Origin of the sequence: Veillonella sp. CHU732, assembly GCF_003992085.1 — a bacterium.
In the GTDB taxonomy this organism is placed as follows: domain Bacteria; phylum Bacillota; class Negativicutes; order Veillonellales; family Veillonellaceae; genus F0422.
In genome coordinates this window covers 1-48,596 of record NZ_RQVC01000015.1, presented here as the reverse complement: position 1 = coordinate 48,596, position 48,596 = coordinate 1, and the positions used below count along the sequence as shown (strand labels likewise).

The window sequence follows — 48,596 nt, the reverse complement described above, 5'->3', positions numbered from 1 at the left end:
AGGAACCACCTGTTCCCATCCCGAACACAGTAGTTAAGCTCGTAAACGCCGAAAGTACTTGGCTGGAAACGGCCTGGGAGGATAGGAAGTCGCTGATTAAGAAAAGAAAAAGAGACACCGCAAGGTGTCTCTTTTTGTTTTCTAATGCAATATACTCTTTTCATCTAGCCGTTTCCAGCCAGATTAATTAAGTAATATCTATGGAAGAGTGCCATAGGCCTGGGATCCCCAGTGAACCACTTTCATAGGAGCGAAGCGACGCATGAAAGTGTGTGAATCGGGGAGTTCGGCCCGTAAGATTTTCTACGACCGAAGGGAGTGAAGAAAATCCACAGGGCAGAACAGGAAGTCACTGATTAATAAAGAAATAGCACCCAAAAGGGTGCTATTTTTTTTATTAATCAATTATCTTAAATCCACTAAGCCGTTTCCAGCCAACATGACTCAAGTAAAATCTATGGAAGAATGCCATAGGCCTGGGATCCCCAGTGAACCACTTTTAAAGGAGCGAAGCGACGCATAAAAGTGTGTGAATTGGGGAGTTCGGCCCGTAAGACTTTCTACGACCGAAGGGAGGAAGAAAACTCACAGGGCAGAACAGGAAGTTGGAAATGACAAAGATATATCTACAAACTAAGTCTGCCCAATTTAGGAGAAAACTGTCTATAGTCATTAGAAAATTCTACTACAATATCCTCTATAAATACAATTAAAACAAAATGTTGACTGGGGGGACATAATGTATAATTAAAACAAATATTGTGTTAAAAAGGGAGGTTTATATGCAAACAGTAGAATTTATAACATCTTATCTTACTTTTTATTTAAAAGGGAAAATTCAAGTAGATAAAAACTTTGTTAAGTTTGAGATTCCTAATACAATTCTCAAATTAATCCCTCTTGGCAAGGCTAGCCGAAGTTTACCTGTAAATCAGATTTCTAGTGTGGATGATAGCTTTAAACTAAATTTTAAATCTCTATTATGGGGAATATTTTTCCTTTTATTGGGATTAGGAATGCTTGGGGATAATACTTTTTATGGTATTGTTATTAGTATTTACGCAATATTAACGATTCTAAGTTCTTTTGAGACAATTCTGCTTGTAAATTCTACATCCGGTGCTGTTACTGTTATTTCATTTGTCATTTTTGAGAAAGCTAAAGCTATTGAATGTAAAGACTATATTAATTTATTAATTACAGGACACCTTTCAGACACTAATGTAAGAGAACAAAATATGAAATTAATGGATAATGCTGATAAAAATACAGAAAAAATTATCGATGCATTGAAAAAATAATGAGATTATATATCTATCTAAATTAAATATTAATACTAAGTCAGAATGATTAAGGAGTAAGCTCTTAATCATTTTGACTTTTATATTAGGATATTGATAATTTTACATAATGACAAATCAACTGTAACCTTGTATACTATACCTATTATTAAGATAACTAAGGTGATAGTATGATACATAATAAACGAAATAATATTTTCAAAAGACCTAAGATAGAATTTTTTAATACCTTTGACAGGGAAGAGTTTCTTTTATTAATTGTAAAAGGTATTCTTATTGGAATAGTGGCAGGCACGATCGGCTCTGCTTTTAGATATATAATTCACTGGGGCAATGATTTTAGACATGAGTTTATGGCTACCGCAACAATGGAGCAAATTATAATATGGACCATGATTATGATGATCTTAGGCTGGTGTTGTCATTTACTATTAAAATGGGCACCTTTATCAGGTGGTTCGGGGATTCCTCAAATTGAAGGAGAAATGAAAGGCATCTTTAATATGAACCCCTTTCCTACATTAGTATCTAAGTTCTTTGGTGGGGCTTTCACAGGCATTGTTGGATTCTCTGTAGGACGTGAAGGACCATCTGTACAGCTTGGCGGTGCAACCGGTAAGTTACTGTCTAACTGGTTTGGTAGCTCTTTACGGGAAGAGAGAATTTTAACATCTGCCGGAGCAGCTGCGGGATTGACGGCTGCCTTTAGTGCACCAGTATCGGGTGCTATTTTTGTGTTTGAAGAGGTTCATAAAAGTTTTTACCCTAAACTTGTGATTCCTACATTTTCTGCTACCATTTCGGCGAATTTAGTTACTTCTTTAGTGTTTGGACTAACTCCGTCATTGGGATTTTCTGTAATGGAAAGTATCCCTATTGAGTATTTCGCTACACTCCTTATATTAGGTGTTGGGGTAGGTTTCTTCGGGATCTTTTTCAATCGTATGATTGTGGGTGTCAAATCCTTATATGATAAACTTCCTATTTCTAGAGGGTGGAAAATTTCTCTCACATTCCTAGGGGTGACGTTATTAGGACTGGATTCGCAGTTACTATTGGGTGGTGGTAATGATGTGGTGACCATGATGGTTGACCATCAACAGACTTTTCAGCTGCTATTATATATTGTTATAGGCAAGATTATCTTAACTTCTATTTGCTATGGTAATGGTGCACAAGGAGGTATCTTCCTCCCTATGGTGGTGATTGGATCGGCAGTGGGAGCATTGGTGCATAGTATATTGGTAGAATTACATATGCTCCCTAATGCTTTCGGTGGTAGTTTCATTATTTGCGGTATGGCAGGCATGTTAGCTGCCTCTATGAGAACACCTTTATTAGCGATTTTACTTGTTCTAGAAATGACAAATAGCTTTCACAGTATATACCAAGTAGGAACGGTGGCAATCGTTGCCTACTTAACAGCAGAATTTATGAAAGAATTGCCAATCTACGATAATCTGTTACTTCGGATGAGCCAAGGTTTGGTAGGCGCAGAGGAGGAACAAACATTTTTCCAAACTCGTTTGTCAGTGGTGTGTCCTTATGTAGATATGATGTTGAAAGATATTGAGCTACCGAGGGGAGCCATCATCGTAAGCATTGACCGAGGAGGGCAACCGATTGTGCCTGTTGCGGCAACCGTGTTACAGTGTGGAGACGAACTATATGTTTCTTGTACAAAAGGACAATTAAAAGAAGTAAAAGAATTTTTCAGTTATTAACATTTGTTATAGAGTTACCATAGGAGGTATGCTACTATACATATAGGTAGTACTTAGCTGTTTACGAATACATGGTGTCTTGCATTAAGAGGATGTCTATGGTGTGTAAAGTTTTAATGATACACGTTTTAATGAGCAGTGTATGAGTAAAACTATATCTTAGTAGATCTAATTTGGAGTTGTATATGCTCTAGAATTTGGTATAGTAAACTTTACGAAAGTTTATATGAGAGCGCTCTCTAGTATGAATGACAAGGTTACCTATTAAAGTTACTGGTTTTACGACCGTTGTAGTATATAGTATTAAATCTAAAGAAAGGAATCGTCATATGGCAATGATGGAATTTACAGATCGTCCGTTGACAGTAGCGGTTATTACTGTGTCTGATACAAGAACAAAGGAAACTGATAAAGGTGGAGCTCGTGTTGAGGAGTTAGCTCGCGAGGCTGGTTTTGTTGTGGTATCTCGTCAGATTGTGACAGATACAATCGAAGAGATTCAGGGCGCTATTCATAAGGCTTTCACTGGTAACTATGGTGGAGATGTTCAAGTCTTGAAGACGTCTACCGGTAATGATGTTCGTGCATGGACATATGAGGACAGTGTAGGTGTTGCAGATATTATTATCAGTACTGGTGGTACAGGGATTGCTAAACGTGATGTATCTATCGAGGCAGTGGAACCACTATTAGATAAAGAGATTCCAGGATTTGGTGAGTTATTTCGTTTCTTAAGCTATCGTGATGATATTGGTACAAAAGCGTTAGCATCTCGCGCCATTGCGGGCGTAAAAGATCATACGATTTTATTCGCTATCCCAGGTTCTGTGGGCGCTGTTACCTTAGCCATAAAAGAATTAATTTTACCTGAAGTAAAACATCTAAAGCGAGAACTAATTAAATAGTAGATTAGAAATAGCTATCTTTTGTAACTATGTATTCATAGTACTGAGATAGCTATATTTTTGCTTTTTACAGACTAAAATGTGATGCTTGTAGATAGTTATTAGATTTATGAGGCATTGTAATGACACATAAATAGAAACGAATCAGTCATAGAATGCACTTTTCGTAAAAGATGCAAAGTAGAAACTAAAAAATGCATAGGCTCTTTTGCATTTTGCGTGCACAAGTGATTGGTAACGTGCTATAATGGGTATATATAAATCACATAGTAAGTTATTGGAGGATGTAATGGCTTTCAATTTAAAAGGAAAAGAAGAAAAGTTTTTCAGTATGCTGAATGAGCATGCAGAGCTTTGTCATGAGGCGGCGCAGTTGATGCAAGACGTGTTTGAAGGAGAAGTGGAAAAGAAAGAAGCACTTCGTCAAATTGAACAAAAAGAACACGAAGCTGATGAATTGGTGGCGGCTACGATGGACCGTTTGCGTAAAACATTTATTACACCAATGGACCGTGAAGATATCCAACTATTGATTGATCAATTAGATAATACCATTGATAACATCAAAGAAATTATGGATAAAATGGTGATGTATCAAGTGCAAAGTGAGCCAACTAGTGGAGCTATCCGTATGGCAGAAATCGTGGCTAAATGTTGCAAGCACATTAAAAAATCTATTTCTTACATGGGAAGCTTAAAGAAAAACTATTTGAAAGTAGAAGGTCGTGCGTTAGAAGTGTTGCGCCTAGAAGCTGAAGCAGATGACATTTATCATGTGGAAATGGCGAAACTTTTTACAGAGTGCAGTGATCCTATTGAAATCATTAAGTGGAAGGAAATTCTTAGCTCCATGGAAGAAGTTATCGATGGCTCTGAGACTTTGGTAGGAACATTCCGCCGGGTAGTGTTGAAGTATGCTTGATGGTTGGGTGATATGGGCCGTCGTTTTATTAGCCTTGGCCTTTGACTATATAAATGGATTCCATGATACTGCTAATGCGATTGCTACGTCTGTATCGACGAGAGCGATTGCTCCGAAAACAGCAGTTATGATGGCGGCAACCTTAAACTTTTTAGGTGCTATGGTGAGTACTGGTGTGGCAAAAACAATCGGTGGCGATATCGTTACTGCCCCAGAGATGATTAATGGTGAGATTATAGTAGCGGCTCTAGTAGGAGCCATTTTCTGGAACTTATTAACTTGGTGGTATGGGATTCCAAGTTCTTCTTCCCATGCATTAATCGGTGGTATCATTGGTGCTGTACTGATTTCTGTAGGCCCTGAAGCTTTGCAAGCTGGTGGGATTGGTAAGATTTTTATTTCTTTGGTAGCATCTCCCATTCTAGCGCTAGTATTAGGCTATATTGTCATGAAAATATTGCTGCTCCTATTTGGACGATTTTCGCCAATTATCTTAAATGATCGATTCCGGAATATGCAACTAGTGTCTGCGGCACTCATGTCATTCTCTCACGGTTCCAATGATGCACAAAAAGCGATGGGGATTATTACCTTAACCTTAGTAGCTAGCGGTCATTTACAAACTTTAGACGTACCTATTTGGGTGAAAATTGCCTGTGCCACAGCGATGGCCTTGGGTACAGCAGCAGGGGGATGGAAAATTATTGCTACCGTGGGTAGTAAAATTTTTAAATTGGAAAGTATCAATGGGTTTGCAGCCGACTTGAACTCTGCTATAACTATTTTTACAGCTACTTTATTACACTTGCCAGTATCTACGACACATGTTGTGAGTGGATCTATCATGGGTGTAGGCACAGCAATGCGCGTCAGAGCAGTGAACTGGAGTACAGCACGTTCCATGGTATTTGCTTGGTTTATTACGATACCATTATCTGCCGGTGTATCAGCTTTGGCATATGTGATTATTGATGCGTTGGCACATGTATAAAAAATGAAGAAATTATGAAGAAATGTATTGCAACATTCTCAATAATTTCTTATAATAAAGATAAGAGATGCTCGAAGGCGTATGCACTCGAGCATTTTTTATACTTTTAAAGTATACTGTTAGAGTGTACTTTTAATGCCCATACATACACAGTTTAGTATAGATTCAATAAGGGAGATACCATTGAAATTTAATCAGGCAACAGACTATGCATTTCGAATTATCTTATACATGTCTACATTACCATTCGGTACTCGAAAGGTTGGGGCAGAGTTAGCAAAAACAAGTAAGATTCCTGAACGATTTTTATTAAAAATTATGCGCTATTTGGTCAATGCAAAGTTATTACATTCCTATCGTGGCGTAGATGGTGGATTCACCTTGGCTAAAAAACCAAAAGATATTAGTTTATATGATGTGGTAACCGCAGTAGAAGGCGATACTTACTTACAGCATTGTTTATATGATGCGGAAAGCTGTTCTCGTGGGTGCCATGGTCAATGTGCAGTACAAGAGGCAATTGGCAAAATTCAAGCAAGTTTAATAGAAGAATTAAAAAAGGTTGATTTCGAAACGTTAGCGAAACGTGAGCGTTCGATTCATATATCAATGCACCATGTGGTCTAAATGTATATTCAAGTGAGGAGGAATTGGCATGATGGATGCAGTCTTGTTAGCTCGTTTTCAATTTGCGTTGACTACGATCTATCATTGGCTCTTCGTACCGTTCACGCTAGGTATGACAGTATTAGTAGCAATACTTGAAATTACTTATGCGCGTACGAAAAACGAAGTGTACAAAAAAATGGCAAAGTTTTGGGGTAAACTATTCCTAATTAACTTTGCAATGGGTGTTGTAACAGGTATCGTTCAAGAATTCCATTTTGGAATGAACTGGGCAGAATACTCTCGCTTCATGGGGGATATTTTCGGTGCTCCTTTGGCGTTAGAAGCCTTAACAGCATTCTTCTTAGAGTCTACCTTTATGGGGGCTTGGATTTTCGGTTGGGATAAATTATCTGCGAAAGCCCATGCATTTGTAGCGGTGCTAGTAGCGATTGGTAGTAACTTATCCGCATTTTGGATTTTAGTAGCGAACTCATTCATGCAACATCCAGTAGGCTATGCACTTCGTAATGGCCGTGCAGAAATGGATTCCTTTGCGGCTATCCTACAAAATGGGTATTTACCAGGTCAATATTTGCACATCTTTACAGATGGTATCCTAACAGCGGGCGTGATTATCGCTTCTGTCAGTGCATGGCATTTATTGAAAAATAATCATGTAGAATTTTATTCTAAATCTATAAAATTTGGTTTAGGTGCCGCTGTAATCGGTGGTTTATTAGTAGGTGGTGCCGGTCACTTCCAAGGTCAAACGGTGGCAAAATTACAACCTATGAAAGTAGCTGCTTTTGAAGCATTATGGGAAACCCATGATCCAGCTCCATTTGCTATTGCAGCAGGTATTGACCAAGAAGGCAAAAAGAATAGCTTTGAAATCGGTATTCCAGGCGCCTTATCTTTCGTAGTTCATGACTCTTTCAACGGGGAAGTGAAAGGTATTAATGACCTTCAAAAAGAAGCAGAACTAAAACATGGTGCGGGTGATTACGTGCCACATGTAACATCTATGTTCTGGTCCTTCCGTGTGATGATTTTAGCTGGCATTATTATGTTAGTAACATCCATTGTGGGATACTATTTACATGTGAAAGGTAAATTACTTAACAATAGAGTGGCTCTAAAAAGCATCTATCATTTATTAGCCCTTCCATTTATTGCTAACTCCACAGGTTGGTATGTAGCAGAAGCGGGTCGTCAACCATGGCTTGTATATGGTTTACAAAAAACGGCTGATGGTGCATCCAAAGTGGTAACAGCGCCAGAAATCTGGACAACAATCATCGGTTTCACAGCTGTATACGTAGTGATGGCAATTGCTGCCATTTATCTCGCAGTAAAACATATTCAAGCGGGACCAGCTGGTAACCCAGCTCATGATGTGGTTGAACAAGAGGAGGCTACATTATGGAAATAATTACAAATAACTTAGAATTAATTTGGTTCATCTTAGTAGGTGTACTATTTACAGGATTCTTCATTTTAGAAGGACTTGATTACGGTGTAGGTATGTGGCTTCCATTCTTGGGTAAAACAGACCGTGAACGCCGTCAATTAATCAATACTATCGGACCTGTATGGGACGGTAACCAAGTATGGATGTTAACGGCTGGTGGTGCTATGTTCGCATCCTTCCCGCAAGTATATGCTACACTATTTAGTGGTTTTTACTTGGCATTATTCTTGATGCTAGCCGCATTGATTGCTCGTGGTGTGTCCTTCGACTTCCGCAGTAAAGATAAAAGCCCAACATGGCGTGCTGCTTTCGACTGGTGTATTTTCTTTGGATCTGTTATCCCAGCACTTCTTTGGGGTGTTACAGTAGGTAATTTAATCCAAGGTACACCAATAGATAAACACATGAACTATGTAGGTGGTTTCTTAGATTTATTGAGCGTATATACAATCCTTTGTGGTATTGCATTTGTATGTGTATTCTTGTACCATGGTGCGTTATATGCTTCCTTAAAAACAACAGGGGAAATCTCTGAACGTGCTCGTGCAGCAGCCTTAGTAGAAGGTGTGATCACAGCAGTTGGTGCGTTGGTATTAGTAGGTGCTACCTATGTGTACACTGACTTATTCAATAGCACATTAGCTACGGTTGCCTTTGCATTAGCCATTGTAAGCTTCTTAGTGTCTTGGGGCTTTACACGTATGCGCCAAACTGGTAAAGGTTTTGTGTTCAGTGCATTGACAATTCTATTTGTTACATTGGCTTACTTTGCAGGATTATTCCCTCGCATTATGGTATCCAGCATTGATCCAGCGTACAGCTTAACAATCATGAATGCTGCATCTTCTACATACACATTAACATTGATGACAATCGTAGCATGCATCTTCGTACCTATCGTATTAGTGTACCAAGCATGGGCATATTACTATTTCCGTCATCGTGTATCACAAGATGACTTACACTATTAATCTATAGTGATTTTGAAAGGGGCGTGGTTTCACGTCCCTTTTGTTGTATAGAATAAAGATCAATATATAACGATTCTGAAAGGAGGTCTTATGTTTCATCCCTTTGCATGGCAATTAGTGAAATTGCACCCTCGTTCCTATGGAGGGTTATTATTGCTGACCTTACTTGGTACGGTAGCGACCTTAGGACAAGCCTATGCCTTTGCTCGCATCATTGATAGCTTAGTAGTACAAGGTGAAAGCCTACCCTATGGTACGATGGCTGTATTAGGAGCCATGATTAGTATGCGCATGGTATGTTCTCATGGAGAACAGTGGCTAAGAGACCATATTGCCAGTGCCGTTCATGAGGACCTACGGAATCGAGTGTTACATCATATGATTGCCCAAGGTATTCGTCAATCTGAAAGTGCTGGATCTGTTACCCATATTTTGACAGATGGATTAGACCATGTAGATGCCTATATGAGTCAATATATTCCACAAGCTCTTTATGCTGTATTGATTCCTCTTATGATATCCATAGCTATCATCGATTCTGTATCTTGGATTGGATGGATTTTATTAATGACTTATCCTTTGATTCCTTTCTTTATGATTCTTATCGGTAAACAAGCGGACAAATTAAACAAACAACAATGGGAACGAATGCAATTCTTAGGTGGCCATTTTCTTGATGTATTACAAGGTTTGACGACACTGAAAGTATTTGGTCGTGCCAAAGAACAGGTTCATGTCATAGGACGTTTATCTGGTGAGTTTCGCGATGCCACATTAAAGGTATTGCGTATCGCTTTCTTATCTGCCTTAGTATTGGAATTGATTGGTACCATTAGTACAGCTATGATTGCCGTTTACCTAGGGGTGTCCTTAGTCTATGGTGAGGTAGAGTTTTTGCCGGCGTTCTTTATTTTATTGTTGGCACCAGATTTCTATGCGCCTTTACGACAATTAGGTGCTGCTTTCCATACAGGATTGTCTGGTAAGGTGAGTTTGATAGCCGTGCAAGAGTATCTAACATCTAGTACAGAAGTAGTTCGTACAGGTCAAGAAACACTTAAGAGACCGATACAAACCTTAGAGTTCCGTGATGTGGCGTACGAATATGAGGAAGATCATGTGGGTTTAGAGACTTTCACAGGTGTATTGAAACGTGGATGTTCCTATATGCTAGTCGGTGAAAGCGGAGCGGGCAAAACGACGATATCCAATGTGCTTATGCAATTATTGACGCCTACTAAGGGGCAGGTCACAGTGGATGGCTATGATTTACAGACCTTAGACCGTCATTGGTACCACGAGCAAATTGCCTATCTCAGTCAAACACCGTATATTATGAGTGGTACTTTGCGAGAGAACTTGCAATTTGGATTAGAGGCAACTAATGAGCTATTGTGGAAAGTACTGCACCAAGTGCAATTAGCTGATTTTGTGAGTGCCTTACCATTGGGGTTAGATACGGTGATTGGAGAAGGTGGTTACGGATTATCTGGCGGACAACGCCAACGATTAGCCTTAGGACGGACCTTGTTGCGACCAGCGCAAATCCTTATTCTCGATGAAGTGACAGCCCATTTAGATGTGGAAACAGAAAATTTGATTATGCAGGTACTGCGTGAGTATGGTCAAGATAAAATCGTTCTCTATGTGGGCCATCGTGTACAAACTATGAAGTATGTGGATACTTTATTTGTGATGCAAGCAGGAAGGCTAGTTGAATCCGGTAGTTATACGGATTTAGTGGCACAAAATGGATATTTTGCGTCTTTAGTGAATACCTATAGTAATCCTGTGATGCGGAAAGTAATGGCGAAGAGCGACGATTCTATATGTGTGGACCAAGTTTTAGAAACAACGCATAATACTAATGCTGAATCCCAAGATAGGAAGACTCAATCCGATCTAGCCAATCTATACCAATTAGATGTATTACATGTTAAGGAAGATACTAGAATAAACGCTAAAACGATGGCACAAGAGGAAATCCCTGGGATATACGAAACGGAGTATGACAATGTGACTCCTACTAGGATGAAAGCAAGTACTTCAAAAGGTGAGATGCAACCAAGCGAAACAACAGGTTGCGTGAGACAACAGGATATACGCCGTGGGCTAGTATCGTTATGGAACTTGCTATCTCAACATAGAGTCTTGTTAGTGGGCAGTGTTATGCTTGCCATGGGCACGGTGCTCATGAATATTGGATTACTGACTACGTCTACATGGCTCATAACGAAAGCTTCGGAGCATCCTATATTAGTAGTTCTTAGCTTGGCTATTGTAGGAGTACGATTCTTTGGGATTGGCCGTGCCATCTGTCGCTATGGGGAACGCTATGTGTCCCATTCGATGGCTTTTCAAGGCTTGTATGAACTACGTATCGCCTTCTTTAAGCGGCTAGAACCATTGGTTCCACGCCTCTTTCAATCGATAAAAATGGGCGACCTACTAGGGCGAATTATGGCAGACATTGAGACATTGCAGTTCTTTTATTTGCGCACCTTAGTCCCTAGTCTTTCGTTCATCGGTGTGACGGTATTAGGATGTTTGATGGGATACCAATTGCATCCTATAGTTGCGATAGTGATTGCACTATACAGTATCATTGTAGGTGTGGTGTTGCCAATTATCATTACCTATGCCTTACGACAAGTTCCACCTATGAGGCTACACACAAGAGGACGGATGAAAGAGGAATTAATTGAATCGATTCACGGTGTAGTGGATATCATTATGAGCCATCAAGAAACAAGATTTGTAGAGTCTATGAAAGCATCTTTTAGTGCTTATGATGGTTGGCAAAGTATATGGAATCGTGGTGTTCGCTGGAACCAGACTATCCTACTAGGGCTAGCTCAATCAGCATTACTAGTGGGGGTGGTCGTTGGAGTGTGGGTCATCGATGAAACTGCCTATGGACCACTATGGGTGGCTGTGATCGCTATTGGATTGCAGGCCTACTTTGAAGTATTGCAACCTATGACAGAAGCCTCCTTGCATGGATATGAAAGTGCTTTGGCCATGAATCGATTAGAAGGTCTAGAAGGTCAAGAAAGCCAATATATACAATCAGTAGATCGTGTAAGTAATGATAGTAGTAGAGGCTTGGGCGAATACGTTGATAATGACAGTTCGCACGATGTATCCCCTATGATTCGTATACAATCGCTATCTTTTGCTTACGATGTTCTACCTATTTATGATGGGTTAGACTTGTCGATTCAAAAAGGTGAGAAAGTAGCGATTGTAGGCCCTAGTGGGTCTGGTAAAAGCACCTTATTTGCACTGTTGCAAGGATGGTATACATACAGTGGTACTATCTCTATTGATGGAGTCGATGCAAAGATGCTTTCAGGGGAACAATTGCAATCCTATATGGCATATGCTACCCAAGATATCTATGTATTCCATGCGACTATAGGAGATAATATTCGATTGGCTAAACCGAGTGCAACAGATGAAGAGATTTGGCAAGCTTTGGATGCGGTGCAATTGGCAGACTGGGTACGTAGTCTACCGAAAGGATTGCGTACCATGGTCGGTCAAGGAGGAATGGGACTCAGTGGTGGACAACGACAACGTCTTGGTATGGCGCGATTGTATCTACGTGATGCAGAGATTTTGCTCTTGGATGAGCCACTAGAAGGATTAGACCAAGTCACACGACACTTGGTACAAGATCAATTGAGTACCTTGTTTCAAGGAAAAACTGTTTTATACATCACACACCACATTGAACAGTTGCATGAAATGGATCGTATCTTGTTCTTAGAACAGGGCCACATCGTAGAAAGTGGAACCTATGAAAGTTTATTAGCTTTACAAGGTAGATTCTACGAATACCATCGATTGAGTATGGAGCGAATTTAGTATAGGTGGGGCTTTTCTTTCATTTGTAGGGGGACTATGATATAATTGTGTTAAATTATGAAAGTATATCACTTAGATTCGAATAACCTACTAGATAGGAGATATATATGGGACAATTAGTTACAAAGCTGTTGAAATTAGCCAATGCTGTAACTACACAAACACATATAGAAGCCCCACGTTTACCAGAGCAACTAGAAGATGGAAATACATTGTATGATCATCGTATGCTATCCATTGAGGAAGAAGCGGTGAACCACAAGATGCGATCTGTGGTGCGTAATCATTGTTTTTTTCATTCTATTATCTTTGAGTTTGAACCAAATAATAAGGTATTCATGAATGTCATCACGAAATTGGGGAATGTTATCAATGTAGAATTTGATATTGATGATATTTGGTTTGATGATTATACATCCACCATTCAGCTAAAATTAGATGTGGCTAACGTGGATATGGGGGGCTTATTCTTAAATATTATTACTCATATTTTAGGAAATTGGAGTTTGCATGTATTGGGGATGTTTTTTAATCCTTTCAGTATCGGTAATGATACGTCATCTTTGCGCTTAGAAAAGAAAGGTATTATTCGGTTTGATTTGTCACCGAATAGCCCAGTACGAGACTTCATTCCTTGGCCACAACGACCAAAGGAAAGTGTGGGACCCGTGCTATTAACAGCTATCAAATCGGGACAATCTGTATTGCAAGTGGAGTACTATGCATTCCATCAGAAGCTAGAAACCTATTCAGCTCCTGAAATGCCGGTCAAAACGAACTGGGTACGCTCCATAGATATGGCCGCCGCTTTGTTAATGCCCATAGGGGTATGGGTGAGTTTTATTATCTTGAACCATTACTTACCACATGAAGAATTACAGGATTTTTCTTTTTCTACGTATTTCTTTATTTCCTTAAGTATTTTGCTATTCAGTTTTATCGTCATGAATATTCCTCGGTACATTTATATGTATTTTGAAACGAGGAAAAAATGGCAATCTGTCTTTGTGAGCAATAACATTAAGATACAGATGCGACGATTACAACGACGCATTGCGATGCAAAAGCAGGCCCTAGAGAATGATAAAAACGTTGTGAAACGACAAGAGCATATTGTGGAAATGTTGATGCAAATACGGGATAAACGATTCTTGGCACATCGGTTGAAAGTAGCTGATGAAGATCGGGATCGGAAACAGAAAGTGAAGTTTATCATAGCTTATGTACTGTGTACGTTTCTCGAATGGATGCTCCTTATACACTAAGCACTGATGTATTTTGGGTGGGAGGGGGATATATGTCTGTAAAAAACATGCTGCCGCAAATTGTTTTTTACAGACATATATCCCCCTCTTTTTATACAGTCAGTGCAGAGGTAGGCGTTGCAAGGGAGTATGCAGTAGTAAATGGAATATAAAAAGGACTGTACTTAGTGTTGATGCACTTGGTACAGTCCTTTGTTTATTTTTTAACGTCTGGGACGTTGGTTGGGTTTGCTTTAAATGGCGTTTTCACTGGTGTTGCTTTACTTGGTTCTGGAGCCTCGATGTTGGGGTGTTCCCATTCGAGTTGCATGATGCGGAACTGGTGCTGGTTGGCAAAACGTTTGAGCTGCCAGCTGTCACGTTCTAGTTCTTTTAGTCGCTCTCCGTGAGAGTTACTGATGTTTTCTAGGTTGGTCAAGCGATAGTGAAAGGTATCGCTATGTTCCATGGTGTGATCCGTATCGATGCGTTCTTTCAGAGCGTCAATTTCTAGTTGCTGTGATATCATCCAATAGGTACTGCTTAGTGCGTAGAGGATAATCCAGAACAGGGGCTTCCGTAGGAGAGTGCCTACTTTTAGAAGTAGATTACTCAGCTGCTTCTTCATGGGTGTCGCCAGGGATTAATGGCAAACGCGCCATCACAAAGTCTAACCATAAGCGGGATGCATGAGATAGGTAATGTCCTTTTTTCCAAATCACGTGTAAGGTATGCATAATTTCAGGGTTTACTAAAGGACGTACTACAACGCTGGATCCTACTTTCGTATTTTCGTCTTCCGTAGGGCATAGACGGCTAGGTAATAAAGCAATCGCTAAGTGAGCAGCGACGGTTTGTAACATCAAATCACGTTGACTAGTTTCAAACACAATATGTGGTTGGAATCCTACCGACTTACAAGATTTTACAATTTCATCGTGTAAGTTAAAATCATCTTTGTGCAATACGAAAGATTGATCCGCTAATTGGTCAAGAGAAATGGCATCTTCTTGGGCTAATAGATTATCTTTCGGTAAGATAACACTAAGAGGGTCACTTGTTAAATAGAAAGAATCAAATTCTTTCGCATTAGGTTTAGTACAGATGATGCCTACGTCGATGAGACCTTCTTGGACAGAGATTTCTATTTTTTTAGAACCATGTTCATAAAGTTCTAATTCGATTTGAGGGTAGGTTTGTTTAAACTCACCTAATAATTGCGCAAAGATAGGAGCATCTGTTACTGGTGGTAACCCAATTAATACAGAGCCTTGCTCTAGGCGGAATTCATTTTCGAAATCGATTTTTAAATGCTCAAACATGAACACAACCCGTTTAGCATGGGTTAAAAAGATGGTGCCACCGTCAGTCATTTCAACGGATTTTGCATTACGAATGAATAATACCACACCTAGCTCATCTTCAAGAGCTTTTATAGTACGGCTGATAGCAGATTGTGAAATGTGAAGATTTCTTGCGGCCTTGCTGAAACTTTTTTGATCCGCCACTTCTACGAAGTATTTTAAGTGATGAAAGTCCATAATGCACCTCTTAAATATGGTAATAACAAAAGTCCTCTTTTTTAGTATGCTATTTGAGCAACAATGCATGTATAAATGTAAATTGATAATCGCATAATTAGCAATGCATATAGTCTATATGGTATTGCGAAGTTCTCGTTCTCAATGTATAATGAAACCATAAGGCTATATCAATTTGTTCACGAAGTAGATTAGCTACTTCACAAATTTGCAAAGAGGTACTATATAACTTATATATTATTACATTTTTGCAACATATGCAATCTTTTTAGAAATAAACGATTCATATTTCAAAAACATTTTGATACTCAGAGGGGAAGATTCGGCCAGCGAGTGCTTGGCTAAGAGTCTATATACATCCCCCTATTTTGTATGTAACTACAAGTGTTAATTTTTATTTGCTGTAAGGAGGCTATTTTAACATGCGTAAAATGAAAACTATGGACGGCAACCAAGCTGCAGCTCACGTAGCGTATGGTTTTTCTGAAGTGGCAGCGATTTATCCTATCACTCCATCTTCTCCAATGCCAGAACATGTGGATGAATGGGCAGGACAAGGTCGTAAAAACTTGTTCGGTCATACTGTACAGGTTGTTGAAATGCAATCCGAAGCCGGCGCTGCAGCAGCAGTTCACGGTTCTTTACAAGCGGGCGCATTGACAACTACGTTCACATCTTCTCAAGGTCTATTATTAATGTTACCTAACTTGTACAAAGTGTCTGGTGAGTTACTTCCAGGTGTATTCCACGTAGCAGCTCGTGCTATCGCAGCGCAAGCATTGTCTATCTTTGGTGACCATCAAGACGTTATGGCAGCTCGTGCTGCTGGTTGTGCTATGTTAGCAGAATCCTCTGTACAAGAAGTTATGGATCTTGCTCCAGTTGCGCATTTAACAGCGTTAAAAACTCGCGTTCCTTTCATCAACTTCTTTGACGGTTTCCGTACTTCTCACGAAATCCAAAAAATAGAAGTATTAGAATATGATGAATTAAAACCTTTAGTGGACCAAGACGCTTTAGAAGCATTCCGTCAACGTGCGTTGAACCCAGATGCTCCTGTAACTCGTGGTACTGCTGAAAACCCTGATATCTACTTCCAACATCGTGAAGCTTCTAACCCATTCTATTTACAAGTTCCAAATGTAGTAGAACATTACATGCATGAAATCAATAAAATCACTGGTCGCGATTACCAATTGTTCAATTACTATGGTGCAGCTGATGCAACTGACGTAATCGTAACAATGGGTTCTTCTGCACAAGTAGCTACTGAAACTGTAGATTACTTACGTGCACAAGGCCGTAAAGTTGGTTTCGTACAAGTACACTTATTCCGTCCATTCGCGACAGATCGTTTTGTAGCGGCTCTTCCAAAAACTGTAGAACGCGTAGCAGTATTAGACCGTACAAAAGAGCCAGGTGCATTAGCTGAACCTTTATTCTTAGACGTTCAAGCAGCACTTGTTCAACACAATATCAATGCTAAAGTATTCGGCGGTCGTTATGGTCTTTCTTCTAAAGACGTAATTCCAGCTGACCTTGTAGCAGTATTCGATAACATGTTAGCAGAAGCTGGCAAACGTTTCTTCACATTGGGTATCAATGACGATGTAACTAACTTGTCCTTGAACCGTGCTGAAGGCGTATCCGTAAAAACTGAAGGTTTAACTGGATGTAAATTCTGGGGCTTCGGTTCTGACGGAACTGTAGGTGCTAACAAATCTGCTATCAAAATCATCGGTGACCATACAGATATGTATGCACAAGCATACTTCGACTATGACTCCAAAAAATCTGGTGGTGTGACAATGTCTCACTTGCGTTTTGGTAAAAAACCAATCAACAAACCATACTTGGTAACTGAACCAGAATTTATCGCTTGTCATCGTCAATCTTATGTTCATGAATATGACCTTCTTCGTGGTATTAAACACGGCGGTACATTCTTATTGAACTGTACTTGGTCTCCAGAAGAATTAGCAGAAAAATTACCTGCAAAACTTCGCCGTACAATTGCTGAAAAAGAATTGAACTTCTACATCATCAATGCAGCGAAAATTGCAGCTGAAATTGGTTTGGGTGGCCGTATCAACATGGTTACACAAGCTGCGTTCTTCAAATTGACTGAAGATACAATCATTCCTATCGACAAAGCAGTGGAATACTTAAAAGACTCCATTGAAAAAACATATGGTAAAAAAGGTGCAGACGTTGTTGCAATGAATAACGAAGCTGTTGACCAAGGTGTAGGAGCTCTTGTAAAAGTAGACGTTCCAGCAGAATGGAAAGATGCAAAAGACTCCGAAGATACTTTCGAAAAATCTTCTTGCACAACTTGCCCAAGTTATGTGGCTAACATTGCAAAACCTGTTAATGCACAAGCTGGTTATGATTTACCAGTATCTGCTTTCACAGGCTACGAAGATGGTACATTACCTTCTGGTACAGCTGCATTCGAAAAACGTGGTGCTGCTTTATTCGTTCCTCACTGGATTAAAGAAAACTGTATCCAATGTAACCAATGTTCCTTCGTTTGTCCACATGCGACTATCCGTCCTGTATTAGCGACAGCAGAAGAAGCAGCAGCAGGTCCAGAAAACTTTGAAACAATCCCAGAAATGATGACTAAAGGTGAATTGCAATTCCGTATTGCAGTATCTCCATTAGACTGCTTAGGTTGCGGTAACTGTGTAAACATTTGTCCAGCTCCTAAAGGAAAAGCAATCGAAATGCGCCCTATCGATGGCGAATTAGAATTTGCTCCAGCTTGGGACTATGGTGTAGCATTGCCAACTAAATCTCACCCAATGAAACAAGAAACTGTTAAAGGTTCCCAATTCAAAACTCCATTGCTTGAGTTCTCCGGCGCTTGCGCAGGTTGTGGTGAAACTCCATACGCTAAATTGATTACTCAATTGTTTGGTGACCGTATGATGATTGCCAATGCAACAGGTTGTTCCTCTATCTGGGGTGCATCTATGCCAGCATCTCCATACACTAAAAACCAACAAGGCCAAGGTCCTGCATGGGCTAACTCCTTATTCGAGGATAACGCTGAGTTTGGTTACGGTATGTTCATCGGTACTGAAAAAATCCGTACTCAATTAGCTGAAACTGTAGCTTCCATCGCTGAAACTGCTGATGAAGCAACTAAACAAGTTCTTGACTTATGGTTAGAAAAACGTCTTCAAGGCGAAGGTACTCGTGACCGCGCTAAAGCAGTGATCGATGCTCTTTCCAAAGTAGAACAAACAGAGGCTGTAAAAGAAGTATTGGCTAAAAAACAATACCTTGTAAAACGTTCCCAATGGATCTTCGGTGGTGACGGTTGGGCATACGATATCGGTTTCGGTGGCCTTGACCATGTATTGGCTTCCGGCGAAGACGTTAACGTATTCGTATTCGATACAGAAGTATACTCCAACACTGGCGGTCAAGCATCTAAATCTACTCGCGTAGGTGCGGTTGCTCAATTCGCTGCACAAGGTAAACGTACAAACAAAAAAGACCTTGGCATGATCGCTATGACATATGGCAACATCTATGTGGCTCAAGTTGGTATGGGTGCTGACATGAACCAATTGATGAAAGCATTAGCAGAAGCTGAAGCATATCCAGGTCCATCCCTAATCATCGCTTACGCTCCATGTATCAACCATGGTATCAAAGGTGGTATGGGTAATGCACAAGCTGAAACTAAACAAGCTGTTGCATCCGGTTACTGGGATCTATACCGTTACAACCCAGCATTAAAAGCACAAGGCAAAAACCCATTCAGCCTTGACTCCAAAGAACCTGATTACGAATTATTCGATTCCTTCTTAGGAAAAGAAGTTCGTTACACATCTTTGGGTAAAGCAGTTCCTGCAATGAGCAAAGAATTGTTAGAAATCAACAAACAATTAGCTAAAGAACGCCGTCAATCCTATGTACGTTTACAAAAAGGATTTGAAGACGAATTACAACAAGGCTAATCAATAGCGAATGTAATATGAAAAGGCTCTCCTTCGGGAGAGCCTTTTTATCGGAGTTGTATGAAGGTATTTTTTACTGTATAACCTATTAGTAATTTATGCAAAGTATATTGCTACAAAGTTATAGATAATATATAAAGTTAAAGGGATAATCCTTGACAAATAGACCTTAATAACGTATACTAATTGAGTATTAACAAGTAGAAGCCATCCGCTTCTCACCTGATGTCATGAAATGTTGGGTACAGATAGTTATAAACTATGCTCGGATGGCCTTGTGCCATCCGATTTTTTTATCCCTTTGGAGGTGACTAGTATTAGCAAAGATACACCGCGTATTAATGAAGAAATCCGTGCTCGCGAAGTTCGTGTCGTAAGTGCAGATAATGATCAGTTAGGTATTATGTCTGTTCGTGATGCCTTAGCTATGGCTGAAGAACAACATTTAGATCTAGTAGAAGTAGCGCCTAATGGTAAACCACCAGTTTGTCGTATTATGAACTATGGTAAATACCGTTATGAGCAACAAAAACGCGAAAAAGAAGCAAAGAAGAAGCAAAAAACTTTCACATTGAAAGAAGTGAAGCTTCGTCCTCACATCGAAGATCATGATTTTTATGTAAAACTTAAAAATGCAGCTAAATTCTTAGGTGATGGTAATAAAGTTAAGGTAACGATCATGTTCCGCGGTCGTGAATTGAGCCACCCAGAATTGGGGCTTAATGTGCTGACTCGTTTTGCTGGTGAATTAACTGACCAAGCGGTTGTTGAAAAAGAAGCGAAACTAGAAGGCCGAAACATGACAATGATTTTAGCTAAAAAAGGTAATTAGGAGGAAGAATAATGCCAAAGATTAAAACTCGTCGCGCAGCGGCTAAACGTTTCCAAGTAACAGGTAGTGGTGAATTCAAACGTGCAAAAGCTTTCAAAAGCCATATTTTAGAGAAAAAATCTCCAGCACGTAAACGTAATCTTCGTAAAGCTACATTGGTTAGTAAATCCGACTACAAACGCGTAGTAAAATGCTTACCATACGCATAAGATGCAAATATTTTAGTAACATATAACGATATTGGAGGAATACAATAATGGCAAGAGTAAAAACAGGCGTAACAGCGCATGCACGTCATAAAAAAATCTTAAAATTAGCTAAAGGTTACCGCGGTACACGTTCTCGCTTATTCAAAAAAGCAAACGAATCCGTAATGAAAGCATTATATTATGCTCGTCGTGACCGTCGTGCTAAAAAACGTGAGTTCCGTAAATTATGGATCGCTCGTATCAATGCAGCAAGCCGTATCAACGGTTTATCCTACAGCCGTTTCATCGCTGGTTTAACTAAAGCTGGTGTAGAAATCAACCGTAAAATGTTGGCTGACTTGGCAGTACATGATGCAGCTGCATTCGCGAAATTAGTAGAAATCGCTAAAAACGCGTAAGACAAATAGATAATTGACCTATGTAATAGGTTGCGTATAGAAGAACAGCTCTTTGGGGCTGTTCTTTTTTGCAATTGAACTGACAAGACATACTGAAAGTGTCGTATTTATGGCGCTTGTAGATAGTGGTGCATGAATGCGCTAGCAATATAGTAAACTATATACAAATACCCTTGAACAGTATCATTCAAGGGTATTTTGCTCTATTCATATGGAATAATCTAACATCTATTCCACTAATGCCGATATTCAATTATCTAAAGAATCGTCCCACCACAGGTAATCGAGCTCCATCGTTTTTATTTAAACCTTTCAGTACAATCATGATAGCTATATAGATAAGTGCACCTATGATAGCGGTGATCATAATGTTAAAGAAGGTAGGGATACTTCCTTGTAAGAGTGGATAGAAATAATACATAGCTACGCCCATGATGGAGGCGGAGATGATGTTTTTACCCAATAAGATAAGGTCAATAAAGTAGCCTGTATGGCGATGAATCCAGATAAGATTCAATAGGGCAGCAAAACCAATGTCGGCGACAGTGGCGTAGGCAGCGCCGCCAATACCTAAGGCAGGGATAGCCGTTAATTCCCAGTTTAAGATGACTTTCACAATGGCTGCGATGCCCATGTTGATAACGGGAATGCGTGGTTTCCCCAAACCTTGCAAGATACCTGTCGTGACTTGGTGAAGACCTAAAAAGAAAATGGCCCACGCTAAGATTTGCGTTGCTTCTGCGGCACGTGGTGCGTTATAAATAGTGGATACCACTGGTTCTGCCAAAACGTATAGCATCACCGTGAAAGGAATCGTTGCCACAAAGGTTAACCGCATAGAACCTGCCGTGCGATAGTAGACTTGTTTTATATCGTTAATGGATACAGCGTTGGAAACAGCTGGCACAATGCTTGTGGCAATGGCTGCCGTAATGATGGTTGCCAAGTTGATGAGCGGTACCGCCATACCAGATAAATATCCGTATAGCTCCGTAGCCTCGTGGAGCGGATACCCGATATCGATCAATCGCCGTGGAATGATGGCCACATCGAGCATGGCTACGATAGGTAACATCATACTAGCCAAGGCGATAGGAATGGATAAATTGATTAAACGACGAATGATAGACTTGGAACTTTCAGGTAGTTCTGTAGTTATCATCGGTTCGTCTAATTGTTTTGGTAGGCGATAGTAATAGTACATGAGTACCACTAAGGCACCGACTGCGCCGATACCTGCCCCCAAGCTAGCACCACCAGCAGCCACATCTAATCCATAAGGAAGCAAGATATATGCCGCACCCAACATCACTACAACACGTAGTAACTGTTCTACAATTTGGCTGATGGCGGTAGGTGTCATCATTTGCCAACCTTGTAAGTAGCCTCGATAGCAAGAAATGAGGGTGACAAAGAATACCGCAGGTGATAGAGCGATTAATGAATAGTATGCTCTAGGGTCTGTAATGAAATTAATGTCAATAAGCCATTGGGCAGAGCCATAGACAGCAATACTGAACAATAGACCGAGAACAAATAGCATTTTGAAAGAAATAGAAAATACTTTCTTGGCTCCCAGTAAATCGTGTTTTGCTAATGTTTCTGCGGTCATAATAGAAATGGCAATAGGAATTCCTGCGCTGGATAACTGTAGCGCCAATAAGTACGCTGGAAATGCCATTTGGTAGATACCGATACCCTCACCGCTGAGAACACGGGATAAGAAAATCCAGTTCAAGCTACCAATAGCTTTCACCACAAACCCCGCAATCGTCAAGATGAGTGTACCCTGTAAAAATCGATTAACCATGATATCTCCTATACTGAAAGATTCGATTGAATCTATGAAAGACTTACTTTTAATTGTACCATAGAATAGGCATGTTCTCAATCATATTGACAACCTTTGAGAATATAGATTTTTCTTGAATCGCTCTAGTAGATACGGTATAATAACAATATATAGTCATTAATAATGTATTTAATTATATATTACAAGGAGGCCCATTATGCCATTAGTATCTACGAAAGAGATGTTTGAAAAAGCCTATGCTGGCGGCTATGCCATTGGTGCGTTCAATGTAAACGACATGGAAATTATCCAAGGTATTGTGGATGCGGCAAAGGTAGAGCAAGCTCCATTGATCTTGCAAGTATCTGCAGGGGCTCGTAAATATGCTAAGCCTGTGTATTTAACAAAATTGGTGGAAGCTGCTTTAATCGATACAGATCTTCCTATCGCTTTGCATTTGGACCATGGTGATGATTTTGAAATTTGTAAAGATTGCATCGACAGCGGCTTTACTTCCGTTATGATTGATGGTTCTAAACATCCTTTTGAAAAAAATGTAGAGTTAACTGCTCGTGTAGTGGAATATGCTCACAAACATGGCGTTGTAGTAGAAGGTGAATTAGGCCGTTTAGCAGGTGTGGAAGATGATGTAAACGTTAGCGAAAAAGATGCGTTGTTTACCGATCCAGGGGAAGCCGCTGAATTCGTTCGTTTAACAGGGGTTGACTCCTTGGCGATTGCTATTGGTACAAGCCATGGAGCTTATAAATTCAAAGGTACTCCATACTTAGACTTTGACCGTTTAGAACGAGTAGGCGAATTGCTACCGAACTTCCCAATCGTATTGCATGGTGCATCCTCTGTACCACAAGCATTCGTAGAAAAATGTAACTCCTTCGGTGGAGCAATCCCAGGTGCACAAGGGGTACCTGAAGATATGCTTCGTAAAGCAGCCACAATGGCAGTGTGCAAAATTAACATCGATACAGACTTGCGCTTAGCGATGACGGCAAGCATTCGTGAAGTATTAGCCAATAATCCTGCTGAGTTTGATCCTCGTAAATACTTGGGACCTGGCCGTGAGGCAATCCAAGCTATGGTGCAACATAAAATTAAAAATGTATTAGGTTGCAACAACAAAATTTAATTTGATTTGAGAAAAGCTGGCGTGCCCTTAAGGTGTGTCAGTTTTTTTGCATGAGAGAGGAGATACTTATTTTAGACTTATAAGATAAAAAGAAGTTCATAATATGAGAAAAGGAGAATTAATGGAGGCACAACTATTAATGTAGGCAACCCATTTAATTTATGGTATAGTAAAGATGAAAATACATATCTATATACATTTGTGGAGGGATTATGTTTTGTAAGAAGTGTGGCAATAAGATTGTGGAGGGTGCTAAATTTTGTAGATATTGTGGATGTGAAGTGGGGCAAAAGGGGAGATCTGATAATGAGAAGACCGAGCAAAAAAGTGTTCCCCAATTCCAACAGAATAATGTAGAGAAGGAATTTACAGTAGAGCAAGCACTGCCGAATGCAGCAGAAGTAAATCAAATTACTGCGCATCAAAGTTTACCTCTGCAAATACAGCAAGTTAGTATATCAAAGGCTAATTTTAGTGTACTATCAGATTTTAAAAGAGAGTTTTTAGAGCGTTATTTTAACTTTAAAGGACGAACTTCACGACGGGCATTTCTTGGATATTGTCTGATTCAAATGCTGATAAGTACAGCCATCATTGCGATTGTCTACTTAGTGATAGTAAAAATGAATTCTATAGAAGCTATTTTATACGGTTCAGGTATACTATTTTCTAGTGCATTGCTCACGAATTTTATATTTTTAATTCCTAATGTGGCAACGACTGTAAGACGCCTTCATGATATTGGTAAAAGTGGATGGTGGTATCTATTAATAGGGATTCCATTTATAAATTTATATGTTGTCTATTTATTACTTTTATCAGGGAATAAGGGAGAGAATATATATGGACCAACAGAACAGTTTGATTGTTCACTAGAGGCAGAGATATCCGAATCACAATCTAGGTATAAGAAAGAAGCAGCGATTATAGGAGTTCTATGTATTCTTTTCTTAGGAATTATTATAAAGTCTGCATCGGATATGACAGATAGTATAAATGGTGATACTACAAAATCAACAGCGACAGCTACAACATCTAAACAGGTTGGAAGAGAGGGAGGTACGTCTAAAACACAAGAACAACCTGTAGATCCTAATGTACAAATTGCCAATGAAGCGAAGAATGCCTTATTAGCATACCACCAAGCTATCTCGAATAGAGACATTAGCAAAGCCTATTATTTAATGACACCTGAGAGACAACATGAATTAGGGGGATTAGATAATATGCGAAGAGGATATAGTACGACGATTTCGAGTACTGTGGTGGATGCTAAACCTAGTCATGTAGAACCGAATAAAGTGGTATTTCAATATAAATTGAATGCGAAGGATTCTATAAATGGTCGAATCAAGATACAAACATTTACAGGTGATGTGACGATGGTTAAAAATAATGGTCAATGGTATGTATCTGATATGACCGGAAATTTAGTAGGAACTTCGTACCAGTAGAAAGGAAAATTGATGAGTGTATGTAAAAAATTGTGGTGTAGTATCTGTGTGGCAACTGCATTGCTTGCTGTGATGGGGTGCTCATTTAATGGGGGTAATTCTTCTGAGCAAATAGATACAAAAGCAGTTGCCGCTGATCATGATTTAACAGTTGATGAGCGAGCAGATAAAATTGTGGCTGCTATGTCGGATGCAGAAAAAGTAGGCCAATTAGTTGTGATTGGTGTTCATGGTACATCTATCAATGAAGATATGAAGTATATGTTGGGAGAATACCACTTTGGTGGTGTTGTTTTATTCGACCGCAATATGCAATCAAAGGAGCAAGTAAAACAACTATTAGGAGACTTGCAAAGTTATGCGAAAAAGAATGAAAAAATTGGACTGTTTTTAGCGGTGGACCAAGAGGGTGGTGCTGTAGCTCGCATGCAAGATGGCCTTGTGAAAGTACCGGCTGCACAAGATCTTGGCATACAGGATATATCAGTAGCTGAAAACTATGCAAAACAGGCAAGCCAGGAATTGGCAGAACTAGGTTTCAATCTCAACTTTGCACCAGTAGTTGACTTAGGACTTACGTATGGACGTTCTTTTAGTCAACATAATCCTGACCGTGTAGTGCAATATGCGGGAGCTGTGGCAAAGGCTTATGAGAGTAATGGATTACAATTTTCATTCAAACATTTTCCTGGCATAGGTAAAGCTGATGTAGACCTTCATGAGAAAGAAAATACAATTAATGTGACGAAAGATGTATTAGTATCAGAAGATTTGAAGCCTTACAAAGAATTGATTCCACAGTTTTCTCAAACGAGTTATATGGTGATGGTATCACATGCGAAATACCCAGCCTTTGATGCTAAAAATCCGGCTAGTTTAAGTCCTGAAATTATGAATGGGTTGTTGCGTAAAGAATTAGGTTTTCAAGGGGTTATCGTGACAGATGATATGGAAATGGGAGCTGTAGCAAATCATTACACATTCGAGGAAATGGCAGTGAAAACAATCCAATCTGGAGCAGATATAGTGCTTATTTGCCATGAATATACACATATGGTAGATGCCTATAATGCGTTGTTGAAAGCTGTACGAAGTGGTATTATCACACAAGAACGATTAGATGCATCGGTGAAACGAATTGTAAAAATGAAGTTGGAAAATAAATTATTGATGCAATAGTATAATAGTTGAGAAAGAGGTAGTATATGAGTAATGATCGTGTTATTTCTTATGCTGATTTAAGCGCTATAGAAAATAGTTTAAGAAGTTTAGATATTAGATTAGATGAAAATAATGCTAATATATCAATCATAAAAAAAGATGTACAAAAGCTCAATCAAGATCTTATCAAATTGCATAATGATATTGCTGAGTTTATTTCATATCAAGCAAATCAGAATCGCTTAGGTAGAGCAGAAACTAGAATTGTTCAAATTCGACAAGAAATAGAAAAAAAGTTTGGGCACTATGATTTTGTAAGACGAACGATTAGAGGCGTTTTACAAGCCAATGATATGGGGGTTATTAGAGAAGAAACCATTAAAACTGCAACTGAAGAAGTGATGTTGTCAACCCCTAATTATTGGCTAGCTCCTGCGTTAGTAGCATTATCTTCTTGGATTTGCAATAATCAGGAACTAGCTAATAAAGCTATGTTTGAAGCAATACGATTAGATAATGAAAAAACGTCGTTATTATTTACATTAATATGTAGACGAAGTGGAAGAAAAAGCGCTTCATTAAAATGGGCTTATCGCTATTTGGCAGCCCAAGATGAAGAAGCGATTGATAGAAAAACAATGATTATTTTAGATTGTTTTTCTAATGGCTTACTTGGTGCGGATAGTGAATCTAGAATTTCGTCGATTCTTAATAGTTGGATTGCTAGATTATCGGAGAAACCAGGCTTCGTTGATAAGCAAAGACAACAATGGGTTAAGGCTTTATCAGGGCATTTACAGCAAGTTGATGATAATACCTATGCGTATTTAGCGACATATAGTCCAACATGGGATATATTAAAAAATCTATTATCTTATGCAGCTCTTAATAATACATTTTTTTATTATTTTAAGGATATATTAGAACAGCCGGTAGATTCAGAGGGGCTAGTAGCTGAATTAGATATAGTCTTACAAAGTTTAGTGGAAAATTTTGATGAAGAAGAAAAGCCGCTTCGTAAGGAAGAACGATTAGAAGTACTTGTTAAAGAACAAAACGGTGATGAAGCAGCTGCAAAAACGCTCTTCAAACAAGAAGAGTCTACATTAGAGGAAAAAATAGATTTCACAAAACTTTTGACCAATGCTGTATTATATCCGGACTTAGTAAATGCAAGTATATCTACACAAAAAATTGCGTTAGCCTTATCTAAAGGATGGATTATTGATGCCTATAGAGATATGGTTGTAAACTATAGAATGAATGTACCATTACAGATTGAACTAAAAATCAAAGATTATACAGCACAGACTAGTGATGGAGCTAATGAGTCAGAAGTGATAAAGGATTTTTTAGACTATGCAAATAGAGAGGAAGCTCGAGATTTAGCTGCATTAGCAGATCCAGAAGGGGAAGAAAATAAAATCAAGGTATTCTGGATATTAGCGGGACTTGGGGTATTAATTTGTTTTGCTAACCCATTCATTGGTATTCCGGTAGTATTGATTTTTGGTATTTGGGCTTTTAGTAAGCAAAAAGCGAGAGCAGAACGTGCTGAGAGAAGAGTAGAATTGGCTCGAGAATATGAAGAATTCAGAAATAAAGGTACGGAGGTTATTCGTAACTTTATGGCTGAAGTAGTAGATTATCGTGATGAATTTTTAACTCGAGATCAAGAAAGTGAAACGGTCATTGATTTGGTACAGGCCGTTACAACCTCTCAGTATATAAAGCATCAACCAGATGAGATTACTCGAAATATTAAAGTGTAGGAGAAAAAGTGATGGATGCAAAAGATAAAGTAGCTTTTATAAACTCTGTAGGGAATACAGCTGTGGAAGAAAATACAAATAATACACAAAGTATAGAAACTGTATTTTGTATTGAGTGTGGAACTTCTAACTCTATAGATGCTAAGTTTTGTGAAAACTGTGGTACTGCAATAGATCAAGTAGTTAATGATGAAGTATATGTAGTTGATAGCGAAGATGATACTTTAGTAGAATCAGAGGGCCATCAAAGTAAAGTTTACGATTCATATCAAGATATACAAGTAACGCCTAAGAAAAAACGTTATATTTCGGAAATAAGCGCTGTAAAAATTGATAAAATTATACAAAATATGGAAGATGGTCAATTAGTAGCTATTAAGCTAGCAGAACAGTTAGATAAGAGTAAAGCAATCGCAACAGGATTACCAGAATGGAGTTTAGAGCCACCTGAAGAGCTTGTTAGGAGAATAAAGTAATATGATACCAACAATATATGCTGAATGGGTGACAATCTTGAAGGAATTAGCTGAAGGTACTAATGATCAAGTTGTATTAGAAAACATTCAGCAAGGTATATTTTTGGCTGATGGGCAAGCGTTATTAAGACTAGTCAAACGATTTGCAGCTGCTATAGATACACGTATTAATCGTCAGAAAGCACGATGGTCTAATATGTCGTATATAAAAAGTGAGCTTGATTTAGAAAGAGAGCTATATGCAATCCGAAGAGAGTTTATCTTTTTATTAAAAGTAGTTAATATTCCAGCATTGACAGAAACATATAAAGATGAATTGACGAAAAAAATAAAAGAATATGCAGATGAGACTCAACAGTCATTAGCAAATAGTCATATAACAGGGGTAGGAAGAGTTGAATATATAATTAGAAATAATCCGGTGAATCGATTTGACAATGTGATGGAGGTTAACAACGATGAGTGATAGTACTACGGCGAAAACATTAATAAAACGATACATCATAGCCAGAATTCCTTTGATTACAATAGACTCTATTGAGCGTAGTAGAGTTTTAGATACGATCAAAGAGATTCGAGATGAATTAATGATACCAATTTGGGTACATACTTTATCTAAGGGGATTGTAGATGTTGAAACCAATAAGGTCATTCGAGAAGATAAATCTATCTATGGAGCTATTGAATTTATGTCAGAGCAGATGTTGAAACGACAAAATTTAACCATGGTGTTTACTGAAGTCCCTGATATTTCAACAGATACAGCAGATGCTAAACAATTTAAGGATTTAATTACATTAGCTAATGAACAGGGCGGGAGTATTGTCATTCTTAGTGATAAACCTGTTTGGAATCAGTTACAACGCTTGGGTTTAATCGTACAAGTAGATATGCCCAATGAAGATGAAATGTACAGCATTCTCAGTGCATATATTGATGACTACAGAACGATTATTCCAGTAGAATGGGATGAAAGTGATATTCGTGAGGCGGCTTCTATTTTGGCTGGTGTTACACAAATCGAAGCAGAAAATGTAATTGCAGCCTTAGTTGCTAATAAGAGTATTACCAAAAAAGATATGGACGAAGTTCGAAATGCTAAAGATCGGTTATTTGCGGATATCTCTGGCTTGGAAAAAATTGATGTGGATGCATCCATTGAAAATGTTGGAGGATTAGCGGGGCTCCAAACTTGGTTAGAGGAGAAAAAACAACTGTTATCAGCTGAAAAACGTGAAGAGTTACGTAAAAAAGGTCTAAAGCCACCAAGAGGAATATTGTTGGTCGGAGTACCTGGATGTGGTAAATCTTTGTCTGCAAAATCAATTTCGGCTAAATGGAAGTTGCCTTTATATCGTCTTGACTTCGCAACAGTACAAGGAAGTTATGTAGGTCAGACAGAACAACAATTAAAAGATGCATTAACAACAGCAGAGAATGTATCGCCATGTATTTTGTGGATTGATGAAATTGAAAAAGGTCTGTCCGGTGCTGGAAGCTCAAATGATGGTGGTGTATCAACTCGTATGGTAGGGCAATTTTTGTTTTGGCTACAAGAGTGCAAGAAAAATGTGTTTGTAGTAGCCACGGCGAATGACGTTTCCATGCTTCCATCGGAACTTTTACGTAGGGGACGATTTGATGAATTATTTTTTGTTGATCTGCCTACGAGTAATGAACGTAAAGATATTTTGTCAATGTATTTTTCTAAATACCTTAACCAAATACTGGAACCTTCATTATTAGAACATATAGTGGAGATTAGTGATGGGTTTACAGGTGCTGACTTAGAGTCTACAGTACGAGATATTGCGTATCGAGCTATTGCGAAAGAAGGTTTTATTATAGACTCGGAGAGTATTACAACAGCTTTTAATAATGTGGTACCATTAAGCCAAACGAGTCCTGAAAAAATAGAAAGCATACGGGATTGGGGAAAAGAAAGAGCTGTTCCAGCATCTGGCCTGCCTATCGGCGCAGAAAAGCTATCATCTAATGATGGTAAAAGTAGAATACGAAAAGTTTTAATATAGGGGGAGTATATGCCGAAACCTATGATTCAGTTTGGAAACAAAGAAACTTCAGCAACAGTATCTAATTCGATGTTAAGTGCAAGACAAGCACAGACTAAAGAAAAGCATGATACATTAAGTAAGGAAGAGCTAGAAATGTTAATCCGCAAGCCTCGCTCTAAAGAATATGTAGATTTCTTGAAAAAATTAGATATAGGCTGTGAAGCGGATATGTCTAGTTATATAGAAGAATGGAAAGAACGAGTTGATAAAGAGTTTCCAATGATTGATATGGTTAGTAACTTTCTATTGGGAATCATTTCTCGCTGCTATCTAGGAGACTCTTATGAAGTGCATATGCTTGATAAAACACTATCTATCGTTGGGCATTTTAAAAAGGGTGAGCCATTACCAAATGGATTAGAGCCTTGTCGATCTATTGGGATGAATCCTAATTATGAATTTGTAGAAGTCTATGAACACATGTATTGTATTGTAGATAAAAATGGAAATACATCTGTTATACAACGATAATAATAGATTAATTTTTAAACTTATTAAGCAAACAAAAAAAGGACTGTACCACATGCCTAGGCATGTGGTACAGTCCTTTAGTTACGTAAGATGTATATCGTCGGTGGAAATTACCGATCTCGTATAGCTTCTCGCTTCTCAATATATCGAAGTGATAAGATACTACCGTAAATAGTATTTGTCAATGGAGAAATGAGTATGTTAAGGGATTTCTTTAAAATATTCTGGCAATGGCGCCTGCAATGCCGTCCACTTTTGTGTCATGGGATGGATAAAATAAAGCTCTGAGGCATGCAAGCATTGTTTAGTTCGCCACGTTAAGGAGCCTCCATATAAATCATCGCCAGCGAGTGGGTATCCTAAAGCACTAAGGTGGACTCTAATCTGGTGAGTTCGTCCTGTGTGCAGATAACAGCGCACATGAGTATGATGTGGATGTTGTCGAACTACAGTGATATCTGTATGGGCAGGTTGCCCTAGTGGATGAGCACAACGTTCAATAATGCTACCCTCTAAGCGAGCAATAGGGAAATGAATGGATAACTTACTGACAGGAATAATACCATCGGTTATAGCATCGTATACTTTTTGGATGCGTGAATGCTGCTTGGTGAAAGCATGTTGAACCAAGGCATTCTTAGCAATAATAACGAGACCAGAGGTGTCCTTATCTAGTCGATGGATGGGGTGAAAGCTAGCGTTCATACCTTGGTTTTCAAAGTATGCTAATACGCCGTTAGCAAGTGTATGGTATCTTTCAGAGGAAGTAGGATGCATAAGCATGCCTGCAGGTTTATTGATGACCAGTAGATGGTCGTCCTCAAAGACAATGTCTAGGTCCATTGGCGTTGGATCGATATGGGAAGTTTTATTTAAGTGGACCGCCACAGAGTCGCCAGGATGAAGTAAGGTATCCCAAGTAGATGGTACTCCGTTCACAAGAAATGAACCTTCACGACGAAGACGACGGCGCATAGCTTGTGATACCTTTTGCTCTCGGATGGCTTGATTCATGGAGCATGGAGCATGATCTAATGAAAGTGTGAAATATAAAATAGGTTGCATAAGATTCCTTAATTTGTATTGTACATTGTTGTTAAAATGAAATATCTACACTGTATCATATCACAGGAAGGTAGAGAATTAAACCATGGCAAATAGATATTCGCAGTAGAAAAATAAAGGTAAATACATTAAGATATACATAAGAATGCTTTTTATTTAATAAGGGGGAAGACAGAGTGTTTATTAATCATAGTAATCATCCGAGTGCGCAATGGGATGATTTACAACGAAGAACAGCAGAGAGTTACGGTCCTATTGTGGATGTACCATTTCCAAGTGTGGCTCCAGAAAGTACTACGGCAGAGGTACAACAGTTAGTAGAGCAATATGGAAATAGTATAGTGGAAAAAAATCCTGCTGTTGTCATGGTATAGGGCGAGTTTACGTATACATACAAAATGGTGAACTTTCTCAAAGGTCATCATATCCAAGTTGTAGCAGCCACTAGTGAACGAATCGTTAGGACCTTAGATGCTGGTAAAACAAAACAAGTAGAATTCAACTTTGTACAGTTTAGAGAATTTTAAGGAGAAGCAGGATGGCGAAACGAGAAATATTGTTGACTGCATATAGTCCAGTGAGCAGTAACACATTTTCGGAAAGATTACATCAGATTGAAAGAAGTCTTGATGAGTTAATAAAATCTGAGAATAGCACAAAGGGAAGATTGGAAGAGTTTAATAAAGATGTCATTGATTCAGAAGAAGTACGAAAAGAGACTGAAAAATTAGCAAACATACGTGATGAGATAAAACGCTTAGAAGAAATAAAAAGAAAAATTGAGCAAAGAAATGATGAAATTATAAAACATGACGCACCTAAAGAATGGCGAGTCTTATTTGATACTGTCAATAAAGTTTGGAAAACCAAAGTTGAAAACTCTGAGTTTGAAGGTTTACACTTAAATCATGCGTATACAACATCAGAGTCTGCTTTTAAAGAACTAGTGATACCTTATACTAAACGAGAAAGCTATGACGGTAAAAGAATCGAGAAACGTGAAGCATGCAAGATAGAAAAGATATTTGCATTTACTACAGAGAAAGTAAAGAAGTTTAATTTAAAAAATACGTATTATCATAATGGTGATGAAATTATTAGTGCAAATCATCAAAATAGTGGCGTGGGAATGATCAATGAGATGTTTATCGAGGATAGACTTCAAGCGATTCATAAGTTTGCAGATAATGGTATAGAAGAACTGAAATTTGAGCATCTTTTGGTTGAGGAAAATGGAGTTAACCCTACTGCAAGTATTCAGAGTGTGTTAAAAATGGTTGGGTTAGTACAGTCATACATTAAAGAATACGAAGGAGATGAATTTATCATTCATGCTGATATGAGTGGTGGGTTCAGACATATTCCACTAATTTTAATGATGGTATTGAATATCTTGCAACGTAGTAATCATACGATTGGGGAAATTATGTATACCATGTTATTGCCTGGAGAGGTAAAAATAGAGAGAATTAATGATATCTTTGATATGCAACGGTTTACTAATGGTGTACATGAGTTCATAGAATTTGGTAGTGGTGAAGAGTTAGGTGAATATTATACATTAAGCAAACGGAAGACGGATCTAGAAAGTACTAGTGAGGACTATGATAAAAAGATTGATGCTTTCATAAAAGCTGTTAAACAGTTTTCAGAGGCTATTACATTGTCGGATAGAAATGAATTCCGTCATGCTGTAAAAAGTATTGAGTCCGCATGGAAAGCATTAAAGCAGGATCTTTCAGATAAGAAAATCCAAAAACAATTGGAATATACAATTGAAATGGAAAGGAAACACCATACACAAGCCCCAACGGCTATCGAAAATAATCTAGGGTTATTAAAGACATTTTTACCACGCATTGAAACAGAATATAAACAGTTATGGGAGACAGATGATGATTTAGACTATATTTTGTGGTGTTTAGATCATAATTTTATACAACAAGCATTGACTCTGTATGCAGAAATCTTCCCAGAAGTTGTAATCAGTGGGGATAGGCCTATCATTCAATTAGAATCAGGATTTCATAAAAAGCTACGTAAAGAATTTGATAGCAAGGTGTATACATTTCCGTTTTGGTTACTAAATCACTATTCTTGGTCTAAGACATTGAACACAAATGAGGCTAAGCCTGATAGTTCAGGAGAAAATTCTAATCAAGATAATGCACAAAATAAAGAAGATGATACTACTAGAATGCCTTGGAGCCGTAGACGGAAAGAAGTGGATGCGGAAATAGAGGTAATAAAAAAATCTGTTGGGCATAGCATTAAAGAGGCGTTACCAAAACTAGTATCTAATGGTGCTGTTATCAAATCTCTTAGGGAAGCCATAGCTGATCCAACAGCTACGAAAGAAGATGCGATTGTTAGTCAGTTTTTAGGTGCATTAGGAACATTGGCTGAGGAGATTCAATTTCCAACGATAGACGAGGTTGAAATTGATGTGGACGAACAACAGAAATATATCGTTGCCTTAGCTACTTTATTTGCGTATCCTTTTAGACTGATAGAGAGTATAGAAAGTATTGTAACTGATGCAGAGAAAGAAAAAGAAACTTCTAAAGCAGTTGGTAACATAGCTAGGAAAGGAGAACTTGTAGAATATGTGAAAAAGCAGTACACTGGATTACCTGAGTATTATGAACGGCTAGTAACTGCGAACATAATAGATATACATATTAGTGCGAAGCAACCTTTAAAAATGGTGTTAAATGCCATCAAGTGCTGTGATAAAGAGTTTAAAATAAGAAAGCAATATTTCTTGTTTGCACAGATGTCCACAGAGGCGATTCAAGCTATGTTTATCCCTCATAGATATAGCCCTAGGGTACGTATGCCCTATGAAATTAGCCAGATGGACGATGAGATATTTGTGAAGAAGGTATACGATTATTTGATAGAAAAAGATATTATAGTTCAAACTGCTAATATGGAAGGAGTATGCTTAAAGGAACTGCAAGGACAAATTAAAACATATTGGCCACACATGGATGTTGATGAAGATTGGCAAAGGATTGCTCCAGCTAGTTTAGGAGGTAGATTGCCTGAACTTGATGAGAATGGTGTATCTTATGCAGATTTATTGATTTTGAGAAGTTTATTTGTTCCTTATAAACTGATTAAGAATATTCGCAATGCTTCTGTTCATGCACGGACCGATAGAGATGGGCTGGTTACAAAGGATAGCTTAACTACATTATTAAGAAATAGTGTAATGTGGTTACAACGCTTAAAATCCGTTTCTAAATAGAGAGATGTAAAGAAAGAGAGAATATATAATGGATCATTATATCGTCTTATTTTTGAGTACCATTGCCATGCAAAATTCAAATGGTAAAGATAATTTCAGACATACGATATATAAAAATATTTTAGACGGACAAGAGGTAGATTGCATTCAAACCAATGAGTCTGCTGTGAGATATTTGCAGGAACGGTTGCGTAAAACAAAAGAATCTATCTCTAAGATTTACATATTAACCAGTAAAAAGGTGAGGGACTTAGAATCGTTTGTGTATGAAGGGAAAGCGTATACTATTTCTCATATAGAGCTTTTTAAAAAGCGTTTAGGCGATACACTAGGGTTTGTGGAAAGTCAATTTGAATGCATTGAGTATGATGAGACTGAAACTGTAGAAACGAATATGGATAAGCTGTTGGAATTGGCTCATTCTATTCGTGAAAAACATGGATATCATTCAGATGAAATGATTCATTTTGATATGACCGGCGGATTGCGGACCGTTACTCAGATGCTCACATCATTGCTGTATTTGTTAAAACATTCTCAGGTCAATATCGGGTACGTATTGTATTCTGATTTTACGAAACAACTAGTGGAAGATGCTAGTGAGTTGTTTGATATTAACACATTAGTGGCAGGTATCGAAGAATTTACTCATTATGGTAGTACACGATCCTTGCAGTCTTATTTTAAAGAAACTATTACATATGATACAGCTATTAGTGACGCTTGTGCAGAATTGCTGACAGTGATGAATGAATTTTCTATGGCGGTCAGTTTGTGTATTCCCTATAAAATGGTACAAATTATTAAATTGTTACGGGAAAGAATAGATATATTTAAGCAAAGTGTTCATATATCTGTGAAAGAAGATGCGTTTTGCTATACGATTCATACGATTGAAAGGGAATATAAACAACTTTTTCATACTATCAACGATGATGTTAAGCTAAAGCTTGCTATTATACGTTGGTGTATACAAAAAGAGTTATTGCAGCAAGCGTTGACATTGAGTACGGAATGGTTGCCTCAGATTATCTTTCAAGAAAAAATATTTTATCATACACATATAGATACTATCCGCGTTAAACCTGCGATGCACCGCACGAAAGAAGAAGAGTTTGTCATTTCCTATCCTAGGGATGCAAAATCACCAGAGAAGATGCTTTCAGTGAATGAGGGTGCACCGCCTAACCAACCAGCAGAGATAGTCAAACGCATTAAGGCGACAATTAGAGATGTTAAGACCAAGACTGAGGTACAGACACTTATGCAGAGTATGGGTAAAGAACTAGTAAAATTACATGCTTTTATGGGTGACTGTGTAAGAGCATGGGACTGGTTACAACAACAGGAATATAATATATCTCTTCATAAGGGGCAGAAAAAGGAAGTATCAACTTCAAATATCATGGCCTTTCAAGGTCAGTTCCCAGAAGTAGAGCAATACTTACAGAACATGTTTCATCAAAATCCTAATACACAGGTTTCCTATGGTAAATTTTTGCTCCAACAATCGCAGACATTGGGGAAATTTTTATTTATGATTCTTGGAAGTGTGCCAGAGAAAACCTTATTACAGAGATTTTGGGCAGCACAGGAGTTATGCGAGGTAGAGCCTATAAAACGAAGTGGAAGTATTAAACCGTTAGAGGCATATCGTAAAGATAAAACTATATTGTATTATAATCTATTAAAAGAAAATGAAGCTCATAGTGTATTGCCACTAGAAGAAGCATTACAGTGTATTGTGGAATTTCATTATATTAAACAATTACGGAATACCATTAACCATGCTAGTGAGGAGAAACAATATATTTCCAGTGCGGACATTATTCAAAGAGTAGAACGATTAGTAAAAGCTATTGAATCTATGCATTGGAAAGAGGTTACTGTTATGAAAGAATTAGAAGGTATCCATGAATCTGATGAGAAAAGGGATAGTTTTTAGAAATGATGTAAGGTGAAGGAAAATTAACTTTCTTATAACCACTGTTTATATCTAGCTAATTTCAACGTTTAGGAGTATAATGAGGTATACAAATGTCTATTCCAAATGGTAGTCATACTGGGATATGCAAAGTTGAGGAGGGATTATGATGAAACAAATACGCTCGCTATTAGTAGCAAACCGTGGTGAAATCGCTATTCGTGTACTTCGTGCATGTAACGAAATGGGCATTCGCACAGTGGCTATTTACTCTAACGAAGATGCACTTTCATTACATCGCAATCAAGCAGATGAATCTTATTTAGTAGGGGAAGGTAAAAAACCTGTAGATGCATACTTAGATATTGAAGATATTATTCGTATTGCGAAGGAACATGACGTAGATGCGATCCATCCAGGGTATGGCTTCTTATCTGAAAATGCACATTTTGCACAACGTTGTGAAGAAGAAGGGATTACGTTCATCGGACCTAAAGTAGAACATTTAGTGATGTTCGGTGACAAAGTAAATGCTCGTATTCAAGCCAAAAAAGCAGATATACCGATGATTCCTGGCAGTGATGGTCCATTGAAAGACTTTGCAGAATTAGAAGCATTTGCTGAGAAATATGGCTATCCATTGATGATCAAAGCCGTGAATGGCGGTGGCGGTCGTGGTATGCGTGAAGTGACAAAATATGAAGAACTTCGCGATGCGTATGATCGTGCAAAATCTGAAGCAAAAATGGCCTTTGGCGATGATGATGTGTACGTAGAAAAATTAATTGTAGAGCCAAAACATATCGAAGTCCAAATCATCGGTGACGAACATGGCAATATCGTACATTTACATGAACGGGATTGCTCCATCCAACGTCGACATCAAAAAGTAGTAGAAGTGGCGCCGGCCTTTGCCTTATCCCGTGATTTGCGTGACCGTATTTGTGCAGCAGCTGTGAAAATCATGAAACATGTGAACTATGTCAGCGCTGGTACGGTAGAATTCTTGGTAACTGCAGATGGAAACTTCTATTTCATTGAAGTCAACCCTCGTATCCAAGTAGAACATACAGTAACAGAAATGATCACAGGCATTGACATAGTGCATACACAAATTCGTATTGCGGAAGGTCATGCATTGCACAGTGAAGCGGTAGCCATTCCTGCACAAGAAGATATTCGTTGTGAAGGGGTAGCCATTCAATGTCGTATTACCACAGAAGATCCAAACAATCACTTCATGCCAGATACAGGTAAATTGATTACGTATCGTAGCTCCGGTGGTTTTGGTATTCGTTTAGATGGTGGTAATGCTTTCACCGGTGCAGTTATTACACCATATTATGATTCCTTGCTAGTAAAAGCTACATCTTGGGCGTTGTCCACAGAAGAAGCTATCCGTAAAATGTTGCGTTGCTTGCGGGAGTTCCGTATTCGTGGTGTAAAAACGAATGTGCACTTCTTGGTGAATGTATTAGAACATGAAGTGTTCCAGTCTGGGGATTACAATGTTCATTTTATTGACGAACATCCAGAATTGTTCAACTTAAAAAAAGATAAAGATAGAGGTACAAAACTACTTCGCTACATCGCTGATGTAACTGTGAATGGTTACAATGGACACAAAGAAGAAGTACCAACATTTGAACCTATCATTATGCCATCCAATGTAGCCGGTGCACCAGCAGCGGGAACAAAACAAAAATTAGATGAATTGGGGCCAGAAAAGTTCTCTAAATGGGTGCAAGAACAACCAAAAGTATTGTTTACAGATACCACATGGCGTGATGCGCATCAATCCTTGTTTGCGACTCGTTTGCGTACAACTGATATGGCTCGTGTAGCCGGTCGTGTTGCGAAGGGATTGCCTAATTTGTTCTCCCTAGAATGTTGGGGTGGTGCTACATTTGATGTGGCGTATCGTTTCTTGCATGAAGATCCATGGGAACGGTTACGTATGTTCCGTGAACAAGTGCCAAACATCTTGTTACAAATGTTACTTCGTGGTTCCAATGCAGTGGGATACACAAGCTATGCAGATAATGTAGTACGTGAATTTATCCGATTGGCTGGCAAAAATGGTATCGATGTATTCCGTATTTTCGATAGCTTAAATAGCTTAGATAATATGAAAGTAGCCATCGACGAAGTGCGTAATCAAGGTAAAGTAGCAGAAGTGGCTTTATGCTACACAGGAGATATTTTAGATCCTCGCCGTGATAAATATAACTTGGCATATTATGTTAATATGGGTAAAGAGTTGGCAGCAGCTGGGGCTAATATTTTAGCCATCAAAGATATGGCTGGTTTATTAAAACCTCAAGCAGCATATAACTTAGTAAGTGCATTAAAAGATGCCGTAGACTTACCAATTCACTTACATACCCATGAAGGTTCTGGTAATGCGATTTATTCTTATGGTCGTGCCGTAGATGCAGGGGTAGATATTATCGACTTGGCATACTCCGCTTTTGCCAATGGTACAAGTCAACCTAGCATGAGCTCCATGTACTATGGTTTGACTGGACATGATCGTCAACCAACTATGAATGTAGCCTATATGGAAGAAGCATCCAACTACTTTGGATCTATTCGTCCGTACTACAAAGGAGTGGATCATACATCTTCTTACCCAAATACAACGGTATACCAACATGAAATGCCTGGTGGACAGTATTCTAACTTGCAACAACAAGCGAAAAGTGTGGGTCTTGGAGAGCGTTGGGAAGACATTAAACGTGTGTATCATGAAGTGAGCATGCTATTTGGTGATATCATCAAAGTAACACCATCTTCTAAAATTGTTGGCGATATGACTTTGTTCATGGTTCAAAATAATTTGACAGAACAAGATATCTACGACAAAGGGGATACATTGGACTTCCCACAATCTGTGGTGGAATTCTTCAAAGGATACATTGGTACTCCATATTTGGGATTCCCAGAACGGTTGCAACAAATTGTCTTAAAAGGTGAAAAACCATTGAATGGACGTCCAGGTGCTATGTTGCCATCAGTTGATTTTGAGGCGGTTCGTAAAGAATTGGCTGAAAAAGGTGCAGGTACTACAGATGAAGATGTGATTGCTCACTGCTTATATTCTAAGGTATTTGCTGATTATAGCACGTTCAAACATGACTATTCCGATGTGAGTGTATTAGATACTCCAACTTTCTTCTTTGGTATGAAACGCGGTGAAAGCGTAGAAGTGACTATTGAACAAGGTAAAACATTGGTAATCAAATACATTCAAATGAGTGAAGCTGATGAAGATGGTACTCGCCATGTGTTATTTGAACTAAATGGTCAACCTAGAACGATTAAAATTCACGATAAACACATTAAAACAACTGGTGTAGTTCGTCATAAAGTGGATCCAACAAAACCAGGTGAAGTAGGTGCTACTTTATCCGGATCTGTGGTGAAAATTGTGGCACAAGTGGGTCAAGCTGTGAAAAAAGGTGATGCCCTTGTAGTGACAGAAGCGATGAAGATGGAGACTACTATTACAGCGCCAGTATCTGGTGTGGTAGGTGTCATCCATGTTCGTGAAGGCAGCCGTATTGAAAGTGGCGACTGCTTGTTAACTATTGAAGAACAAGCGCATGTAGCGAACTAGGTTATATCATATGACATACGAAAACAGGAGCAACACTGTTGCTCCTGTTTATCATATTATAATTACTAGATATAAAAGGAGTGATTCTTATGGCATTTACATTGCCAGAGCGGTCTATTAGTAAAGGACCTAATTTCATTCGAGATGTGTTTGAACGAGGCGCAGGGATTCCTGGGTTCATTAGTTTTGGGATAGGAAATCCAGCTGGTGAAGTGGTGCCAGTACAGGAAATTCAATCTGCCTTTGACCACATTGTACATACAAATCCATTAGAAATTTTACAATATGGTCCTATGCAAGGAGATGCGAAGTTAGCAGAGCAAACATTGCATCGTTTGGTACATGTACATCACATGCCTGCAGAAGGACAGCAATTATTATTGTCCATCGGGGCAGGCCAAGATTTAGGGCTAGTACCTCGCACAGTATGTGATGCTGGCGATGAAGTGTACATGGATGCCTATACTTTCACCAGTGCGATTAATGCGGTGCGTAGTGTGGGAGCCAAAGCGGTAGGCATTCCTACCGACGGGGATGGTATGATTCCAGAAGCGTTGGAAGAAGCGGTAAAATCTGGAAAAGGTAAATATATCTATCTGATTCCTAACTTTCAAAACCCTACAGGTATTACTATGCCTTTAAAACGAAGAAAAGCCATTTATGACATTGCGAAAGCTTATGATTTGTTCATTTACGAAGATGATCCATATGGAGAAATTCGCTTTGGCGGTGAGCGAGTGCCTACTTTCAAAGAAATGGATACGGATAATCGTGTGCTCTATGCAGGGTCCTATTCTAAAACGATTTCGGCAGGATTGCGAGTTGGTTTTTTGTATGGTCCAAGCGAAGTAATCCAAGCTATCCAAGTGATGAAGAATAACTGTGATGGTCAAATGCCGCTAGTCACGCAACGTGTAGTAAGCCATTTGTTAGAACATATCGATTATGATGAACAAATCCAAAAGGTATGTAAGGTGTATCAAGAAAAATGCCATGTTATGTTAGATACATTTCGTCAATACGGTAGTTCTAAAGTGCATATGACAGAACCTACGGGAGGGATGTTTATATGGATGACATTGCCAGACCATGTGGACTGTGATGCTTTCTTTGAAGAGGCCATTGCTCGTAAAGTAGGCATTGTGAAAAGTGGTGCCTTTGCAGCTGATGGAGTTCCTTATGGACAACATTTCCGCTTAAGCTATACTGTGCCATCTTTGGAGGACATCCGTAAAGGCATGCAAATCATTGGAGAATTGACACGTGAGTATTGTGGTGACTAAGTATTTCCACTGCACATGGATGTTATAAAGATGAATTATAAGCGCAACATATGTAGGGTAACTGTTTTAGTTATTCACGACTATGTTGCGCTTATCTTATATGATGATGTTACAAAATTTTTGTATCCTATGTTATAATACATATATACCTATAGATATATAGGATATACATGCGTTCACAAGGGTGAATGGCATTTATTATTATGGTAGAGAAAGTTCTTAGGACTTTCAGACATATAGAAAGAAGGTTTATCATGGCATGTGGAGATAACGGTGGTTGCGGCGGTTGCGCTTCCTCTAGCGGATGTGGCACGCAACAACCAGTAGATTTGACAGTAAAAACAAATGATAGAAGTCATGTGAAAAAGGTGATCGGCATTGTATCCGGTAAGGGCGGTGTTGGTAAATCTTTGGTCACAAGCTTGATGGCAGTGAGTCAATCTCGTAAAGGTAAATCTGTAGGGATTCTTGATGGAGATATTACAGGTCCATCCATTCCAAAAGTATTTGGCTTGAAAGACAAAGTGCGTAGCGATGATGGTAAATTGATGTATCCTATCGTGTCTAAAAATGGCGTGAAAGTGATGTCTGTGAATTTGCTATTAGATGATGAATCGGATCCAGTCCTTTGGAGAGGTCCTGTAGTAGGTAATGTGGTAAAACAATTCTTCTCCGATACAGTGTGGGGCGATGTAGATTACTTGTTCGTGGATATGCCTCCAGGAACAGGAGACGTAGCGATGACGGTATTCCAATCCTTACCATTGGACGGTATTATCGTGGTTACATCTCCTCAAGATTTAGTATCTATGATTGTGGAAAAAGCCGTAAAAATGGCGGATATGATGCAAGTGCCTATTATTGGTGTAGTGGAAAACTTTGCTTATTTCCATTGCCCAGATAATGGAAAAGATTATAAAATCTTTGGTGAAAGTCACATTGATGAAGTATTGAAAAAATACAATTTATTGTTACTAGGTCGATTACCAATTGATCCTAAAGTAGCAGAGTTATGTGATGCCGGTGAGATTGAAACAATTACAACAACAAATTTAGAATCAGTAGGCTTACCAGAGTAAGCGTGGACAATACCATAGTGTACGTTGTACCTATGGTATTTTTCATAGGAGGAACTATGTGTGAACAGAATGAAGTCGCAACTATGTATGCTGACTTTTTTGAATATATTGAAAGCTCTACTTCACCATATCATACGGTGGAGGAGTCTTATCGTCGCTTAGAAGAACAAGGGTTTACACCTTTATCGATGGACGAAGAATGGAATTTGGAAGCAGGGGATTATGTCATTGATGTATATGGTACTACTTTAATAGCATTCCATATTGGAGAAAACCCTAGAGAGACTTTACGAATAGCCTCAGCCCATACTGATTTTCCAGGATTTAGGGTGAAGCCAAATCCGATGATTACGGACAAAGGCTATGGTAAGCTCAATGTGGAAAGTTATGGTGGATTAATTCAATATACTTGGTTTGATCGCCCGTTGTCCTTAGCTGGTGTAGTAGTGACAAAAGGAGAGGGTCTAGACCTAGAGACACACTATGTAGATATAGCAAAGCCGGTGGCTACTATCCCTAGTTTAGCGATTCATATGAATCGACAAGTTAATGAAAAGGCTGTGTTTAACAAGCAAAAAGAGATGTTACCACTCATTTTAATGCGCGGTGTAGGTACAGACTATGAAGATGACAAGACTGTATTAAAAGCTTTATTAGCTGAAGAAATTGGCTGTGAACCGGCAGATATTTTATCCTATGAGTTGACTGTGTATAATACGGATACAGTGGAAACAGTTGGCTTTGATGCGGAATATATCAGTGCGCCACGGTTAGATAATCTTACATCCTGTTATGCTTGCTTGCAAGGGATTGTAAGTGCCAAAGAACAACAGGCTACAGGGATTCGTATGGTATTCCTATTTGACCATGAAGAGGTGGGAAGTCGTACAAAACAAGGAGGAGCCTCCTTGTTATTACCAAATGTAGTACGCCGTGTGTACCGTGCTTTGGGACTCTCAGAAGAAGCTTGTGAAGCGGATATTGCAAAAGGGTTCATGATTTCTTCTGATGTGGCTCATGGTTATCATCCTAATTACGGAGAGAAAAATGATATTACTAACTATCCAATTTTGAATGGTGGTGTAGTTTTAAAAATAGCTAGCTCTCAATCCTATGCAGGAGATGCGGTGGCACAAGCGATTGTGACAGATCTATGTGAGACCCATGGCATTAAGCATCAAATTTATGTGAACCGCTCAGATATTCCAGGTGGCTCTACAGTAGGTTCTATTTCTTCAGCACAACTGGTGATGCGGACCATGGATGTAGGTTTACCACTGTTGGCCATGCATTCCGCACGTGAGTTGATGGGTACCTACGACCAAATGGAATTAAATCGGTTATTAACTGTATTTTTAGGGGAGGTATAACATGGTTTCTATGATGGCAATTTTTGTAGCATTAGTATTGAATCGAATTTCTACACCCTTTCAACATATGTTCTATGCACGAACCACAGTGAAAGAACAGCAAAAAGAAGAAGTCACAAAGGCATTACAATTATTGGGTATGATTGTGGTAGCTGTGTATGGTGTGACCGGTAATATTACATTGTTAGGAATTGATGGGGTTACCATTGTACAAACTGTTCTTGCTATTGCCTTGGGTATTGGGGTTGTGCAAGTGTTTGAAATTGTTTCGGTGTCTCATTTACGCCCTGTTTTGGAAGGACAAGAAGCGCCTAAGCAGGTATATGATCGCTGGATTTGGGATACTATTTTTATCGCAGGTTTATTATCTGCTCATGTACGGTATGGCTTAGAGTTTTCCTATATGGTCATTGCATGGCTCCTATACATTCTGATTCCATATGGCATTACACGATATAATATGAGCCGTGGCATAGAATTTAGCATTGGGAAAAAAGCCTATAAATGGGGAGCTCTAATCTGGATTTTTGCAGGTCTTATCCATTTGTTTGTATTATGATTCTCATTGATAACATGATATAATAAGTTAGCATTATGACAAAATGTTATACATATATAACAACGGTTTGAACTAGTATGCTAGTGAGAGCCGTTGTATGTTTAGTAGATAGAAAAGAGGTATTATGAAGTTAGATACAGTCTATACAGGCTTTCGTGTAAAGCGGATTGAACCTGTTCAAGAGGTAAATGGCACAGCCTATATGTTACACCATGAGCAATCTGGTGCACGTTTGTTATACATCGATACAGAAGATACAAATAAAGTATTTCATGTAGCATTCCGCACGCCCCCTCATGATAGTACAGGGGTAGCACATATTTTAGAACATTCTGTGTTGTGTGGATCCCGTAAATTTCCTTTGAAAGAGCCCTTTGTGGAACTCGTAAAAGGTTCTTTGAACACATTCTTAAATGCTATGACCTATTCTGATAAAACTGTGTATCCAGTGGCGAGTAAGAATGATGCAGACTTTCATAATTTGATGGATGTCTATTTGGATGCCGTATTCTATCCTCGTGTAGCTAAGGACCCGATGATCGTTATGCAAGAGGGATGGCATTATGAGTTGGAATCTGCAGAAGATCCATTGACCTATAAAGGCGTTGTCTATAACGAGATGAAAGGGGTTTACTCCTCGCCTGACTCTCAATTAGATCATCATAAAATGGCGTTGTTATATCCTGGCACTACCTATGGGCATGATTCTGGTGGATATCCTGATAATATTACAGATTTGACCTATGAAAACTTTAAAGCTTTCTATGATTCCTATTACCATCCGTCCAATAGTTATATCTATCTATATGGGGATATGAATATTGAAGAAACATTGGCATTCATTGATAAGGAATATTTGTCAAACTTCCATGCCATTGAAGTAGATTCTAGCATTGCTATGCAAGAGTCTTTATCTGAACCAGTAGTAGCATCGTTCCCATACGGTATTGGTAATGATGAAAGTGATAAGGGCAAAGCTATTCATTCCTTAACCTATGTATTTCCAGAAATGACATTCACTCAAAGTTTAGCTTTTGAAGTGTTGAATCATGCCTTATTTACATCCGGCTCAGCACCGTTGAAAGAAGCCTTAGTGAAAGCAAATATTGGTAGTGATGTAAGTGGCTCCTACATGGATGGGATTCGTCAGCCATTATTTGAAATTAGTGTCACAGGTTCTGAAATCGAAAAACAAGCACAGTTACAGGAAGTGGTGGAAACTACATTACGTCAATTAGTGGATGCAGGTTTAGATAAGGAATTGTTAGAGGCATCCTTAAATCGCATTGAGTTCATTTTGCGAGAAGCTGATTTTGGAGGGCGTCCAATTGGTCTTGCGTACGGCTTACGAGTGATGGATAATTGGTTATATGATAAAGATCCTATTGAATTGTTACAATATGAACCAGTATTGAAAGCACTTCGTGAAGGATTATCTACTGATTTCTATGAAAACTTATTACGTACCTATATCTTAGATAACACACATAAAGGCTTAGTTTCTCTGTATCCTGAAAAAGGTTTGCAAGAGAAAAAAGAGCAAGAAGAGACTGCTAAACTAGCGGCTATTAAATCAAATATGAGTGAAGAAGAAATTGCCCATATTATTGATCAAACAGCGAAATTAAAAGAAATGCAACAAGCCGTAGATTCTGAAGAAGCGCTAGCAACTATTCCTTTATTAGAATTGTCTGATATTTCTCCTGTAGTAGAAGTAACACCACGTCGTGAAATTGACCATAAAGGTATTCGTGTGCATCACATTGATGTACCAGCTCGTGGTATTAACTATGTGAGCTTGTATTTCAATATGGAATCTTTGCGAGAAGATGAAGTATTCTATGCAGAGTTATTGTCAGATGTATTAGGTAGACTAGATACAGAACATTTTACCTATGCAGAGATAGCAAAAGAAATTAATCTACATTTAGGTGGTTATACGATGGATGTATTGCCAGTCTCTATCCATAATGAACGTGATGCATTTGTACCATTAGCAGTTGTTCGTAGTAAGGCTTTAGCATCTAATATTGGTTATTTAACATCTATTCTTGGAGAAATTGTAGGACGTACAAAGTTTGATAGCCAAGAACGTCTTGTAGAATTATTAAAAGAAGGAAAAGCTATCTGGGATACAGAAGCATTCCGCCGTGGTAATACGATTGTTACTAACTTGCTTATGGCGAAAGTATCAAAAATTGGTAAATTTAGAGACCAAGATACACTAGGCTATTTCCGTCGTTTAGTTGAAGTCTTAGACAATGAAACATTACTAGCTGGTGTGACAGAACAATTGATGAAAGTACAACAACGTTTATTCCGTAAAGATAACTTGGAAGTATCTTTTGTAGGTAGTGCTGAAGAACTAGAAACTTTCTTAGCACATCTAGACGATATCACTGCTGTTTTAAGTGATGATAGTTGGGAAGCACAGCTAGAGATGACTCAATCCTATGTGAATGAAGGTTTAGCTACATCTGGTAAGGTACAATATGTGGCAAAAGGTGGCAACTTCCGTGATCATGGCGGTACACATACAGGCACTATGAGCGTCTTAGAAACTATGTTGCGCTACGATTATCTGTGGAATTTAATTCGTGTACAAGGTGGAGCGTATGGAGCCTTTGCTAACTTCCATAATAATGGTAATATGGTATTCTGTTCCTACCGTGATCCAAACTTGGAAAATACATTACAAGTGTACGATGGATTGCCGACGTATTTACGTGAATTAGATTTATCTCCACGAGAAATGCGTAAATATATCATTGGTACTATGAGTGGACTGGATGTATCTAATACACCATTCCTACAAGGAGCTCGTGCTATGAGCTTATACTTTGGGAATACCAATGAAGTAAATATGACTGCTTTCCGTCAACAAGTCTTGGAAACAACAGTAGAAGACTTACGTGGATTAGCAGATGTCATTGAAAAAGTGCTACAAGATAACCATATCGTAGTCATGGGTAGCGAACAGCGTATCAAAGAAGCAGAACAGATCTTCGACAAAGTGAGTAACCTAGTACAATAATTTCATAAGCATATAGTAAAAGCGGCTCTTTGTCAAATGTGGGGGCTACTCATGTAAAAGCTTTTAGCGCTAGCTATGGAAATAGCTAGCGCTATTCTTT

36 protein-coding genes, 1 rRNA gene and 1 other annotated feature are annotated in these 48,596 nt (G+C 38.7%); of the genes, 33 read left to right on the top strand and 4 right to left on the bottom strand.

Annotation, left to right across the window (positions count from 1 at the left end):
• The 11 genes from rrf to EO121_RS07200 all read left to right on the top strand — a co-directional run.
• Window positions 1-98, top strand: a 5S ribosomal RNA gene (rrf, locus tag EO121_RS07250); the annotation flags it as partial.
• 684 nt (window positions 99-782) lie between these two features.
• Entirely contained in the window at window positions 783-1,301 is a 519-nt protein-coding gene (locus tag EO121_RS07245) for a hypothetical protein (RefSeq protein WP_126939057.1), read from the top strand.
• A 170-nt stretch (window positions 1,302-1,471) separates the two neighbouring features.
• Window positions 1,472-3,025: a ClC family H(+)/Cl(-) exchange transporter gene (locus EO121_RS07240; protein ID WP_127167092.1), complete on the top strand. Its 1,554-nt coding sequence runs from the start codon at window positions 1,472-1,474 to the stop codon at window positions 3,023-3,025.
• A gap of 329 nt (window positions 3,026-3,354) precedes the next feature.
• Window positions 3,355-3,930, top strand: a complete 576-nt coding sequence (locus EO121_RS07235) for a molybdenum cofactor biosynthesis protein B (RefSeq protein WP_127167091.1) — start codon at window positions 3,355-3,357, stop codon at window positions 3,928-3,930.
• Between the two features lie 289 nt (window positions 3,931-4,219).
• On the top strand, window positions 4,220-4,852 hold the full coding sequence (locus EO121_RS07230) for a DUF47 domain-containing protein (protein WP_127167089.1): 633 nt from the start codon (window positions 4,220-4,222) through the stop codon (window positions 4,850-4,852).
• Window positions 4,845-5,843, top strand: coding sequence for an inorganic phosphate transporter (locus tag EO121_RS07225; RefSeq protein WP_127167087.1), 999 nt, complete (start codon window positions 4,845-4,847; stop codon window positions 5,841-5,843). The genes EO121_RS07230 and EO121_RS07225 overlap by 8 nt, the downstream gene beginning before the upstream one ends.
• A gap of 183 nt (window positions 5,844-6,026) precedes the next feature.
• Window positions 6,027-6,470 carry an Rrf2 family transcriptional regulator gene (locus EO121_RS07220; protein WP_127167085.1) on the top strand — a complete coding sequence of 148 codons (444 nt, stop codon included), beginning with the start codon at window positions 6,027-6,029 and terminating at the stop codon, window positions 6,468-6,470.
• A gap of 28 nt (window positions 6,471-6,498) precedes the next feature.
• Window positions 6,499-7,884: a cytochrome ubiquinol oxidase subunit I gene (locus EO121_RS07215; protein ID WP_127167083.1), complete on the top strand. Its 1,386-nt coding sequence runs from the start codon at window positions 6,499-6,501 to the stop codon at window positions 7,882-7,884.
• A complete protein-coding gene (gene cydB / locus EO121_RS07210) occupies window positions 7,875-8,894 on the top strand; it encodes a cytochrome d ubiquinol oxidase subunit II (RefSeq protein WP_127167081.1) in 1,020 nt (339 codons plus the stop codon). Before EO121_RS07215 ends, cydB begins: the two co-directional genes overlap by 10 nt.
• A 90-nt stretch (window positions 8,895-8,984) precedes the next feature.
• Entirely contained in the window at window positions 8,985-12,764 is a 3,780-nt protein-coding gene (cydD, locus tag EO121_RS07205; protein ID WP_127167079.1) for a thiol reductant ABC exporter subunit CydD, read from the top strand.
• 107 nt (window positions 12,765-12,871) lie between these two features.
• Window positions 12,872-14,029: a hypothetical protein gene (locus EO121_RS07200; protein WP_127167077.1), complete on the top strand. Its 1,158-nt coding sequence runs from the start codon at window positions 12,872-12,874 to the stop codon at window positions 14,027-14,029.
• Window positions 14,030-14,225: 196 nt separating this feature from the next.
• On the opposite strand, the gene EO121_RS08670 is transcribed toward EO121_RS07200, so the two are convergent.
• Together EO121_RS08670 and EO121_RS07190 are read right to left on the bottom strand one after the other, a co-directional pair.
• Window positions 14,226-14,477 carry a hypothetical protein gene (locus tag EO121_RS08670; protein WP_164725890.1) on the bottom strand — a complete coding sequence of 84 codons (252 nt, stop codon included), beginning with the start codon at window positions 14,475-14,477 and terminating at the stop codon, window positions 14,226-14,228.
• A 139-nt stretch (window positions 14,478-14,616) separates the two neighbouring features.
• A complete protein-coding gene (locus tag EO121_RS07190; RefSeq protein WP_127167073.1) occupies window positions 14,617-15,549 on the bottom strand; it encodes a LysR family transcriptional regulator in 933 nt (310 codons plus the stop codon).
• A 422-nt stretch (window positions 15,550-15,971) separates the two neighbouring features.
• On the opposite strand from EO121_RS07190, the gene nifJ reads away from it, so the two are divergent.
• The 4 genes from nifJ to rplT all read left to right on the top strand — a co-directional run bounded on the left by nifJ (window position 15,972) and on the right by rplT (window position 20,962).
• Window positions 15,972-19,523, top strand: coding sequence for a pyruvate:ferredoxin (flavodoxin) oxidoreductase (nifJ, locus tag EO121_RS07185; RefSeq protein ID WP_127167071.1), 3,552 nt, complete (start codon window positions 15,972-15,974; stop codon window positions 19,521-19,523).
• A 192-nt stretch (window positions 19,524-19,715) separates the two neighbouring features.
• Window positions 19,716-19,825: a sequence feature (ribosomal protein L20 leader region), on the top strand.
• Between the two features lie 5 nt (window positions 19,826-19,830).
• Window positions 19,831-20,355, top strand: coding sequence for a translation initiation factor IF-3 (gene infC, locus EO121_RS07180; protein ID WP_009354125.1), 525 nt, complete (start codon window positions 19,831-19,833; stop codon window positions 20,353-20,355).
• An 11-nt stretch (window positions 20,356-20,366) separates the two neighbouring features.
• Window positions 20,367-20,564 carry a 50S ribosomal protein L35 gene (gene rpmI, locus EO121_RS07175; RefSeq protein WP_009354135.1) on the top strand — a complete coding sequence of 66 codons (198 nt, stop codon included), beginning with the start codon at window positions 20,367-20,369 and terminating at the stop codon, window positions 20,562-20,564.
• Window positions 20,565-20,611: 47 nt separating this feature from the next.
• Window positions 20,612-20,962 carry a 50S ribosomal protein L20 gene (gene rplT, locus EO121_RS07170; protein ID WP_126939044.1) on the top strand — a complete coding sequence of 117 codons (351 nt, stop codon included), beginning with the start codon at window positions 20,612-20,614 and terminating at the stop codon, window positions 20,960-20,962.
• Between the two features lie 253 nt (window positions 20,963-21,215).
• On the opposite strand, the gene EO121_RS07165 is transcribed toward rplT, so the two are convergent.
• Entirely contained in the window at window positions 21,216-22,772 is a 1,557-nt protein-coding gene (locus tag EO121_RS07165; protein ID WP_127167069.1) for a polysaccharide biosynthesis protein, read from the bottom strand.
• A gap of 199 nt (window positions 22,773-22,971) precedes the next feature.
• On the opposite strand from EO121_RS07165, the gene fba reads away from it, so the two are divergent.
• The 8 genes from fba (at window position 22,972) to EO121_RS07125 (ending at window position 31,310) form a co-directional block, all read left to right on the top strand.
• Window positions 22,972-23,901: a class II fructose-1,6-bisphosphate aldolase gene (gene fba, locus EO121_RS07160; protein WP_127167067.1), complete on the top strand. Its 930-nt coding sequence runs from the start codon at window positions 22,972-22,974 to the stop codon at window positions 23,899-23,901.
• Between the two features lie 212 nt (window positions 23,902-24,113).
• Window positions 24,114-25,355 (top strand): DUF805 domain-containing protein, encoded by a 1,242-nt coding sequence (locus EO121_RS07155; RefSeq protein ID WP_127167065.1) that lies wholly within the window; start codon window positions 24,114-24,116, stop codon window positions 25,353-25,355.
• Between the two features lie 12 nt (window positions 25,356-25,367).
• Window positions 25,368-26,534, top strand: a complete 1,167-nt coding sequence (locus tag EO121_RS07150; RefSeq protein WP_127167063.1) for a glycoside hydrolase family 3 N-terminal domain-containing protein — start codon at window positions 25,368-25,370, stop codon at window positions 26,532-26,534.
• Between the two features lie 26 nt (window positions 26,535-26,560).
• Complete coding sequence (locus tag EO121_RS07145; RefSeq protein WP_127167061.1) at window positions 26,561-28,288, top strand: hypothetical protein; 1,728 nt, start codon at window positions 26,561-26,563, stop codon at window positions 28,286-28,288.
• 11 nt (window positions 28,289-28,299) lie between these two features.
• Complete coding sequence (locus EO121_RS07140) at window positions 28,300-28,764, top strand: zinc ribbon domain-containing protein (RefSeq protein WP_127167059.1); 465 nt, start codon at window positions 28,300-28,302, stop codon at window positions 28,762-28,764.
• 1 nt (window position 28,765) lies between these two features.
• Window positions 28,766-29,230, top strand: a complete 465-nt coding sequence (locus EO121_RS07135; protein WP_127167057.1) for a hypothetical protein — start codon at window positions 28,766-28,768, stop codon at window positions 29,228-29,230.
• A complete protein-coding gene (locus tag EO121_RS07130; protein WP_127167055.1) occupies window positions 29,223-30,797 on the top strand; it encodes an AAA family ATPase in 1,575 nt (524 codons plus the stop codon). The genes EO121_RS07135 and EO121_RS07130 overlap by 8 nt, the downstream gene beginning before the upstream one ends.
• A 9-nt stretch (window positions 30,798-30,806) precedes the next feature.
• A complete protein-coding gene (locus tag EO121_RS07125) occupies window positions 30,807-31,310 on the top strand; it encodes a hypothetical protein (protein ID WP_127167054.1) in 504 nt (167 codons plus the stop codon).
• Window positions 31,311-31,511: 201 nt separating this feature from the next.
• On the opposite strand, the gene EO121_RS07120 is transcribed toward EO121_RS07125, so the two are convergent.
• Window positions 31,512-32,375, bottom strand: a complete 864-nt coding sequence (locus EO121_RS07120) for an RluA family pseudouridine synthase (RefSeq protein ID WP_127167052.1) — start codon at window positions 32,373-32,375, stop codon at window positions 31,512-31,514.
• A 176-nt stretch (window positions 32,376-32,551) separates the two neighbouring features.
• Here EO121_RS07120 and EO121_RS07115 point away from each other — a divergent pair, with 176 nt between their 5' ends.
• The 10 genes from EO121_RS07115 (at window position 32,552) to EO121_RS07075 (ending at window position 48,496) form a co-directional block, all read left to right on the top strand.
• Window positions 32,552-32,749 (top strand): hypothetical protein, encoded by a 198-nt coding sequence (locus tag EO121_RS07115; protein ID WP_127167050.1) that lies wholly within the window; start codon window positions 32,552-32,554, stop codon window positions 32,747-32,749.
• Window positions 32,750-32,773: 24 nt separating this feature from the next.
• Window positions 32,774-32,902: a hypothetical protein gene (locus tag EO121_RS08810; protein ID WP_255416497.1), complete on the top strand. Its 129-nt coding sequence runs from the start codon at window positions 32,774-32,776 to the stop codon at window positions 32,900-32,902.
• Window positions 32,903-32,913: 11 nt separating this feature from the next.
• Entirely contained in the window at window positions 32,914-35,628 is a 2,715-nt protein-coding gene (locus tag EO121_RS07110; RefSeq protein ID WP_127167048.1) for a TM1812 family CRISPR-associated protein, read from the top strand.
• 28 nt (window positions 35,629-35,656) lie between these two features.
• Complete coding sequence (locus EO121_RS07105; RefSeq protein ID WP_127167046.1) at window positions 35,657-37,573, top strand: TM1812 family CRISPR-associated protein; 1,917 nt, start codon at window positions 35,657-35,659, stop codon at window positions 37,571-37,573.
• Window positions 37,574-37,721: 148 nt separating this feature from the next.
• Window positions 37,722-41,171 carry a pyruvate carboxylase gene (locus tag EO121_RS07100; RefSeq protein ID WP_127167094.1) on the top strand — a complete coding sequence of 1,150 codons (3,450 nt, stop codon included), beginning with the start codon at window positions 37,722-37,724 and terminating at the stop codon, window positions 41,169-41,171.
• Between the two features lie 89 nt (window positions 41,172-41,260).
• Window positions 41,261-42,454: a PLP-dependent aminotransferase family protein gene (locus tag EO121_RS07095; RefSeq protein ID WP_127167044.1), complete on the top strand. Its 1,194-nt coding sequence runs from the start codon at window positions 41,261-41,263 to the stop codon at window positions 42,452-42,454.
• A gap of 254 nt (window positions 42,455-42,708) precedes the next feature.
• Window positions 42,709-43,533, top strand: coding sequence for an Mrp/NBP35 family ATP-binding protein (locus EO121_RS07090; protein WP_009354132.1), 825 nt, complete (start codon window positions 42,709-42,711; stop codon window positions 43,531-43,533).
• Window positions 43,534-43,589: 56 nt separating this feature from the next.
• Window positions 43,590-44,903, top strand: coding sequence for a M18 family aminopeptidase (locus EO121_RS07085; RefSeq protein WP_127167042.1), 1,314 nt, complete (start codon window positions 43,590-43,592; stop codon window positions 44,901-44,903).
• A 1-nt stretch (window position 44,904) separates the two neighbouring features.
• Window positions 44,905-45,462, top strand: a complete 558-nt coding sequence (locus EO121_RS07080) for a hypothetical protein (protein WP_127167040.1) — start codon at window positions 44,905-44,907, stop codon at window positions 45,460-45,462.
• Between the two features lie 124 nt (window positions 45,463-45,586).
• Window positions 45,587-48,496: an insulinase family protein gene (locus tag EO121_RS07075; RefSeq protein ID WP_127167038.1), complete on the top strand. Its 2,910-nt coding sequence runs from the start codon at window positions 45,587-45,589 to the stop codon at window positions 48,494-48,496.
• Window positions 48,497-48,596: the final 100 nt, after the last annotated feature.

What these genes read in the sequence shown, in the direction of transcription:
- EO121_RS07245 (WP_126939057.1), top strand. Translation starts at nt 783, where the DNA reads ATGCAAACAGTAGAATTTATAACATCTTATCTTACTTTTTATTTAAAA.
- EO121_RS07240 (WP_127167092.1), top strand. Translation starts at nt 1,472, where the DNA reads ATGATACATAATAAACGAAATAATATTTTCAAAAGACCTAAGATAGAA.
- EO121_RS07235 (WP_127167091.1), top strand. Translation starts at nt 3,355, where the DNA reads ATGGCAATGATGGAATTTACAGATCGTCCGTTGACAGTAGCGGTTATT.
- EO121_RS07230 (WP_127167089.1), top strand. Translation starts at nt 4,220, where the DNA reads ATGGCTTTCAATTTAAAAGGAAAAGAAGAAAAGTTTTTCAGTATGCTG.
- EO121_RS07225 (WP_127167087.1), top strand. Translation starts at nt 4,845, where the DNA reads ATGCTTGATGGTTGGGTGATATGGGCCGTCGTTTTATTAGCCTTGGCC.
- EO121_RS07215 (WP_127167083.1), top strand. Translation starts at nt 6,499, where the DNA reads ATGATGGATGCAGTCTTGTTAGCTCGTTTTCAATTTGCGTTGACTACG.
- cydB (WP_127167081.1), top strand. Translation starts at nt 7,875, where the DNA reads ATGGAAATAATTACAAATAACTTAGAATTAATTTGGTTCATCTTAGTA.
- cydD (WP_127167079.1), top strand. Translation starts at nt 8,985, where the DNA reads ATGTTTCATCCCTTTGCATGGCAATTAGTGAAATTGCACCCTCGTTCC.
- EO121_RS07200 (WP_127167077.1), top strand. Translation starts at nt 12,872, where the DNA reads ATGGGACAATTAGTTACAAAGCTGTTGAAATTAGCCAATGCTGTAACT.
- EO121_RS08670 (WP_164725890.1), bottom strand. Translation starts at nt 14,477, where the DNA reads ATGGAACATAGCGATACCTTTCACTATCGCTTGACCAACCTAGAAAAC.
- EO121_RS07190 (WP_127167073.1), bottom strand. Translation starts at nt 15,549, where the DNA reads ATGGACTTTCATCACTTAAAATACTTCGTAGAAGTGGCGGATCAAAAA.
- nifJ (WP_127167071.1), top strand. Translation starts at nt 15,972, where the DNA reads ATGCGTAAAATGAAAACTATGGACGGCAACCAAGCTGCAGCTCACGTA.
- rpmI (WP_009354135.1), top strand. Translation starts at nt 20,367, where the DNA reads ATGCCAAAGATTAAAACTCGTCGCGCAGCGGCTAAACGTTTCCAAGTA.
- rplT (WP_126939044.1), top strand. Translation starts at nt 20,612, where the DNA reads ATGGCAAGAGTAAAAACAGGCGTAACAGCGCATGCACGTCATAAAAAA.
- EO121_RS07165 (WP_127167069.1), bottom strand. Translation starts at nt 22,772, where the DNA reads ATGGTTAATCGATTTTTACAGGGTACACTCATCTTGACGATTGCGGGG.
- fba (WP_127167067.1), top strand. Translation starts at nt 22,972, where the DNA reads ATGCCATTAGTATCTACGAAAGAGATGTTTGAAAAAGCCTATGCTGGC.
- EO121_RS07155 (WP_127167065.1), top strand. Translation starts at nt 24,114, where the DNA reads ATGTTTTGTAAGAAGTGTGGCAATAAGATTGTGGAGGGTGCTAAATTT.
- EO121_RS07150 (WP_127167063.1), top strand. Translation starts at nt 25,368, where the DNA reads ATGAGTGTATGTAAAAAATTGTGGTGTAGTATCTGTGTGGCAACTGCA.
- EO121_RS07145 (WP_127167061.1), top strand. Translation starts at nt 26,561, where the DNA reads ATGAGTAATGATCGTGTTATTTCTTATGCTGATTTAAGCGCTATAGAA.
- EO121_RS07140 (WP_127167059.1), top strand. Translation starts at nt 28,300, where the DNA reads ATGGATGCAAAAGATAAAGTAGCTTTTATAAACTCTGTAGGGAATACA.
- EO121_RS07135 (WP_127167057.1), top strand. Translation starts at nt 28,766, where the DNA reads ATGATACCAACAATATATGCTGAATGGGTGACAATCTTGAAGGAATTA.
- EO121_RS07130 (WP_127167055.1), top strand. Translation starts at nt 29,223, where the DNA reads ATGAGTGATAGTACTACGGCGAAAACATTAATAAAACGATACATCATA.
- EO121_RS07125 (WP_127167054.1), top strand. Translation starts at nt 30,807, where the DNA reads ATGCCGAAACCTATGATTCAGTTTGGAAACAAAGAAACTTCAGCAACA.
- EO121_RS07120 (WP_127167052.1), bottom strand. Translation starts at nt 32,375, where the DNA reads ATGCAACCTATTTTATATTTCACACTTTCATTAGATCATGCTCCATGC.
- EO121_RS08810 (WP_255416497.1), top strand. Translation starts at nt 32,774, where the DNA reads ATGGTGAACTTTCTCAAAGGTCATCATATCCAAGTTGTAGCAGCCACT.
- EO121_RS07110 (WP_127167048.1), top strand. Translation starts at nt 32,914, where the DNA reads ATGGCGAAACGAGAAATATTGTTGACTGCATATAGTCCAGTGAGCAGT.
- EO121_RS07105 (WP_127167046.1), top strand. Translation starts at nt 35,657, where the DNA reads ATGGATCATTATATCGTCTTATTTTTGAGTACCATTGCCATGCAAAAT.
- EO121_RS07100 (WP_127167094.1), top strand. Translation starts at nt 37,722, where the DNA reads ATGAAACAAATACGCTCGCTATTAGTAGCAAACCGTGGTGAAATCGCT.
- EO121_RS07095 (WP_127167044.1), top strand. Translation starts at nt 41,261, where the DNA reads ATGGCATTTACATTGCCAGAGCGGTCTATTAGTAAAGGACCTAATTTC.
- EO121_RS07090 (WP_009354132.1), top strand. Translation starts at nt 42,709, where the DNA reads ATGGCATGTGGAGATAACGGTGGTTGCGGCGGTTGCGCTTCCTCTAGC.
- EO121_RS07085 (WP_127167042.1), top strand. Translation starts at nt 43,590, where the DNA reads ATGTGTGAACAGAATGAAGTCGCAACTATGTATGCTGACTTTTTTGAA.
- EO121_RS07080 (WP_127167040.1), top strand. Translation starts at nt 44,905, where the DNA reads ATGGTTTCTATGATGGCAATTTTTGTAGCATTAGTATTGAATCGAATT.
- EO121_RS07075 (WP_127167038.1), top strand. Translation starts at nt 45,587, where the DNA reads ATGAAGTTAGATACAGTCTATACAGGCTTTCGTGTAAAGCGGATTGAA.